The organism is Pedobacter suwonensis, from assembly GCF_900111825.1.
Lineage (GTDB): Bacteria > Bacteroidota > Bacteroidia > Sphingobacteriales > Sphingobacteriaceae > Pedobacter > Pedobacter suwonensis.
In genome coordinates, this window is record NZ_FOJM01000008.1 from 115,343 (window position 1) to 173,013 (window position 57,671).

The window sequence follows — 57,671 nt, forward strand, 5'->3', positions numbered from 1 at the left end:
GCTCGCTTTTTTACCTTCAGAATCTTCTTCAGAAACAGAAACTACAGTTCCTTTAGATGGTTTTTCTTTTGCAGTATCAGGGATATACAAACCTGATGCAGTTTTTTCTTCAGCTGCAGCCGGTTCAACGATTACTCTGTTCGAACTGCCAGCAATTGGTTTAAGGTTTAACGCCATAACTTTTATTATTTTTTATTTTGATTTGAATTTTAACTATGCATACAATTAACACTTTTTATGCCAAGTGATTTTCAGGGACAAATTTTCACCAAACTGTCAATCTTTTCATGCTAATGGTTTGTGGGTGTGTCAGCATGGCAGTTTGTTACTGCTTTTGGCTAATCTGTTTGTTCAATGAGGCCGGAGATCACGCATTGCGTAAATCGGTATTAATGATAGTAGAATCCTAACTATAGTTCCTTTTCAGTTAAATATTTCCAATACCTTTTGGGTACGTGCTGAACATGAAGTTTAGTATTTTTACGGGCTACAATATTGGCGCTTTTGAAATAATCTTTCCAGAGTGTTGCATACAAAGCTTCGCTATCATCCATTAAAATTGATGCCGGACTCTGTTTGTTTATTCCATTGGTAAAACTGATCGTAATTTCTTCAACCGAGGTTAAATTATAATGCAAACCATATTTCCGTTTTAAATCATAAATAACCCATTGCTGGTCGGCATACCGGTTCTTAAAATGATTGGATATTAAAGGTAGCACATTAAAATCAGGGTCGATACCTGCATAAAATATACCATCTCCGGTTTTCTGAAAGCGGATAAAGGCCTCCATCCGGTGTTTTTCCCGTTCTACGCTTTTAGCACATTTAGAAAGGGCAATGATATGCTCAATTCCATAATTGCTTTCTGCGCCTGAAGCATGGTTAAAAATGTAAATTGAAAATTGAAAAAGATGATTGTAAGCTTCGGGAATTTCGGATAGATAGCTGCAATAAAATTTGCGGAGCCAGTCTTTCTTTAACTTTTTCTGAAGTCCGGCCCAAACACGATCGGCCTTGGCTCCATCGGTAATTACCGTAAAACTTTCTGCAAAAGCTTCCGGCTGGAACATTTCGGTGGATTTGAGCATCACTTTGCCTGGTTTGCGTTCAAACCATTCAAAAACGGCTGTTAAAAGTCCTTGTAGCGAACCATCAAAAATGTAGGTCATATTTTATTTACAGGTTTTACATCAGTCGTCATTCCAGCGCAAGCGGGAATATTAGTGCAGCAATAGCTTTAAGATTATTGATAAGTATTCCCTTGTTTCAAAGGCATTCAGGATCACTCCGTGTTCCCGATCAAGTTGGGCCTGGTGCATCTCCCTTAGCGGACAGTGCAATTAAAACAAAATCATCTGGTTGCTATCGGTTTTTAGATATTTACTTTTGCTTTCGGCCAGAATAAAAGCCTTGATCTGCGTACCTTGATAATCTTTTAACTGATAAGGGCTATCAGAGCAAACAATAAAGTGTTTGGCTTTATTGTAGGCTATGCCTATTTTCCTGAGCTGATCAATCCTGAGTTTACCAAATTTACGCGCCTGTACAATTTTCTTTGCCGACATTACGCCGATTCCAGGCACCCGCAGTATCATTTTATAATCAGCGGTGTTGATATCTACCGGAAAATGTTGCATGTTTCTGATTGCCCAGCTTAATTTTGGATCAATATCAATATCAAGGTTAGGATTGGCATCGTTTAAAATTTCCTGTACTTTAAACCCGTAAAAACGCATCAGCCAATCGGTTTGATACAAACGGTTTTCCCGTAACAACGGTGGTTGGGTACCCATTATAGGCATTCTGGTATCGTTGCTGATGGGTACATAACCGGAATAGTATATCCGTCTTAAAGAAAAATTTTTGTAAAAGGCATTAGCTGTATACATAATGTCTTTATCACTTTCCGGTGTGGCGCCAATAACCATTTGGGTGCTTTGCCCTGCAGGTACAAATTTTGGGATATGTTTGATCAGTTTTTTATCTGCTGAAAACTGGGAGATCTGTTTTTGCACAAAGTCGAGTGGTTTAATTACGTCTGCATGGTTTTTTTCAGGGGCCAGAAGTTTTAGCCCGGCTTCGGTAGGCATTTCGAGATTGATGCTCATCCGGTCGGCATACAAACCCGCTTCTTTAATTAATTCATCACTGGCGCCGGGAATGGTTTTTAAATGGATGTAACCATTATAATTTTGCTCTAAACGTAGCTTTTTTACCACTAAAAGCAGTCGTTCCATGGTAAAATCGGCATTTTTAAAAATCCCTGAACTTAAAAACAAGCCCTCTATATAGTTGCGGCGATAAAAATTCATAGTCAGTTCCACCACTTCATCTACGGTAAAAGCCGCACGCTTTATATCATTACTTTTACGTGAAACGCAAAATAAACAATCGTAAATGCAGTGGTTAGTGAGCAGGATTTTTAAGAGCGAAACACATCTGCCATCTTCTGTGTAGGTATGGCAAATGCCCGAACTGTGGCTGTCTCCGAGTCCTTTGCTGTCATTTTTTCTCGTGCCGCCGCTTGATGAACAGGAAACATCATATTTAGCAGCGTCGGCAAGAATATTTAATTTTTCACGGATACGATCAAACATAGGGATATATTTTACTAACAAAGATAGTCTAAATAACTAAAAATATTAGTAAATAAATTAGTTTAATCCATTCGAATAGGGAATAATCGTATGCAGTTAATGTTATTTACCTTCCCATTCTTTGTAAAAGTGTTCCAGGTAAAGTAGCATAAAATCGTGTCTTTCTGTTGCCATTGCTTTTCCTGCTCCGGTGTTCATCAGATCTTTTAATAAAAGCAGTTTTTCATAAAAGTGGTTAATGGTTGGTGCGGTGGTATTTTTATAGCTTTCCTTATTGAGGTGTTTTTCCGGTAAAATTGCAGGGTCGTAAAGCACCCTGTTTTTAAATCCTCCATAGGTAAAAGCCCTGGCGATACCGATAGCCCCTATGGCATCTAAACGGTCTGCATCCTGTACAATTTGCAATTCTCTTGAAGTAAAACCTGCACCATCAAAACTATTTTTGAACGACATGTTCTGGATAATTAGTTTAACATGCGCAATTATATCAGCATCAATATCAATCGATGACAGGAATGATGCAGCCATGTTCGGTCCAAGTTCCTCATCACCATTATTGAATTTAGGATCAGCAATATCATGCAGTAAGGCGGCGAAACAAACTACAAGTTCATCGCCATTTTCCTGTTGATTAATAGTTTGCGCAGTTTTGAAAACACGCTCAATATGAAACCAATCGTGACCTGCTTCGGCATTGGCCAATGTTTTTTTTACAAAGTCGATGGTTTTTTGAATGGAGACCTGCATAGTTGAAATTTTGCTCCAAAGGTATTGGAATTATCTGCAGGGCACAAGAAATGATATCAACAGCAACAGTTTAGCTTGCTGTTCTTTTCTCGTCATCAGCAATGATTTTTATCAAGTCACCGTGGTTTAAGGTCAATAAATGTGCTACATCAACTTCCAAAATGGCTGCAATCTGAAATAAACGGTCGATAGTTAATTTGCTATAACCGAGCTCAATTTTGCTGTAAGCATTTTGGGATATTTTTAGTTTTGCTGCCAGATAATCTTGAGTGTAATCTCTGTATTCTCTAATTTTTCTAATATTCCCCGCAACATTCCTTGTTTTTAAAGCTAATACATCTTCCATAAATCGGATAAATTTTTAATATTTTTACTTATGTACGAAAGTTTTACTCCTATAGATTTTAAGAGCATAACTTTTAGCGCATTTAAGAATTACACGTAAAGGGGATGAATTGTATTGGTAACAAAGTCAGGCGTAAAATGTTTGGTGTTTACTTTAGCCAGGGGTTAGATTTTGTAAAAGTTAGTCTTCTTTAAATTGCAGAAGCCGGATGAAGCAGTATGATAATAAAAGATAGGAGGTGAGAAGCGGTCAACAAATTAAGGAAAGCTAAAGATTAAGTTTTCATGAAGGACTAATATAGGCCCCAGTCATCTTCAAACTCATCTTTTTCAAAATATTTAACCCACTCTATAAAAAGTAGACGAAATTTTTCAATTTCGTCTAAAACGATGTCTTTATATTCCGGGGTACATATTTCAAACATGTCTGCGGCTCTTACCTGGGTTTCCAGTTCACGGCAGTTGGTTCTGATGATAGAGGCATTCTCCATCCTCAAAATATACATGTCTGCACCTTCTGCACCAACAATTTTGGGGCATAACATCATGGCATTTTGCATAATCAGGTTAGCAGTCATTTCCGCCATTTCTCCCTCAAGTGTTTCGCAGAACAGGGCAGCATATTTGTAAAGGGCTCTGGCCTGGTTGTACAGGCTTTTTGCCCTGGTCACTTTCAACCTAACCTTTTCAGCATCATCGCTTGAAAGGCTTTCATCCGCCTCATCGTCCCGGCCAAATCGGCTAAAATGTTCCCATTCGGGCATATGATCCATGTCATCAAATTCCATACTTGTCAAATTTCTGCGTTGATACGTAACAAAGCGTAATATATTAATTTCCAGTAAAAAGGCTATGCATCGGTTAACGGTGCCCTGCGAGATCCTTCATATAATTCATATTCTAATAAACGGCAATCTAATTTACCGTTATAAAATTCAATTTTTTTAGCCGCTTTTAACCCAATTTTTTTTGCAAGATCAGGATTTCCGGTGAAAATATAACCAGCGTAGCCCTTACATTTTGTCTTCATAAAATCACCCATACGTTTATAGGTCAGTTCCAACTTACTGTGCACACCTAAACGTTCACCATATTCGGGGTTAAAAATAACAACACCTTTGCCATCTTCAGGAACAGGCGTTAATTCAAAATCGCAGACCTGAAATTCAATTAATGTGTCAACACCTGCTGTTTTTGCATTTCTGCGCGTCACTTCTACCGCATCTTCCGACAAATCGGAAGCTACAATTTTGAAATCAACGCTTTTAATTACCTGATTTTTTAGGATTCTGCGTTCAGCAAAAAAAACTTCCTCATCATAACCCAATATGTGCATAAAGCCATAATTCATGCGGTATAAGCCAGGAGCGCGGTTGGTGGCCAAAAGAGCGGCTTCAATAGCTAAGGTACCTGATCCGCACATGGGGTTTATAAATGCTGATTTTTTATCCCATTTAGTTGCTAAAATAACTCCGGCAGCCAGTGCCTCTAACATCGGGGCTTTCCCTGGTATTTTCCGATAACCATGTTTGGCAAGGGTTTCGCCAGATGTATCCATAAATACATCAGCATCAGCATCTTTCCAATATAAATGCACAACGGTTTTATTGGCGTCCGATCCTGAGTTCGGACGAATGCCCTTTTTCGCTTTCATGCGGTCTACAATTGCGTCCTTAACCTTTAGGTTTGCAAAAAGTGGTGTAGTAATATTTGGGTTATCAACATTTGAGGTTACGGAAAAATAACCCGAAAAATCAATCAGTTCTTCCCATTCAATGGCTGCAATTTCATTATAGAGATCATCTGGAGTAACAGCTTTGAAACTTTTTATGGCATATAGAATCTGGCTGGCGCAGCGCAGGTTCAGATTTAGTTTAATACACTCTGTAAGGGTGATATTGAGTTCAACGCCGGTAGCAAAAGACCGCTCAATGGTGTAGCCTAAAGCCGTAACTTCTTCTTGTAAGTAGGGCGAAAGGCGCTTATTGCAGGTAATAATTACCTTGCTTTTATTGTGGAAAACTTGCATCATAATATATGCGAAGTTATCAATAAAATTATAGAGATTTGATGTTTATAGTACATTAAGTAGTATTAGTTATGGAAATTAAAGGAAAAGTACACGAAGTAGGTGCCACGCAACAGATAAGTGAAACGTTTAAAAAACGTGATTTAATAGTAGAATACGCAGAAAATCCAACATACCCAGAATATATCCGTTTTGAGGCTTTACAAGATAAAACTGCATTATTAGATACATTTAAAGCAGGCGATGAGGTTGAGGTTTTCTTTAATTTACGTGGTCGTCCCTGGACAGATAAAACGGGTAAAACATCATATTTTAACAGTCTGGTTATTTGGCGTATCAATGCAGTTGCGGCAGGCGCTCCGGCAGCTACGCCAGCTTATGCAGCTCCGGTTGATGTAAGCAATGCTCCGGGAGAAGATGATGATTTGCCTTTCTAAATAAAGATTCTTTTTTAAGCAAACAATTTTGAACCATGCCGAGGCTTAGCTTCGGCATTTTTTTTGACCCGCCAGGCTTCCGAAGTTTATATGCCCCATCCCGGATAAACATCGGAAGTCTTCCCGCTGTTAAAATATGTTAAAAACAAACACTTCGCTCTACTAATCAGTATTTTTGATATCTGTTTAAATTTAAGAAGATTATGCCCGGTTTTTTTGTTTTTAAAAACCGATCTGGTTTATGAAGAAAAGAAGTTTTTGGCTAATTACGGTTTTAATGACGGTTGCGCTGCTTGGGGTATTCGTAATGCAATTGTATTACATACGGGAATCGTATAAACTCAAATCACAGCTTTTTGATGAACAGGTAAATCAAACATTAACGTCGGTTGTAAATAAACTACAGCGTAGAAATGTTGCCGACCACTTAAACCGCAAAGACGCTGAAAATAAGTTAAAGCAGTTGCAGGACTCCAGACAGCGTGCACTGGATATTAAGGATTTACGGCAACAGTATGCGCAGGAAGCAGAACTGCGGCAGGCGGAGCGCGAAAACCAGATTGAGAGCTACCTGAACCAACAGGACAGTATTATCCGGGTATCTTATCGTGCGCCAAATGTAATTTCTGAACGGGAATATACCTCATTAAGTTCGGAAAACGGCGATAAACTGGATTTGCAGATGGATGCCATCATTGACATTAAGAGCCTGATCTTGAAAGGTTATAGTATGCGTACCAAACCTTTTACCGCACCACCCAAAACATTTGAGTTTAAAAGTCTGCAGAGTTTACCTGATACATTGAGATATCTGGTTTTTGATCCGAGGGATGGTAGCCCGGGTTTTGCAAACGTTCCAAAAATTCCGAACGATTTACAGAAAAAATTTCAACGTGAGGATGAAATTGAACGTAAAAAATTGGCGCTTAAAATTGCAGCGCTAGGTAAGGATACTTTCTCGTATACCCGTTCAAGTGTAGTTGAGGATGTATCCAAAGAAATGCAGGAAACCAATGTGCCTATTTATAAACGCATTAATTTTAGCGCTTTGGGCCGTCTATTAAAACAGGAACTCTTAGCCAATAACATTACGTTAGTGCCTTCTTACCGGATTTCGCTTGCCCGGAAAGATTCGACCATTTTTATGATGGCATCTCATGTTAAAGGAGCGTTTTTGCCGGAAAATACGTATAAAACGCCTTTGTTCGGAAATGATATTTTTCGCGATCCCGGCATGCTAGTCGTCAGTTTTCCAAACAAAAATTCAGCTATTATCGCTAATCTGAGTGCTACGCTTGCATCGTCAATTGGTTTGTTGCTGGTGCTGGTTTTCATCTTTTCTTATACCCTTTATGCTATTTTGAAGCAGAAGAAACTGTCGGAAATGAAAACGGATTTCATTAATAACATGACGCATGAGTTTAAAACGCCTGTAGCAACGATTATGATTGCCAGTGAGGCCTTAAAAGATCCGGAAGTGACAGAAGATAAGGCACGGTTGAAACGTTTGGCCGGGATCATTTATGATGAGAATGTTCGCCTGGGAAGCCATATTGAGCGTGTTTTAAGCATTGCCCGCTTAGAGAAGGGAGAGCTTAAAATGGAGAATACAGAAGTAGACGTAAACGACTTGATTGTGATTGTATTGGATAGCATGGAGTTGCAGCTACAGAAAAGGAATGCCATAATTAATGTGCATACCGATGCAGAAAATGCTGTTGTATATGGTGATGAGCTTCACTTATCTAACGTCATTTATAACCTGATTGATAATGCGAACAAATACAGTCGTGATACCCCTGAGATTACCATTACTACCCGTAATGCCGGTAAGAATTTAGTTATCGAAATAGCGGATAAAGGCATTGGCATGACCAAAGAGCAGTCAAAAAGGATTTTTGATCAGTTTTATAGGGTGCCAACCGGTAATTTACATGATGTTAAAGGCTTTGGCCTGGGTTTAAATTATGTTCACGATATTATTAAAAAACTGAACGGGACGGTTAAGGTTAGTAGTGAAAAGGATAAAGGAACAACGTTCGAAATATCTTTACCTTTATAACACAGAGATGTTGATACGAAGGCCAAGTTTATCGGTACAGCAAAAATGAAGGAGGCTATATAGTGGCGTATTGATCTGATCATGATGGTAAAACGATCACATATCCTTAATCGAATACTAATTTGGCTTTAAAGCCATTTATGTAATAAACACAAGAAAATGAAAAAAATACTTCTGGTAGAAGACGACCCAAATTTAGGTTTATTGTTACAAGACTATCTGCAGCTGAAAGGTAAGTTTGATGTGGTGCTTTGTACTGATGGGGAAGATGGATTAAAAGCATTTAATAAGCAGAGTTTTGACTTATGCATTCTGGACGTGATGATGCCTAAAAAAGATGGCTTTACCTTGGGTAAAGATATTAGAAAGGTAAACACACAGGTGCCTATTATTTTTGCAACGGCAAAAACGATGTTAGAAGATAAATCTGCTGCTTATGATTTAGGTGGAGATGATTACATTACCAAGCCTTTTCGGATTGAGGAGCTTTTATTGCGCATTAACGCGATGTTTAAGCGGATAGCAAATAAAACAGATAACAATGATGAGGTGGCCGAAACGCAGTTTTCTATTGGTCGGTATCATTTCGATTATACCACTCAGATTATCACCGATAATGATCATCAGCAAAAACTATCTACAAAAGAGGCTGAGCTTTTACGGCTATTGTGTTTGAAAAAGAATACCGTTTTAACCCGTGAGGAAGCCCTGTTAAGCATTTGGCACGATGACAATTACTTTAACGGAAGAAGCATGGATGTATTTTTAAGTAAACTGCGTAAGTATCTCAAGGCCGATCCTTCGGTTGAAATTATTAATGTACACGGAAAAGGTTATAAGTTGTTGGTAAGTTAGATCGTTGTTAAATGTTGGAATGTTGTAAAGTTAACATGTTCCTGGCGCCAAAATCAACTTTCCAAACATTAAACCTTACAACTTTTTACTCCTCTTAAATATACAGGGTCTCCTGAATAGCCGGAATGATGCCGCGTTCCTGTGCCAGTTTAAACAAGGTATCAACTGCTTTACGGCCTTCTTCGCCAAGGTTGATGCTGTATTTATTTACATACAGTTCGATGTGTTTGTACATCACGCTTTCTTCCATGGCCTGCGCATGCTGGCGGATAAAATCGATAGCTGATTTTGGATGGGCAAAAGCAAACTCAACGGATTGGCGGATCAGGCGGTTAACTTTTAGCTGTACCTCGCGGTCTAAATTGCGATTAATCACAATTCCCCCTAATGGAATAGCGCAACCGGTAAGTTTTTCCCAATAATCACCCAGATCAACAATCCTGGTCAAACCCTTGTCCTGATAGGTAAACCTGTTTTCGTGGATGATCAGGCCTAAATCAATCTGCTCATTAATCAAGGCTGATTCAATCTCTGAAAACACAAGTTCTTGTTTGTTTTGCAAGTGTGGATAGGCAATCCCCAATAAGAAATTGGCGGTAGTATATTTTCCGGGTATCCCGATTTTGAGTTTATTGTTTGGCGTTTGGAGTTGAGGGTCATCTGGACCTTCAAACTGTTTTTTGCTGATCAATAAGGGGCCGACACCGAAGCCCAGGGCGCTACCGGCATCTAATAAAGCATACTGATTAGCTACGTAGGCAAATGCATGGAAACTTAACTTGGTAATATCTAATTCGCTCCTAAGTGCCTTTTGGTTTAGGGTTTCAACATCATCATAGTAAACCTCAAATGTTAATCCCTCCGTATCAATTTTATGGTGAATGAGCGCATCGAAAATAAATGTATCGTTAGGGCAGGGAGAAAATCCAAGTGTAAGTTTCATCTATTTATTTTTTTGTTTTCAGTTGTTAGATGGAGCCTTTTACAATTAAAATAATTATTTTAATTGTGTCGGGTTCATAAACCAAAATTAAGTACTGCGGTAAACTAATTGGTCATAATCAGTTCATTTCTCCAATAAACGCGATGGCCCAGTCGTTTAAGTTCTTGATGGCCAAACCAATTTTCCAGTTGTCTTTATTTCTCGGCTCTACATAATTAGAGATGCTTCTGATCTGCAAACTTTTAATATTTAATTGTTTACAGGCATAAAAAACAGCGGCGCCTTCCATGCTTTCAGTAGTTGGATTTAACCGGTTTATCAAATTTTTAATGCTTTTCTCACTTCCCGTTACACAGTTTACGGTAATGCCGCTAACAGTGGGCAGGTTAATGTTCTCTGCTGTTGTTGAAGTGTAGTGGTTTTCCCCAAAACCTAAATCTACGATGGTCAGAAATTCATCTTCATTCTCCGCACCCAATTCAGCAAAAGTATCTTCAGTAATATTTAGTACGGTACCTAAGGCGATATCACGGTCGAAGCTGCCGGCGATGCCTAAATTAACCACCAGGCTATATTTAGATGAAAGATATCTTCCCAGGGCAAAGGCTGTTGCTACCATTCCAACTCCGGTAATCAGCAGGTCAAAATTTTTACTTTCAACAAAATCAGTGTCGGGTAAATTAAAGTGCTGGTATAAGAAGGTAAGTTCAGCTTTTGTAGCCGCAACAACTAAGGTTTTCATTAAGTAAAGTTAACGAAATAAGTGGAATGTAAGGTGGATGAGGAAAACAGGACCAGTATAACCTGTGATAAAAAATGTAAAATGTAAGATGGAAGATGGAATGTGAACAGATCTGGGATGAATTTGGGCAAGACATATTTACATCATCCATTATCCGCCAAACATCATCCATTTTATCCGTATATTTGTATTTTATTTTATAGTAATGATTTACATAACGAGAAAAGCATCATTTAATGCGGCGCACAAATTGGCGCGTACCGATTGGGATGATGATAGAAACAATGAAGTTTTTGGTAAATGCGCCAACCCGAACTGGCATGGCCATAACTACTGGTTATATGTTACCGTTAAGGGCGAAGTAAATCCGGAAACAGGTTTTCTGGTGGATTTAAAATGGCTGAAAGACGTAATGAATGACTATGTGGTAGACAAGGTTGATCATAAAAATTTAAATCTTGATGTGGATTTTATGAAAGGCAAACTGGCTTCGACCGAAAATCTGGCCATCGAAATCTGGAAACAGCTTTGGGGTCCGATCGAAGCTAGCGGCGCAATTCTGCATTGCGTAAAAATCTATGAAACCGAAAATAATTTTGTTGAATACTTTGGTTAAAAACCTAAATTAATGAGCAGTAAAGACATATTAAAAGGCGAATCGAGAGACGGCTATGTAAAAATAGACCGTTATAACGAAAATAAAATTGAAGCGGTAGCCTCACATTATAAAGATATTCTTAGTCAGTTGGGCGAAAACCCTGAGCGCGAAGGTTTACTAAAAACACCTGAACGTGTAGCTAAAGCATTGCAGTATTTAACACATGGCTACGATTTAAAGCCAGATGAAATCCTACGGTCTGCCATGTTTGAAGAGGATTACAGCCAAATGGTGGTGGTTAAGGATATTGAGGTTTATTCGATGTGCGAACACCACATGCTGCCATTTTTTGGCAAAGCACATATTGCTTATATCCCTAACGGGCATATTGTAGGTTTAAGTAAAATTCCTCGTGTGGTTGATGCTTTTGCCCGTCGTTTACAGGTACAGGAACGCTTAACGAACGAAATCAGAGATTGTATCCAGAATACCCTTAGCCCGATGGGTGTGGCGGTAGTGATGGAGTGCAGGCACTTATGCATGTCTATGCGTGGAGTCCAAAAGCAAAATTCGGTCACCACAACATCGGCCTTTACTGGCACCTTTTTAAGTAACGATAAAACAAGAGCCGAGTTTTTGAGGTTAATTACCGCGAGTTTAGATTAATTGTATCAGGTAAAAAGTAATAAGTATCAAGTAAGGTATAAATAATAACGCTAGCCGCCAAACGCGATACACCAAACTAATTATAATGAAAGCATATATTTTTCCCGGACAGGGAGCACAGTTTGTAGGTATGGGTAAAGATCTTTATGAAAACCCAAAAGCTGCAGCATTATTTGAACAGGCCAACGAAATTATTGGTTTCCGCATTAGCGACATTATGTTTAGCGGAACAGATGAAGAGCTTAAACAAACAAATGTAACCCAACCGGCAATTTTTTTGCATTCGGTTATTTTAGCCAAGGTTTTAGGCGATGATTTTAAACCAGATATGGTTGCGGGTCACTCTTTAGGCGAATTTTCGGCTTTGGTTGCTGCAAATGCATTGAGCTTTGAAGATGGATTAAAATTGGTTATTGCCCGCGCAAATGCCATGCAAAAAGCATGTGAGGCACAACCGTCAACCATGGCAGCAATTTTGGGTTTAGCTGATGAAGTGGTTGAAAAAATCTGCGCAGAAATTGATGCCGTGGTAGTGCCAGCAAATTATAACTGCCCTGGCCAATTGGTTATTTCAGGAAGTATTGAAGGTATTGATCTGGCTTGTGCCAAATTAACGGAAGCAGGAGCAAAAAGAGCATTAAAATTGAATGTTGGTGGTGCATTTCATTCCCCTTTAATGGAACCGGCAAAAATTGAATTACAGGCTGCTATTGAAGCCACTAACATCGCATCTCCAATCTGCCCGGTTTATCAGAATGTTGATGCCAGGCCATATACAGACCCCGCTGAAATAAAAGCCAATTTAATTAAACAATTAACCGGTGCTGTGCGTTGGACACAAACAGTAGGCAACATGCTTGCAGATGGTGCAACTGAATTTGTAGAAGTTGGTCCGGGCAATGTATTGCAGGGATTGGTTAAAAAAGTAAGCCGCGAAGTACAGACAAGCAGTGCTGTTTTAGCTTAATTTATTCAAATAGAATGAATAGTGCCAACGCCATAAACGAGAAGTTTATGGCGTTGCTTTTTATCAATATTTAATATCTTTATCCGTAGATGAAAATGAGCTTTGGTATAAAAATAAGATTTCTATTGCTTGTTTTGGGCTGTTGCCTTATTGCAACCTCTATTTCGCTAAGCAGGTTTACCACCAAAAGTGAACTGTTAGAACACGATGGAGCGGAAATCCAGCAAAACCTTTTGCTTAAAGAAAAAGCCGTACAAACATTTTTGGCCAATAAGCAGGAAGTGGCTAAAGCCAAACAGTTTCATCTGAACCCTAAAGATGCCATTGATTTCATTACAACCTATCGCGAGAGTAATGGAATAAATTTATTGACCTTTGAAAATAACCAGCTCAAGTTCTGGAGTACTTATAAAGTTTCTGAAATAGACCCGGCTACTTTAAAGGAAGGCAGTTCTGTACTGTTTTTTTATAATGGCTGGTATGAGGTCATTAAAAGTACGCAGGGCAATTTCAGTCTCGTTTTCCTGATTTCCATTCAATCACAATATCCTTTTAAAGAAACCAAGTATTTCAAGAGTGATATTGACCCTATTTTATCCAAAACAAAAATACTAACCTTTGCCTCTTTTACAGATAAGGATGTTTATGTTATCAAAAATCTGGAAAATAAGTTTTTATTCGGATTAAAAGTAAAACCTGGTTATGCTGAAACCCATTATTCAGGTACACAATTGTGGTTGTTTGTTGCGGGCATGTTGTGCATCTGCATGTTCTTCAATTCTTTAAGTTCATTCATTGCCAGGCGTGGACATATTGTTTGGGGTACGTTTTTGCTGTTGTTTTTCTTTCTGGCTTTTCGGTTAACAGATCTGTATTATGGCTGGTTTAACCACCGGTTTACCTTGGATCTGTTCGATCCGAGGATATATGCAGATAATTTTCTGATGCCTTCTTTAGGCGATTTTCTCTTAAACGTTATCGCGCTCACCTGGCTACTCCTTTTTATGTATAACCATAAGGAACAATACAAGTTTCCGGAATGGATAAAGCGGAGTAAAACAATCGGAATTATTATCCAGGCTGTGTTAATGGTGTTGATAGGGCGAATTGTTTGGGATACAGATGATATCTTTTTTGGATTGATATTTAACTCGAAAATTAATTTTGATATCGTTAATATCCTTAAGCTTAGCGGAACAAGCTGGGTAGGTATTGTAATTTTATGTTTGGCATGGTTCCAGATTTACCTGATCACCGCTATCTCAGCAACGGTAAGCAGCCAGTTAAACGTAAACAATAGGATGCGCGTCATTATCTTCCTGTTCGGCTTTACTGGCGTTTTTATCTACAAGTTAGTGGTAGGTTTCAATGCATTTTTTATCGTTTTTGCACTTGTATTATTTATTGTGGCGAGGGCTGTTTATTTAAAGGAGAAGAACTTTTCAATCGGCATGTTTGCCATTGTGTTTTTCTGTCTCGCTTTCAATACATCTATTAAGTATACCAAGTATAAAGACATTAAAGAAAGAAGTTTACGTGAACCTCTGGCCAGAAAAGTGCAATCTTCTGAAGATCCGAATGCTATTGTTGCTTTGGGTACATTAGGCAATGAAATTGTTAAAGATAGCTTTCTGACGAGCTACTTTAGTCAAAATAGGGAAGGTAATTATGCTGTGCTCAAAAATCACATTAAAGATTATTTAGATGGCTATTTAAGCCGCTACGACTATCAGATCTATCCCTATAACAAACTGGGTGCTGCAATCGAAAACGCTGATACACCCCCGATTGATAAGTATAAAAAGCTAGTGGAGGCTGGTTCAGTCAAAATAGATGGATCTAACTTTTTTTATCAGGTAAACAATACTTTTGGTTATCAGGATTATTTTGGAATCATCTCAGTGGTAAACAATGGCAGTTTACTGGGTACACTAATTATCGAACTCAGGTCCAAACCATATAATTATAATAACCGGCTACCCGACCTTCTCGGAGATCAGAAAATGATCAAAGACGAAGATTTTAAAGGTTATTCTATTGCTTTATACAGCAATAATAAATTGCTGAATCAGTCTGGCAACTATACTTATCCTTTAGATGGAAGCATATTTAAAGGCAAAAAGGACGATTTCATCATTAATAATGATGATAAACAGCATTACAGTCATTTGATCTATAAGCCTACTGAAAGCAAAATGGTTGTGATTAGCAAAGAGAAAGTAGATTATGTAGAACGTTTGGCTGCCCTATCATTTTTCTTTTTGATATTTATCATTTTCTCCCTGGTACTCTATGGTTTAATATGGTTAATCAAAAATCTCGATGATGATAAAGTAGGCTGGTTTAGCATCAACAGGTCTTTAATGATTAATGCCAATAAGATTTTGTATAAAACCAGAATCCAGGTATCTATTGTATTGGCTGTAGTGGCCACACTGGTTATTGTGGGTTGGGGAACCTACTACTATATGAACAATGAATATCGCGGACAGCAAGACACGATATTAAAAGATAAGATAAGAAAAGTTCAGCAGAATTTTGAAAAGCAGGTGTTCAGCAATGGTATTATTGCAAACGATGAGAATGCCGCAGCAGATTTTAATAATTTTGCCGATATCAACAATGCTGATTTAAACTTGTACGATCTGAGCGGAAACCTGATCATGACTACTTATCCCAAGCTGTATAATTATAGAATTATTGGTAAAAAAATGGGACCAAAAGCGTTCTTTTCATTAAGTGGTCTGCACCGTTCAGAATATATTAACCCTAAGGAGAACATTGGAAGTTTAATTTACGCTGCCGCCTATGCCCCCATCAGGAATGCCCAGAACAAAACGATTGCTTATATCGGTTTGCCGAACTATTCTAACGAAGAGGAGTATAGCGATAAACTGGCACTTTTTGTAAGTAACCTGATTAATCTGTACGCGCTGGTATTTGTAGCTATTGGCGTATTGGCTGTATTTTTAGCTAATCAGATTACCAATCCGTTAACCTTCATTCAGGAGAGTATCAGTAAGACCAAAATAGGGCAGAAGAACGAGCCCATTGTATGGCGGAGGCATGATGAAATCGGTTCTTTAATTAAGGAGTATAACCATATGATTGCTGCTTTGGAAGAGAGTGCAATCAAACTGGCCAGATCAGAACGGGAGAGTGCGTGGCGTGAGATGGCCAAACAGGTGGCTCATGAAATTAAGAATCCACTAACCCCGTTAAAGTTAGGTGTTCAGTTGTTGGAAAAATCATGGAGAGAGAAAGATCCAAATTTCGAACAAAAGTTTAATAAGTTCAGCAAATCATTTATAGAACAGATTGACAGTCTTTCTAAAATTGCTTCCGAGTTTTCTAATTTCGCCAAAATGCCCGATACCAATCTGGAACGACTTTCTTTACTTCCAATTATCGAACAGGCAAGAGAAGTATTTAAAAGTACTGAAAATGTAACTATCGAGGTGCAGAACAAGAGCGAAAAGGATATCATGATCCTGGCAGACCATGATCAGCTGCTAAGAACATTTAACAACCTGCTTAAAAATGCGATAGAAGCTATAGACGAAGAATCGTTATGCTGCATTACCATCATTATATATGCCGATATGAAAAATGCATATATAGAAATAAAGGACAATGGGAAAGGCATACCACCTTCACTGCAAGATAAAATATTTGTGCCGAATTTCACTACTAAGACATCCGGTACAGGCTTAGGCCTGGCTTTTGTTAAGCAGGCTGTAGAAAATGCTGGCGGTTCAGTTAAGTTTACCTCAATAAACGGTTTAGGAACAACATTCTATCTGAACTTTCCTTTGATTTAAGTTAAAATAAGGTAGATGGATTAATCTGATGGTGGATGTGTTATTTCAACTCCACTTGCGCTTTGCCCATGGTATTGCCATCAGCATATAAAATAACGGTATATATGCCCTTTATAAATGGCTTAGGATTTGTCCAATCGATAACGTAGGTGCTATCGTCATTATTGTAATTGATAAAAATAGAATGGCTGAACTGCATATCCTGTCCGTCAGCCTCAAAATGGTTTTCCTCGTTGGCAAGCAGGTTTCCTGCCGGATCAAATACCCGAAGATAAATGTTATGATGTCCTTTTTCTGCCAACTGATTAGGTACAATGTTAAAACGTACGCTTAACTTTTGGGCAGTAGATGATTTGGTAACCTCAACTTTTTTGCCGCTTGATTTTGTTCTGAAAGCAATAATTTCGGCCCATTGTAACTTTAATGCTGCGGCCGTTTTAACTTTTGCGTTTAAATTGGAGTTTTCGCTCTCCAGGTTCGCAGCCTTGTTACTGATGTTTCTGAGCGTATTTTGCAAGCTATCGCGGCTGTTTTTTAGAAAGATATTATCTTTTTGTAGCTGAATAATCTGATCGTTGTAGTTTTTTACAAATGTTTTCAGTTCATTAATCTTTGTATTGGCCCTGTCGATTTCGGCTTGGGTAATCTGGTTCTTTTCTAAAGCTTTCTTTAACTCTTCTATTTTTGTTCGCGCAAGCTTCTGCTCCTCAATGAGTTTTTCGTTCAAATCAAGATTCAAAGCATTAACCTTATCAAGTTCAACCTCAATCTTTTCTACTTCAAGCCGGAGTTTATCTTTTTCTGCACTAACGGTAACAAATCTTTCACTTTGCTTTCGGTCTTTAAAAAACAAGTAAGCATTTGTGCCAATTAGAGCGGCAATAACGATGACAAGGAAGTAAATTTTGTTTCTATCACCCTTATTAATCTTTTGTGGTTCCATTTAATAACACTGTATCTTCTATAAATTAATATACTTTTGTTCTCCATAGGTAAATGGGGTACACAATTAATTTTATCAAGGCGCAAATTAAAATTTTTAATAAAGTTATAAGAGTTTTTAAAAAAAATCGTTTACTTGCTAATGTTCGATTTGTATACAAATCTACACAAACACACAACCTGAAAAAAATAAGATAAGAAATAATGCTTAAAAACTTCCTATACGCACTTTTATCCTTAACTATAGTACCATATATATTAAATGCACAACCTTTATCAAAAATTGCACCAAAAAGGGAATTTAGAGGTGTTTGGGTGGCTACTGTTACCAATATAGACTGGCCGTCGAGGCCCGGGTTGACCATTGATCAGCAGAAGCAGGAGTTGATTGGTATCTTAGAAAGACATAAAAGCCAGGGAATGAATGCCATTATATTGCAGGTCAGACCCGCAGCCGATGCATTTTACGCGAAATCCAGAGAGCCCTGGAGCCAATGGTTAATGGGGAGACAGGGCCTGGCGCCGGCACCTGGTTACGATCCGCTGGCTTTTGCCATCAAAGAAGCCCATTTCAGGGGAATGGAGCTGCATGCCTGGTTTAACCCTTACAGAGCCAGTATGAGTAGCTCGGCCGTGTTAAGCGAAAACCATGCTTATCGTAAACACCCCGACTGGTTTTTTACCTATGGTGGTAAAAAGCAGTTCGATCCGGGTATTCCGGAAGTGAGGGAATATATCGTACAGGTAATTTTAGATGTGGTAAAAGGCTATGACATTGATGGTATTCACTTCGACGATTACTTTTATCCATATAAATTAGAAGGGCAAACCATTAATGATAGCAATACTTTTAACAAATACCCTAATAATTTCTCAGACATAAAAGATTGGAGGCGCAATAATGTCGATCTGCTTATTAAACAGCTTGATGATAGTATCCACCACTATAAAAAATGGGTAAAATTCGGGATCAGTCCGTTCGGTATCTGGAAAAATAAAAATGAGGATCCTGAAGGCTCTGCCACCAGTGGGCTATCTAACTATGCTGAACTTTTTGCCGATAGCCGTAAATGGGTTAGAGAAGGTTGGGTGGATTACATTAATCCTCAGATTTACTTTACGTTCACCAGAAGAGTGGCGCCTTATGGCGTTTTGGTTGACTGGTGGAGCAATAATACTTTTGGCAGACATGTTTATATCGGGCAGGGCGCTTACCTGGTAAACTCAAGGGCAGAAGCCGCATGGAGAAACCTGAGCGAAATACCGAGGCAGATTAGATATCTGAGAGAGAATAACCGCATTCAGGGCAGCGTATTTTTCAGTTCAAAATCATTAAGTACAGTTGCTAAGGCAGTTGGGGATTCGTTAAAGAACGACTTTTATAAATACCTTGCTTTGCCGCCGCAAATGCCATGGCTGGATGAAGTTCCGCCAAACGAACCTCAGTCCTTAACTGCCGATGCATTGAGAGATGGCGTACATTTAAAATGGCAGCTTCCATTGAAGGCAAAGGATGGAGAAACAGCTTCAGGATTTGTGATCTACAGATTTGATGAAGGAGAGAAAATCTCGATACTCGACCCGAAGAATATTGTTAAAATAAGCTTTGAAGATTATCTTTCATTTATTGATACGAGTGTAGAAAGTGGAAAACGCTACAGTTATCTCGTAACGGCATTGGATCGGTTAAAGAATGAAAGCGAGCCGAGTGGGCCTGTTGGTGTAGAGATTCCGCTGGCAAAGGAATAAAAAGCTTTTAGTTTTTTTTATTGGTCGATTCTCTTTCTACAACACCCGGATCGAGCACAATATGTTCCATGTTGGCGTATGGGCTTTCCTGATTAATCATTTTCAGAAACATTTTAGCACATTCCTGGCCGATTTTTGAGGCATGCTGATCAATAGTGGACAGGTTGGGTGTAATGTAAGCGGAAAAGGCTTCATTTGCGAAACCGATTACCCCTATTTGAGGTGGGGTTTCATTTATTTCTTTTAACTTTTTAATTACGCCTAATGCCGTAAAATCATCACCTGCAATAATTGCATCGGGTTTATCGCTGCTGCGCATTAATTTTCCTGCGCCAAACCGACCATCTTTGATAGATAAACCGCCAAAAATAATATGGTCTTTTATTACCGGAAGGTTATGGTCTGATAAAGCTGCTTTGTACCCTTCTAACCGATCGTTAAATATTTTAATCTGGTGAACAGTGGTTACAAATGCAATTTTTTGATAACCCTGATCTATTAAGTGTTTTGTAGCAATATAACCGGCCTTAAAATCATCGAGTGTAACGGTTGGTACTTTTAAATCGGTATTTACACGGTCAAATAAAATCAGGGGCTTGTTTTGCTTGATAATTTCGCTAAAGTGGGCGGTATCTTCTGTTTCTAAAGACATTGAAGCCATAATACCATCTACCTGTGCTTCTAATAAAGTTCTTACGCCATTAATTTCGTTTTCAACTGATTCATTAGACTGGTATATAATCACGCGGTAGCCGCTGTCTTTCAGGCCATCCTCTATGCAGTGGATAATGGATGCAAAAAAATGTGCCTGTACACTTGGTACAATTACACCAATAATATGGGTTTTGCCGGATTTTAATGCCGATGCGAGTTTATTCGGGCTATAATTTAATTTTTTAGCCATTTCAACAACGGCTTTTCTGGTCGTATCACTTATCGCCGGAAAGCCACTGAGCGCCCGGGAAACAGTTGACACTGTAATGTCAAGCGCCTTGGCAATGTCGTATATGGTAGTTTTCTTTTTCAATTGGATAAGAGAGGGACAATCAATTATAGCATTTTTTTACTAAACCTTAATGATAATGTTTTTTTTGTACATAAAATATAATAATACATAAAAACCAAGTACATAGGTTACGGCCCAAACCAGTGAAGCATTTATCGGGCTGAAAAACGGTGTATAACAAGTCTCGTAAAACCAAACCAGGATGCCTTTTTTGGTGCCATCTGTCTTGGTAATCTGAATGAGGTTTAATACTCTTGGCATTAATCCGGCCAGAAAGAAAACTGTAATGGCATTTACACCATACACAACAAAAGGGGTAGTGAATTTTTTGTAACCCTGCACATCAATGATCCAGTAGCAGAGCGCCAATCCAATAGAGGCCAGGCCACCTGTATATAACACAAAAGAACTGGTCCATAACGATTTGTTAATCGGAAACTGGAGATCCCAGAGTAAGCCTAAAATAACTGCAGCAATTCCGGTGGTAAACAACCAGGCCACTTTTGTTGGATTATCTACATCTTTTCTGCGCATCCAAACGCCAATCAGAATGCCAAATAAACAGGTACCTGTTGCCGGCAATGTGCTTAGAATTCCTTCAGGGTCCCAGGTTTTAGATGAAGCCCAGGTATGTGCCTCTGTTAAAATTCCACGATCAATCCAGGCCGCTAAATTTGTTTCTTTTTCCAAATTCGGGTATCCAACGCCCGGTACTGGGATAAAAGTCATTAATGCCCAGTAAACGGCAAGTACCACAATTAATGTTTTAAATATTGTTTTGTTCGAAAATTTAATGAAAATGATACTGCTGATGATGAAAACAATTCCTATTCTTTGTAAAACACCCAGTAACCTAACCGTTTTAAAAGCTTCGACAATGGTACTATCGGTTGTTAATGCACTGATGATTTTCCCGAAGATAGCTAGAAAGAAGCCCAATAAATATAGGATAATACCACGCTTAACCGCTTTTATGATTGTTTTTTGATGTGTAGAGCGGTCTGCTTTACTGTTGCTCATGGCAAAAGCGATGGAGACACCAACAATCCATAAAAAGAACGGAAAAATCAAATCGGTAGGTGTGCAGCCGTTCCATTCTGCATGCTCCAAAGGTGCATAAATGTGGCCCCAACTACCAGGGTTATTCACTAAGATCATCGCGGCTACGGTTAACCCTCTAAAAAAATCCAGAGATAGCAAGCGTTGTTTAGGTTCAGTCATGATTAGCTTGGTTTGGTTTAGCAAACTAATTTAGACTATTGTTCTTAGAATGAGAAATTACTTGCAAAGTTTAGGCGGACAGCAGTGAGCAAGTCTATGAAAAACTTTCGAAGTCTTTCCACGTCCATGGTTTTTGAAACTTCGGAGGATAAAAAAATCCTGCTTTGAGCTAACAAAGCAGGATTGAATTATATTTTAATTAATCTTCAAATTTCCAGCGAACAAAAGCTTCCATTGCTTCGTATTCTGCTAGTCCAAGCTCGTCATAAGCTTTTGCAGTATCCCGGTTACGGTCTTCAGCCCGTTGCCAGAACTCTCTTGCGTCATCGCCAGGGAAAACCGCCCTGTCTTTCTGGCTCTGGTGTTTAAAAATCGCATATTTTTTGCGCTCAAGCTCTTGCGGAGAGATTGGAACCGCCATTTCGATTTCATGGGTTTCAAATTCATGCCATGCACCGCGATACATCCATAGCCAGCAATCCTGCGCCCAGGCTTCGGTTTTACGTAAGCGTTTCAGGGCTTCTAAAACAATTTTGAAACAAACAATATGTGTTCCGTGAGGATCTTCAAAATCACCGGCAGCATAAACCTGGTGAGGTTTTACCTGCTGCAACAGGGCTATTGTAAGTTCGATATCGGCATCAGTTACCGGGTTTTTCTGAACCTTTCCGCTTTCATAAAAAGGAAGTGCCTGAAAATGGATGTGATCATCTTCCAGACCGCAATATCTTGCCCCGGCAATTGCTTCACCTTTTCTGATAAGCCCTTTAACCGTCTGGATTTCAGGAGTGTCGATCTGGTTTGGTTTTTTCTGCTCAATAAAGGTTCTCATGTTGTTATAAAGCTCCTTTAACTGCGTATTGTCCATGCCCATTTTCTCTGTAAAATCTACATTAAATTCCACAAAACGAAGTGCATCGTCATCCCATACGGCAGTATTGCCTGAAGTTTGATATGCTACATGTACATTATGGCCCTGATCAACCAGGCGTAAAAAAGTACCGCCCATCGAAATCACATCATCATCCGGGTGAGGAGAGAATATAATCACATTTTTTTGAGCGGGTATGGCTCTTTCTGGACGTTGGGAGTCGTCGGCATTTGGTTTGCCACCCGGCCACCCGGTTATGGTGTGTTGTAACTTATTAAAGATATGGATGTTGATATTATAAACAGGTCCTTTTTCAGTAGCCAGTTGTGCCATACCATTATTGTTATAATCGTCTTCAGTTAATTTTAAGATTGGTTTTTTTAATGTATTGGCCAACCAGATTACTGCCTTTCGGATCAAAGCATCTGTCCATATACAATCTTTAACGAGCCATGGTGTATCAAAACGGGTAAGTTCTGAAGCTGCGGGAGCATCAAGTATAAATTCTACATGATCAGAAAGCTGAAGGTATGTTGCCGGAACTTCACCTGAAATTTCGCCTTCAACAGCTTTTTTGATAATGGAAGCTTTTTTACGGCTCCAGGCCATTAATATAATTTCTCTTGCTTTGAAAATTGTACCGATACCCATGGTAATGGCCTTCGTTGGTACAAAAGTTTTTCCGCCAAAATCGCGTGCCGCATCCCGGCGTGTCAAGTCATCTAAAGTAACTAAACGGGTGCCAGAATTTGGTGCAGAACCTGGCTCGTTAAACCCGATGTGACCAGTACGGCCGATTCCTAAAATCTGGATGTCAAGGCCGCCAAGATCGCCTATTTTCTTTTCATATTCCACGCAGAAAGCCGGAATATCTTCCAGTGCAAGCGTACCATCAGGGATGTGGACATTTTTTTTGTCAATATCGATATGATTGAAAAGGTTTTCGTTCATAAACGTCACATAACTCTGTGCCGCAGTTGGCGCCATTGGATAATATTCATCCAGGTTAAAAGTGATTACGTTTTTAAAACTCAAGCCCTCTTCTTTGTGCAGTCTAACCAGTTCGGCATAAACTGCAATTGGGGTAACACCTGTTGCTAAGCCCAGTACTGCAGGTGCGTTGTTTGCTTGTTTTGATTTAATGAGCTCGGCAATGCGATGTGCCACATTAATTGAAGCAATTTTTGGATTTTCGAACACGCTTACGGGTAATTTCTCGAAACGTGTCTCCTCCAGTAGATTTAATCTAGCCATTTTTTTTATATGGATTTTAATGTACGGAGCAGTAAATATAAAGAGTTATGCCCAATTTATAATAAAGGTTATTTACATTTATTGCAAGTATTTGCATAAAATCCATTAAAGGGGGTACACAAACGTTTGATCTTTTTACGATAAAATCAATATGAACGCACAGATCCAAAAGTTATATTCTAAAGCAGGCAAGCCGGAACGGCTGATTATCGGGTTGATGAGTGGAACTTCTATGGATGGGCTGGATATTGCCCTCTGTTCGGTTAAGAAAAGTGGTGCCGAAACCGATATCAGGGTTTTAAAATTTAAAACAGGTGATTATACAGCTGACTTTAGGGCGAAAATAAAAGCCATATTCTCTAAAAAGGAAGTTGATCTACAATTGGTTTGCCTGATGAACGAGTACATTGCAAACACCCATGCCCAATTAATCAATGAAGCCCTAAAGGAATGGGGGTATAAAAACGATGACATCGATTTTATTGCCAGCCACGGACAAACTATTTTCCACGCACCAAAATCTTTGCACCAACTGGCCGATTATCCTAATGGTACGTTACAGATTGGAGATGGCGACCACATAGCCATTAAAACCGGGATTATTACCCTATCTGATTTTAGGCAGAAACATTTGGCTGCAGGTGGTGAAGGTGCTCCTTTAGCTGTTTATGGTGATTATCTGATGTTTTCAAAAGCGGGGGAAGATCGGGTAATGTTAAATATTGGAGGAATAGCAAATTTCACGTACCTGCCCGGGAACACCGATGCCAGCGAAATTTTTTCGACAGATGTTGGGCCAGGTAATACGTTGATGGATCAGTATATGCAACAACAGTTTAATCAATTTTATGATAAGCACGCGGCTGTTGCCCGGAGCGGTCATTCAAATCCCGGCCTATTGGCGGCATTGCTAGATTGTGAATTCCTCATGTTGGATTTTCCGAAAACTACCGGGCCGGAATTATTTAACCTGGAATATTTGGTAAAGGCGCAAGAAAAATCTGCAACAACGCATTTAGGTCAGGAGGATGTAATGGCCACCCTGTGTCATTTTTCCGCAGAAGCCATTTCCAATGCGATAAAACGTTGTTTTGGATCGGACGCTACGGTGCAGGTATTTATGAGCGGGGGCGGGATGCACAATCCGCTGCTTGTTCAGCTTCTTCAAATCAAGCTGCCATTTTGCAGCTTCTTAAGCACTGAAGATCTTAATATTAATCCTGATGCAAAAGAGGCTGTTTTATTCGCTGTTCTGGCCAATGAAACGCTATGCGGTGAGCCGATTGATTTCGGCAACCGGCAAGGTGTGCCATCGGTTTGCATGGGTAAAATCAGTTTGCCAAAGTAGTTTTTCGGACTGTTTTTCAGCATCTTAGTATCCATTCGAAAGGTGAGCTGACACTCAGATTGGTACCTTGTACTTTCAGCGGTTTTGACTTTCAATCATTTCAGCTATTGGGCAGATCAGGAAAAGATGGAAAATTAAGTTATAAAATATTCAGCTCCTTTTGGCGGTAGGTCGAAAGCGATTCATGATCTATATCCAGCTCGGTAATCAAATAACTAATGCTTTCTATCGGACAAACTCTTAGGCGTAAAGCAATGTTGAGTTTTTCTGAAATGCAAAGTACTACTGTTTTTTTTGCACAGGCCAACATGGCTTTTTTAAGTTGGTTAATTTCCCAGTAGGTGTCGGTTAAGCCTTCTTCAGGGTGGATGGCACTTGTTCCCATCAGGCATAAATCGGCCTTAATTTCCGATAGTTGAGTAATTACCTGTCCACCGTAGGTTATCTGCGAATTTTTTGAAAACAGCCCGCCAATCAAAATCACTTCAATATTGTTGTATTTCGCCAGTTCTACAGCAACCAGCGGACTAATGGTAAAGAAAGTGGCTGATAAGCCTTGTGGCAGCAGCTTTACAAATTCTAAAATTGTTGTTCCGCCGCCTGTTAAAATCACCATGCCATCCTTGATCAGGCGAACAGCTTTTTTGCCGATAGCAATTTTACTATCGCGGGCGTATACCGTACTGTCATCAAAAGAACTATGATACGACTTGGATAATGCACCTCCATGAACCTTATAAAGCAGGTTTTCGTCAACAAGTTCCTGTAAATCCCTTCTGATGGTATCTTCTGAAACATTAAGCTGCTGCACCAGATCGGAAGTTAACACGCGGTTGTGCAAATTAATCTGTCGCATGATGAAGTCGTGGCGTTCTTTTTTTAGCATAGTGATGTTTGGCTTAAGCGAAAGTATAAAAGATTTTTAGATTTTCTATATGCTGCGCGTTTTTGCGTGTTGATGCGTGTTAATGTGATTAGGTGCTGGTAAATAGTTTGTTAAATTGTTTTTTTATTCCAAAACATTTATGATATTAGCATAAAAATGCGTTATTGTGCGTGTTTGGCAAACAACTATTTAACTAACTACAACTAACAAATCAATCATTCCTTAAACAGGCAGTTTATGAAAAAAAAATTACTACTAATTTTTATTGGTACGTTTTTGTTGCTGGCCCATGCTTTCGCGCAACAAATAACCGTTACCGGTAAGGTTACGTCGGCCGACGGACCTATTCCCGGTGTATCTATCCGTGTAAAAGGGAGTACTGTGGTTGCTCAAACCAATGCAGATGGAAATTATTCCATTAAAGCGTTAAAAACTGATGTACTTATCTTTACTTATATTGGTTATGCTACTGTTGAAAGAACAGTAGGAAACAATGCTTCTTTAAATGTGGTGCTTAAGGATAATGTGAATTCCCTTAACGAAGTGGTGGTTACGGCTTTAGGGCAACAGGTCTCCAAGAAAGCACTGGGAACTGCTCAACAACAGGTTAAAGGTCAGGATTTGGCCGATACTCAGCGAGAGAATTTTGTTAATGCCCTGCAAGGGCGTATTGCAGGTGTTGAAGTAACAAGTTCATCTGGTGTTCCAGGTGCATCTTCATCTATCACTATTAGGGGGGTAAGTTCTATTAGTGGAAGTAACCAGCCATTGTTTGTGGTAGATGGTTTGCCTATTGATAATAAAACGTTAAATACGAGTGCATTTTATTCTGATAACAGCTCAACTACAGCATTTTCTAACAGAGGGGTTGATTTTACTAATCGGGCTGCTGATATCAATCCAGAGGATATTGAGAGTCTAGTAGTTTTAAAAGGGCCTGAAGCTGCAGCATTATATGGAATTGACGCTGCAAATGGTGCCATTGTTATTACCACTAAGCGTGGCAAGTCAGGTAAAGGATCAATCAACTATAGCAATAGCTTTCGCTTAGAAAAAACCCGTACTAAACCAGAGATACAGGGTGTTTATGGCTTAGGTACAAATGGTATCTCCGGACCAGGAACGTTACAGTATTTTGGCCCTGCGTATGCTCCTGGAACTGTTTTGTATGACAATATTGATGGCTTCTTTCAGACTGCACTCACTCAAAAGCATAATCTGTCATTTGATGGTGGTGGACAGGACATGAGTTATAGGATTTCGACATCTTATACAGCGCAAAATGGCGTTGTTCCTAACTCTAATTATGATCGGTTTACCTTAAATGGGTCTACAAATGGAAAGTTAAACAATTGGATGAAAGTAGATTTATCCATGACCTATACTTATGCGTTAAATAATCAACCCTTTAAAGGGTCTGGAGGCCCACTGATTGGATTGCTTTTATGGCCACAGGAAGATGATGCCAGAAATTATCTTACCGCCGCTGGTACAAGAAGAAGGTTTACGACTGCTACGGATTTAACTTCTGAAATTGAAAACCCTTATTTTAATGTAAATAAGAACAAAATTAATTCTATCCAAAATAGAATAACATCTAACTTTGGCTTTACTATTACACCGGTTAGCTGGCTTAATTTTAAATCGAATATCGGTTTTGATGTATACTCAAACAAAAACTTACTGTTGAGCCATCCAGAAAGTTCAAGGGGATTTAATAAACAGGGTATTATGGATGTTGCTAATGACAACACCAGAAATGTTAACATTCAGAATTTACTAAATTTAACCAAACAGAAAATCACCTCTGATTTATCTATTGATGCGACATTGGGTAATGCAATACAAGATCTGAGATCTAATATTGATGCTCAATACGGTGAAGGATTTTTAGATCCAAACTTTATTTCTATCAATAATACCACTACAACATTGAGGAATGCAAAATCGTCCATTTCACAAAGAAGATTATTCAGTTTGTTTGCCCGTGCAACTTTAAATTACAAAGATTATCTGTACATCACGGCTACCGGTAGAAATGACTGGACATCTACTATTCCTATTGGAGCAAATTCATTCTTTTATCCTTCTGTATCTGGTAGTTTTGTGTTCACAGAAGTTCCCGCTTTTAAAGAGGCCTTAAGTAAAGTCTTTACTTCAGGTAAGCTGAGAGCTGCTTTTGCGAATGTAGGTAAAGATGCAAGGCCTTACAGTTATGTTCCTTCGTTGGAAAGTAAAGCCACCGTTGGCGGCGGATTTGGTTATGGTTTTACAGGGCCAAATTTAGCCCTAAGACCTGAGTTTGCAAGTTCGTATGAGGTTGGAACAGAGCTGGCTTTCTTTAAAGATAGATTGGGATTAGATTTTACTACTTATCGCAAAGAAACTTCCGATCAGATTGTTAACGATATCAGGGGTAGTTATGCTACCGGATATGTATTATTTAATTTAAATGGTGCTAAAACCAGAAGTGAGGGTATTGAGGTTACTCTGCGTGGAACACCAATTAAAACGAAAGATTTTAGCTGGAATGCGCTGGTAAACTTTGAAAGTGCGAGGGCAAAGGTTTTAAGTTTGCCAAATGAACTTCCGGAATCCTATGTTTCTGATACCAATGTTTATGGAACCATTAGAAATGGTACAACACCTGGTTATTCGACAAGATCATTAACCGGAACTTTCTACTTAAGAAATGATAGGGGAGATATCTTGATTAACCCGGTATCTGGATTACCGGTTAGGTCATCAGTAGTTATTCAAGGGCCGGGTAAGGGATATGACAGACAGCCAGATTTCTCGATCGGTATCACAAATACGTTTGCTTATAAAAACTTTGCATTATCATTCTTATTGGATATTAGAAAAGGCGGCGATGTGCTTAATGCCACCCAGAGTTTTCTTACACAAAGAGGTTTAAGCACTATGACACTGGACAGGTTAACCCCTAGAATTGTAACCGGTGTCATCCAGGATGGTAAAGAAAATAGTGCAAATCCTACAATCAATAATATTTCGGTAACTCCATTTTATCAAAATACTTACTACACCAATTTAAGCGAAGAACTTTTTATCGAAAAAGATATTAACTGGATCAGGTTGAAGGATGTAACCCTACAATATAAGTTACCACAAACTATTTTTAGCAAACAAAATTTCTTTAGAAGTGCCAGCGTTTTTGTGACTGGTACCGATTTATTTTTGATTACCAATTATTCAGGATTAGATCCGGTCGTGAATGGAAATACAGCTGCTGTTGGTGGTTCTGGTTCATCGGGAATAGACTATGGTAACTTTCCGGTACCAATAGGATTAAACTTTGGTGTTAAAATTGGCTTATAATAAGGAGAAAGAAAGAAATGAAAAAATTACAGATACTATTAATAATAGGAACTCTTATTTCAGCAAGTGCTTGTAAGAAATTCTTAGATGTAAATACAAACCCCAATGCGCCACAATCGGTAGAGGCTAATTTATATTTATCGCCAATGTTGCATTGGATGGCTACGGCACCACAGTTTGATGGAATTTATATAGGCCGCTATACACAGAATTTGGCTTCCACAGCAACTCAGGATCTTTGGGAACGGCATGGCAACAACCAGGCTGGTACCGCTCCCGATCAAGGTGGGCAAATATGGAGAACAACCTATTTTGATTTTGGACAAAATTTAATTGACATGACTAATAAAGCCGAAAGTCAGCAACGGTGGGATTTATTGGGCGTAGCACAGATTTTGAAAGCATGGGGCTGGCTTAGTGCTACAGATTGCAATGGCGAAATTATTATTAAAGAAGCGTTTGACCCAAATAAAACTTCTTTCAAGTATGATTCGCAAGAATTCGCTTATCAGGAAACATTGCGGTTAATAAACGCTGCAATTGCAAATTTAAATAGAACAGACGGGGCTGTAAATGAAACTTATTTGGGTAAGACTGATTTTATTTATAGAGGAAAACGTGCTTCTTGGATAAAATTTGCCAATGGTTTCAAAGCAATTGTTTTAAACCATTACTCTAATAAGACATCACTTTACAAACCAGATGATATTATTGCTGCAGTTGATGCTTCATTTGCAGGGAATGTGGATGATGCGCTAATTCCATACGCTGGAACAGCAAACGATGATGCTAACTTTTTATCTGCAACAAGAAATAACATAGGTACCCTTAGGCAGACCAAATTCATTCTATCATTAATGGACGGCACTGTTTTTACAAACGTTGTTGATCCGAGGATGAGCAGAATGCTGGCGCCATCGCCAGACGGCTTGTACAGAGGTTTAGAGCCAACTTTAGGTGTTGGTGCATTAACTACAGCTCAACAGCCACTAAACCTTTGGGGATATTCTTCTCAGGCAGCAGCAAATGCTTCCGCAACAACTCCAGCCAGGTATTTATTTGCACGTAAAAATAAATTTCCAATTATTACTTATGCTCAATTACAGTTTATAAAAGCTGAAGCAGCGTATAAAAAGGGAGATAAAGCAACGGCATTAGCGGCCTATAAAAATGCAGTTTCAGCACATTTTGACTTTGTAAATGCAAGAAATACGGATGACGGACAAACACCAACGCAGATAAGCGCAACAGAGAAAAGCACGTACCTTGCTTCTCCGGTTATTACACCTGCAAATCCCAACGATTTGACACTCTCACAAATTATGTGTCAAAAATATATTGCACAATGGGCTTGGGGTCATTTGGAACAATGGACAGATTTAAGAAGATATCACTATACAGATAAAGATCCTGTGACCGCAAATCAGGTATTTATAGGGTTTACTATCCCTACAGTACTTTTTCCAGATAACCAAACCAAAGTAGTACAGCGAATGCGACCAAGGTTTAATTCGGAATACGTTTGGAATAGGGAAGGTCTTAATGCAATAGGTGGCCTTGCAACCGATTATCAGACTAAAGAAATGTGGATAACAACACCCCAATAATTAAATTATGAAAAGAAAATATATCATATTTGCAGTACTACTGCTATCAACTATAATTTATTCTTGCAAGAAAAATGCTGTCCAAGAAATTTCAGTACCAATAACTGGTGCACAATTGAAGTATTTTAATTTTGCCCTCAACTCTCCCGTAGTAAATTTTTATGCTGGAAATACAAAAGTTACGGCAGCAAGTTCTACAACTGGCGTAGAAAGTGGAACTGCAGGCGTAGCATTTGCAAGTGTTTACCCATCGACAAATTCGTACACAATTATTGCTTCGGGTACTTACGATTTTACGGCGCAGCGCCCAAGTACTGCAACTGTAGATCCTAACTTGGTTATTGCTACCTTAAACAAACAAGTAGCAGACGGTAAAAATTATTCGATTTATTTATCTGGCCTTTATAACACTACAACTAAGAAAACTGATGTTTTTGTAGTTGATGATGTGCTACCTGCTATAGATACATCAGGTGCTTACGTGCGCTTTGTTCATGCCTCTTATAATGCAAATCCCTTTGATTTAGTCTTGAAAAATACAACAAGTTTGGTTGAGACAACTGTGGCCACTAATATAGCTTATAAAAGTGCTTCAAATTTTGCCAAAGTTCCACAGGGTGTTTATGATTTAATATTACGGTATACTGGAACAGCAACTAATATTGTAGTTAGAGCTGGTGTAAGTGTTACTAAATCTAATACATATAGCTTCAGCTTAAGAGGGGATATCACATTGCCCTATACTGGTACGGCAGTCAACCGGCCTTTTATTGATAATACTCCAAATAGATAAAATACAAAAAAGCAGCCATATGGTTGCTTTTTTGCCTAAAATGTAGGTTTAAAGCTATTCTAACAAAGCCGATTAGGCGGCGATAATTCTGAAATAGCGTTTGTTTACGCCGCTTTGGTGGGATACCAACTAAATTTCGATGTAGAAAGTTAAGCCTTTATCATCACAAATAGGTTAAAGTACCAGAATTTAAAATAAGCACCGGAGAAAAATAATCTGGCGCTTATTCCGATAGCTAAAAAATCTTAAACCCTAAACTTAATTGAAATAAGTTGGGTTTTTGTGTATATTTTTCGCTTTTGCTGATGTTTGATAAACCAGCTTCATAGCGTAAATCAACCGAAATGCTGCCTACATCTACACCTGCACCAGCTTGTAAGCCCAATGCCTGGTTTTTGTAATTGCTAAAATCTGTTGCTTGTTGATAAGCAGAACTAAAAGAAGAATTTTCATCCAAAACAAATGAAATAACCGGGCCGGCCATTAAGCGGAAGTTTAAATTTTTGGCGCCAAATTTTGTTCCCAATAAAACAGGAATATCCAAAGTCGTGAATTTTACTTTCCCTTCTGCAGATACCTCATTGCCATTATCCTGTTGAATGCTGATAAATTTATTGCCTTTGCTGCCAATATAAGCCTCAGGCTGTACATAAAAACTGGCGCCACCAATACGTGCCCAGGCACCGATCTGATAACCTAAACGGTTTTCTTCACTTGCGAAATCTGCATTTAACTTAGCCAGATTTACACCTGCTTTAACCCCCAGGTTAAAAGTTTGTGCCTTTGATGTTGCCCAACCCAGGGTTAGGAAAACAATGGAGAAAATGATTTTTTTCATGTTGTTTAATTTGTTTTTTTAGTTGTAATTCCAAAACAGTGCTCAAGAGATTTATGTGTGTTTTGCTCTTATGGTTTCTTTTTACCTCTTTTGCTGTTTGCTGTTCCGGGATTTGGTTTTATAACGCGCATTTAACACAATTATCGTGCAAATTTTTTTTGCGGATAGCTACTTTTTTTATTCCGTCACATAAAAAGGTATCAACCTGAACAAATATTTTTTACTTTTGCATTAAACAAAATATGCCATGGCTAATTTTCAACTTACTCCCGAAACCGCATTTAAGGTAAAAACTAAATTTCTAAGAAAATACCGCGATCTGGCAAATGAGCCTTTGGAATTTACACCTGGCAAAGAAGATCAATTGGTTGAAGATTTAATGCGTTTGGTAAAACGCGACCGTACCTACATCGAATTTACCATCCAAAAAGCACTTGCCGATGCTAAAGGAAACAGGCTTTAAGATTTTCATTTTTTCCAGCGCAAATTTTAGTTTAAACTTACTTTAGGCAATTTAAATACATAAATCGCTCCATGTATTTTGCTCCTGCTATGCAACGTAATTCTTTTATATTGGCATCCCTGCTTTGGTTAGTGGCGTTTACCGCAACAGCACAAAAACAGGTGTTTAACGATGCTTTCACCGATAGTTTAACTTCAGCGCAGACAAGAAAAGAATTAAATAATTTATCTGCCAATGACTACCTTAAGCAAACTTTAAGTAAAGGAAACCAATCTATTAATTATAGATTGCTGTTGCCGGCGAAGAACAAAAGTCAGAAGAAGTATCCTTTGGTTGTTACGTTTCACAACTCAACACGGATAGGTACAGATAATGAAAAGCAATTAGAACCATTAGCCAGGATCTGGTTACGGCCAGACATACGCCGGAGGTACCAGGCATTTGTAATTGCTCCGCAGTTTCAAACATGGTCATCAAATTATTATCCAGATTCAGTAAGAAATTGCTTAATCTCGAAGCCATCTGACGATGTACATTTATTATTGGATCTGATCCGTGAGGTAAAAAATAAATATCCTCAGATAGATCCTAACCGTATTTATCTGGTCGGTTATTCTATGGGGGCATCTACGGCACAGAACCTGATGAACATGGCTCCTGAAACCTTTGCCGCCATGGTTTCAATTGCTGCAGTTCCCGATTTTGTTAATATAAAAGCAATAAGCCAGAAGCCGATCTGGTTAATTCATGGCAGGCAGGATTATGACAATCCTTATGAGGGGAGCGAGCATTTATATCGCGCTTTAAAAGGCAATCGTAATCTATTGTTTACGACTTATAATAAGTTAGATCATAACCTGATTACAATTCCATTATTGCTTACACCTCAAATACCGGCCTGGTTGTTCTCCCAGCATCAATAGAATACACTGCCTTAGCCTTGAAACTGGTATTTAAATGGCCTGTTGCGTAACGCTCAATTTACGCTTTGCCCTCCAGCGGTCGTTTTTTATATTTATCGCTTTTTGTACATTTACATTGTATATAACACTAAATATCTTTCAAAAAGGCGGTAGATTATTGGTCCGCATCAGCGAAATTAAATAAAAGGGGAATGAAGAAACTAAAATACGGTCTTTTAGCAGCAGGTTTTGGGGTGGCTGTTTTATCTTTTTCGTTTAAAGAAGATTTATTTCTGGTATCTAAAAACCTCGATATTTTTGCTTCGCTCTATAAAGAAATCAATATCAACTACGTTGATGATACCAACGCTCCTCAATTGATGAAGACCGGTATTGATGCCATGTTGGATAGTTTAGATCCTTATACCGAATATGTGCCTGAATCTGAAATTGAAGATTATAAGCTGAAATATGTAAGCACGCAGTATGGTGGTATTGGTGCCAGTACTGTTTTTATTGATGGGAAGCTTTTTATTAACGATATCAGTGAAGGTTATCCGGCTAACAAAAGCGAGCTTAAAGCAGGCGACCAGCTGGTGAGCATTAACGGAATCCCGGTAAAGGGCAAAAATCGTCAGGAAATAAGTCAGCTTTTACGTGGCCCCAAAGGCACAGCAGTAGATTTGCTGGTGGTTAGAGAGGGGAAGGAAATAACAAAGAAGTTGGTAAGAGAGGAAATCAAACAGCCTAATGTTTCTTATTCAGGAATGGTAGGTGATGGAATTGGTTATATCAAACTTGATAAATTTTTAGAAAATTCCGGACAAGAGGTTAAAGATGCTTTGTTGGCCATTCAAAAAGAAAATCCAAAAGGAGTTGTTTTAGATTTAAGAAACAATGGCGGTGGCATTTTGCAGGAAGCAGTTAAAATTGTGAACCTTTTTGTAGATAAAGATCAGCTTATTGTAACCCAAAAGGGCAAAAATGCTGAGAAAACCATTTCCTACAGAACACTTTCAACCCCGGTTTCAACGTCAGTTCCATTGGTGGTGCTCGTAAACGGAAATTCTGCCTCAGCGTCAGAAATTGTGGCGGGTTCTCTGCAGGATTTAGACCGTGCCATCGTAATCGGGCAGCGGAGCTATGGTAAAGGCCTGGTTCAGCAAACTTTTAATCTCCCTTACAACAGCCTGGTTAAAGTAACGGTTGCCAAATATTATACACCTTCCGGCAGGTGCATCCAAAAGTTGGATTATGCACATAAAAACGCCGACGGTGTGGCGGAGCGTTTTGCCGATTCTACCATGGTAATGTATCCAACTAAAGCAGGTAGAAATGTGTATAGCGGCAATGGCGTTTACCCGGATATTGTGGTGGATGCTGCCAAGTTAAGCCCAATTACCATTTCGATGATCAATAAGAGCCTTTTCTTTAATTATGCCAATCAATACAGGAAAGAAAAACCAACATTAGCTTCGGCCAAAACTTTCCGGTTGTCGGATGCAGATTATGCCGCCTTCTCCAGTAGCCTTGCCGATAAAGACCTGTCTTACCAAAGCCGGACCGAGCGGTTATTATCCGATCTGCGTGCAGAGGCTGAAAAAGAAAATAAATCTGAAGAGGTAAAAACCGATCTCGAAAATCTTAAATATAAACTTACTTCGTCTAAAAAAACCGACCTCGTAAGCCATAAAGCAGAAATTAAGCGGGTTTTAGAAACACAGATCGTAAGTCGTTATTTTTACGAGAAAGGAAGGATTGAGCAGAGCTTTCAATACGATAAAGAATTGGCTGCGGCGAAGAATCTTTTTGCTAATCAATCGCAAATGCTGGCCATTTTAAAAGGCGATGGGAATTATAAGGTGATCGGAAAACCAACCAAAGCCACTGCATCAATAGATTAAACCTAAAAACCTATACCATTTCTTATGAAGAAATTGACCTTGTTGGGCCTTGTGCTATTTATTGCATTACAGTTAAAAGCGCAGGATTATACACCTACAGCTGCTAATTTAAAACAAAGAGCGTGGTTTAATGAAGCGCGGTTCGGCCTATTCATCCACTGGGGGCCTTTCAGTATACCCGGAAGTGGCGAATGGGTAATGAATGATCGAAAGCTTACCGTTCATAATTATACCAACCTTAAAGATTTTTTTAACCCTGTCGAGTTTAATGCCGCAGAATGGGTAAGCATGGCAAAAAATGCCGGAATGAAGTACATTACATTAATTACCCGTCACCACGATGGCTTTAGCATGTGGGATACGAAATATTCTGATTTCAATATCATGAATACCCCTTATAAAAAGGATATTGTTAAAATGATGGCTGATGAATGCCATAAGCAAGGTATACAATTGTATTTATACTATTCGCTTTTAGATTGGCGCAGGGAAGATTATCCACATGAAACCGGACGTACAGGGCAGCATTCCGGCCGGACCAGTAAAGGCGATTACGCCAGTTATTTGCAGTTTATGAAAAACCAGTTGACCGAGCTTTTGACCAATTACGGCGAAATAGGCGGAATCTGGTTTGATGGGCACTGGGATCAGACCGAACCAGAAGGATCGAAAGACAGAACCTCCAGAATTGATTGGAAATACAGTGAGATCTATGGTTTGATCCACAAACTTCAGCCACAGTGCATGATCGGTAATAACCACCACTTAACGCCATTTCCAGGTGAGGATTTCCAGATGTTTGAACGCGATCTTCCCGGCGAGAATAAATCCGGGCTAAGTTTTCAAAAAGCATCAGATAAACTGCCATTAGAAACCTGTGAAACCATTTCAAATTCGTGGGGTTATAATTTGAGCGATACCTACTACAAATCCGATAGAGAGCTGGTGCATATGTTGGTTAAAGCAGCCGGTTTGGGTTCCAATCTTTTACTGAACATCGGCCCGATGCCGAGTGGCAAAATCCAGCCGGAATTTCAAGACCGTTTGGCGGGCTTAGGTGCCTGGCTTAAAATTTACGGTGAAAGCATTTATGGGACAAAAGCAGGGTATATTAAACCTCAGAACTGGGGAAGCATTACGCAAACCAATAAGAAAATTTATATCCACATTCTGGATGGCAAAACCACTAGGCTTGATTTGGAAAACGTTCCGGTAAAGAAAATAAAAAAAGCATATTTGCTAAAAGATAAAAGCGTAGTAAACTTTGTTTTCAAAAAATCGAAACTCACTATTGATACGGTACCAAATACAGATGCACCAGATCAGGTGATTGTTTTGGATATTGAGTAAGGCATTTGTCATCATTGAACACAATGAAGGATCTTTTTACTAATATTTTTAACGGTCCAGCCAGCTTAAATATTCTCATATCGTAAAATATGGCATTTCAATTTTAAATCAATCGTTTTATTAATAGTAGTCGCCTGCAGTTAATAATCTTTTTCTTTCAAAAACCGGTTAAAATCCAAGACTTTAAGTAAAACTAATGTTTTTTGATCCTTTTAAGTTAAGATAAAGGTAAAACGTTTTATTTTTAGCGCGTTAATCTGTTATTGGAAACCATAAGCATACATCAATTCAAAAAAACTTTATCGATCCTATTTTAAATAAATGAAGAATATCTTTCTACTTTTCATATGTTGTTCAGCCTTTTTAGTCAATGCACAGCAACGATACGAGTTAAACTCGGGCTGGGTTTGTGCCAACATCAAAAATATCCAATCCAGCGGTCTGGAAATTTCTAAAACTAGTTTTTCGCTTAACAGCTGGATGCCCGCAACTGTGCCTGGAACAGTTTTAACCACTTTGCTGAATAACAAAAAAGTGCCTGATCCATTTTATGGAATGAATAACGAAAAGATTCCTGATGTATATCACACAGGCAACGAATATTATACTTATTGGTTTGTAAAAGATTTTCAAGAGCGCGCAATCGGCAATGAACAGGTTTGGTTACAGTTTAGGGGGATAAATTATAAAGCCGAAATCTATTTAAACGGAAAAAAGGTCAATCCAAAAACGCAGGTGGGCATGCACCTCAGGGCGCAGTATAATATTACCAGATTGTTATCTCCCGATGGAAAAAACAGGCTTGCTGTAATTGTTTACCCGCCAGATTTTCCCGGCAACCCAAATGGTGGCCAGGGGGGCGATGGAACGATTGCCAAGGGTTTAACCACCCAATATACTGCAGGCTGGGACTGGATTCAGCCTACCCGCGACCGCAACACGGGTATCTGGGATAAGGTAACCATCGAGAAAACCAAAAACATCAACATCCAAAATCCGCAGGTAATCACTGTGGTGCCAGGAAAACGTTTGCCGGAAGGCAAGCAAAGCCCTGCCACGATTAAAGTTTCGGTTGAAGTAGAAAACCCAACCAATCAATCTGTTTCAGGTATTCTACAATACCAGATCGATGGAAAATTGGTTAAACAGCGTGCAACTATTGCCGCAAATAAAACTACTGCGGTTAAATTTCCTGATTTACAGCTCGAAAATCCGAAATTATGGTGGCCGAGCGGATATGGACCGCAGAATCTGTATGATGTGAAAATTGAATTTATAGCGTCCAATCAGGTATTGGATCAGGAGCAGCTTAAAGTTGGGGTTCGCCAGATTGATAACATCTGGAATGAGCATACCGGAAGTATGGGCGCTTTTGTAAACGGGCAAAAAATTTTTATTAAAGGTGGTAACTGGATCATTAGTGATGCCATGTTGCGCTTTAGCGATGCCCGTTACGATGCAGAAGTGCGTTACCATAAAGATATGAACCTTAACCTGATCAGAATCTGGGGTGGGGCGATTCTTGAAAGACCTGAGTTTTACAATGCCTGTGATAAGTATGGCTTGCTGGTTTTTCAGGATTTCTGGTTTAGTGGCGATTGTAACGGCCGCTGGGTGGACCCAATGAAAAAGGAAGACCAGTGGACACGCAGAAATTATCCCGATGACCATCATCTAACCTTAGCTGCTATGGAAGATCAGATTAAAATGATCCGAAATCATGCCTCCCTTGCTTTTTGGTGCGGAGGGAATGAAATTACCCCGCCCGAAGATATTTTAGAGCCATTGAAAAACGATATACTTCCACGCCTGGATGGTACCAGGAAATTTTTCGATTTTTCTAACAGTGATGAAATGTCGTATAATTCCATTGGCGGAAACGGCGATGGTCCGTACGGTATTCAGGATATTAAAACTTTCTGGGGAGCGCGAACTTTTCCTTACAACTCTGAAGTGGGTTCGGTAGGGGTGGGTGATTATGCTTCCTTGCTCCGTTTTATTCCAGAGGAAAACCTGATTGCACCACAATACAAATCTAAACCCGATTCGGTTTGGGATTATCATAAATATATCTCATATGAGCAATACCTGAACCCATATGGTAAGCCAAAAAGTGCCGAAGATTTTGGAATGAAGGCGCAACTGGCCAATTACGATCAATACCGGGCTTTGATGGAAGGTTTCTCTAACAAAATGTGGGATTGGTATACGGGCTCCATCATTTGGAAAACACAAAACCCATGGACTGCCATGCGCGGACAGATGTATGATTATTACCTTGATCCTAATGCGTGTTTATATGGCTTAAGGAAAGGAAGTGAGCCTTTGCACGTGATGATGAACCCTTTGGATAGCATGGTTACGATTGTGAATAATGGGTTTTCTACAGAAAATAACCTGATGGTCCAGGCAAAAGCTTACGATATGGACGGCAAAGATTATTTTTATTCTCAGGTCTTTAATTCCGTTGGTCCAGCTTCAGTAAGAAGACTTTTTCCTATGAATGAGTTTTTAACCAAACTGGATAAAAAAGAGGGTGTATTTGTTTCATTAAGAATTTTAGATCAGAAACAAAATATTTTAAGCGAGAATTTATATTGGCTCCCCGGAAAAGATGGCGAGTATTCGGGCTTGAAAAACATCAAAAGAACGCCTTTACAAATTACGGCTATCCATCAGAAAAATGGAAAAGTAGCGGTAACCTTAAGTAATGCAGCCGGAAATCCTGTGGCATTTTTTAACCGGATCGCGTTAATAAATGGCAATACCGGCGAACGTATACTACCGGCATTTTATAACGATAACTATGTAAGCATTTTACCTGGAGAAAGCAAAACGATAACTGTAGAATATACAGGTAAACAAAGTAATCTGGCGATAGAGGTATATGGCTGGAATGTAGAAAAGCAGAAAGTAAATATCCGTTAGTCGGGATTTGTAATCCCGGCTGTAGAGTTAAAGATTTTTAATCCTCAAAGTTGATAGCGTGATTTGTTTTTTGGAAATGATGGGTTCTGATGTCTTGGCGGATGGTAGTCCTGCTATCGCTGCAAGTCCTCGCTGCGCTCCGGGCTTTTCGCTTTATCAGGTTTAACAACAAAGGCCGGTACTCAAGAACTTTTGCTGTGTTCCGTGTGGATTAAAATTCTACAATAAGAAGGGCCGGGATTGTAAACTCAAGTCGCGGTGGATTTGCGTAAGGAATTGTAGGTGTGCACCGTTAGTCGGGATTTGTAATCCCGGCTGTAGAGTTAAAGATTTTTAATCCTCAAAGTTGATAGCGTGATTTGTTTTTTGGAAATGATAGGTTCTGATGTCTTTGCGGATGATAGTCCTGCTATCGCTGCAAGTCCTCGCTGCGCTCCGGGCTTTTCGCTTTATCAGGTTTAAAAACACAGGCAGCTGCATCAAATACTCCAGACCTCTCAGGTTTTTTAAACCTGGGAGGTCTAATTTTAGCCAACAAAAATGGCGATACTTTTGATATCGCCATTTTCTTGTTATGATTTTTTACTACTTAACTTACGCCGTGTAATTTCACTTTTAATCCATCCATATTATTGTTTAATTGCAATTGGCAGGCTAAACGTGAGTTTGGTAACAGGTCAGGCAGAGTATCCAGCATGGCATACTCATCATCTGTCATTTCATTAAGTTTTTCTTCGCCTTCCAATACATCAACACAGCAGGTTGCACATAAAGCCATTCCGCCACAAGTAGCAAGAATATCGTACTCTGATGCCTTTAAAAACTCCATCAGGCTCAGGCCCATATCGGTTGGGGCAACGTGTTCTGTAACCGAGCCATCCGGCTCCTGCATATATATATTAATGTTGTTTTCCATTTTGCTTTCTTTATTAGCGCAAATATAACAGAAAGCTTAAAATTCTGAAACTCCGTTTACAGTGGTATATTTCATCGTATATTTCACGCCAGGATTCATGTAAGAATAAGCGCTGTGGCTCATTAATGCCGCCTCGTGGAAACCGCAAAGAATCAATTTGAGTTTGTTGGTATAGGTATTGATATCACCAATGGCGTAAATACCTGGAATATTGGTCGAGTAATCATCAACATTTACTTCAATTGCACTTTTGCTGATGTTTAAGTTCCAGTCTTCAATCGGACCTAACTTAGGGCTCAAACCAAACAAAGGAATTAAGTGATCAGCTTCAACAACTGTTTTTTCCATGGTACGGTTCTGTACAATTTCAACCTTTTCCAATTTATCTGTTCCGTGTACGGCCTGTAGGTTGCTGTTTAAAATCAGATTGATTTTTCCACTTTCTGCCAACGCCATTACTTTTGCAACCGAATCAGGGGCACCACGGAAACTTTCGCTTCTGTGCACTAAAGTCAGTTCAGAACAAACTTCTGCCAGGTAAATGGTCCAGTCTAAAGCAGAGTCACCACCGCCGGCAATCACCATTTTCTGGTCTCGATATTTCTCCGGATCAAGGATCATGTAGTTTACACCTTTACCATTTTCAAAGTTTTCTAAATTTTCTACAGCAGGCTTGCGCGGCTCAAAACAACCTAAACCGCCAGCAATAACTACAACTTTAGCTTCGATAACGGTACCCATATTGGTCGTTAAAACAAAATCAGCTTCACCACGCTTTTCCAAACCTTCAATACGCTCACCTAAAGTAAACGTAGGATGGAAAGGTTTGGCCTGCTCCATTAAATTGTCGATAAGTTCCTGTGCCAGTACAGAAGGATAACCAGGGATATCGTAAATCGGTTTTTTAGGATAAATTTCAGACAGCTGACCACCAACCTGAGGAAGGTAATCAATTAAATGACAACGCATTTTTAATAAACCGGCTTCAAAAATGGCAAATAAACCAACCGGACCAGCGCCTATTACGGCTATATCAGTAGTGATCATTAAAGAAAAATTTGACGCAAAGTTACGAAATAAAGTCTTACCAAATCAGCTATTTAGAAATATTCTAGATAATTTTGCAATCCTATTATATTCAGTATTTTATATGCTTTGAGCTAACCGAAAGCAAAAGTTAAAGGTTTTTAATGTTTTAAAGCAAATTATAATTGGTCTATAGGTTTAGTGGGGAAAATAATTTTGTCATCCTGAGGAACGAAGGATCTTTTGCCTTTTAAGTTCCAATAGTCATAAAAAGATTTGCTTCGCAGAGCCTCCGGGTTCTTCACTGCGTTCAGAATAACAAAAGAACGCTACCAACTCATCCCTAAATTCTGAAATACAAAACTCCATACATCGGTTGCTTCTTCAATCAATTTGGTTGTGGGTTTACCTGCCCCATGTCCGGCATTGGTTTCTATCCGGATTAAAACCGGGTTTTTACCTTTATATTTCTCCTGTAGCGTTGCTGCAAATTTAAATGAATGTGCCGGTACTACACGGTCATCATGATCGGCAGTGGTTATTAAAGTTGCCGGATAATTAACGCCGCTTTTGATGTTATGCAACGGCGAATATTTGATCAGGTAATCAAAGTCCTCTTTTTTATCGCTGGTGCCATATTCAACTGCCCAACCCCAGCCAACGGTAAATTTGTGGTAGCGAAGCATATCTAAAACGCCTACAGCTGGTAAAGCTACTTTAAATAGATCGGGGCGTTGGGTCATGCAGGCACCAACCAATAAACCGCCGTTTGAACCTCCCGAAATCGCAATTTTATTAGGATTGGTATATTTTTCTTTTACGAGGTATTCCGCTGCGGCTATAAAGTCATCGAAAACGTTTTGTTTTTTAGCTAACATGCCGCCTTTGTGCCAAGCTTCGCCATACTCGCTTCCTCCACGTAAGCTAGGTTGAACGTAGATGCCTCCGCGTTCCAGGAACAACATCCTGGAGAGACTGAATCCTGGTGTTAAACTTACCTGGAAGCCGCCATATGCATAAAGGTAAACCGGATTATCACCATTCAGTTTGATGCCTTTTTTGTGTACGATAAACATGGGTACTTTGGTGCCATCTTTCGAGGGATAAAATACCTGTTTGGTTTCATAATTATCTGTATTGAAGTTTAGCTCGGACTTTTTATATAAGACTGATTCGTTCTTGGCTACATCGTAACGGTAAATGTTGCCTGGAGTGGTAAAATTAGAAAAAGTATAAAAAAATTCTTTATCTTCTTTGTAACCCCCAAAACCTCCCACGGTTCCGATTGCCGGTAGTTTTACTTCGCCGATTTTGTTTCCGGTCAAATCAAACTGAATAATGTTGGTACTCGCATCTTTTAAATAGGTAGCCCAAAGAAACCCTCCGCCAGTTCCAACACCTTCCAAAGCCAGTTTGGATTCAGGGATAATTTTCTGCCAGTTTTTAGGATCTGCATTTTTAGGATCGACTAAAACAACCTGTTTGTTTTCTGCTCCTAAATCCGTGTTCACCAATAATTTGTCGCCCATATTGTCAACAACGCTGTGATTATGGTCATAACCTTTAATCAGGGGCGCTATTTTGCTATCTGGTATTTTTAAATCCTGATAATATAATGCATTGCCCGAAGTGCCCGCACTGGCATAAATCACCAAAAAACGTTCATCTTCTGTAACGGTTGCACCTAAATATAAATTAGGATTGGTCTTGTCTTCAAAAACTAACTGATCATTTTGTTGTTGATCTCCCAATTTGTGGAAATATACCTTTTGGGATTTGTTGGCTGCAGAAAGATCGGTTCCTTTGGCAGGCTCGTCAAATTTACTGTAGTAAAAACCATTGCCTTTCCAGGCTGCACCAGAAAATTTAGTCCATTTTAACTCATCGGCTAATTTGGTTTTACTGGCAATATCCATTACGTAAATGTTGCTCCAGTCTGACCCGGCCTGCGCAACGGAATAGGCCAGGTATTTTTTATCGTGCGAGAAACCGAGCATTGAAATGGCCGCTGTACCATCTTTGGTAAGTGTATTGGGATCGAGAAAAACTTCTTCTTTGCCCTCTAACCCTTTTTTAATAAACCAGATATTCTGGTTTTGAAGGCCATCGTTTTTGGTGAAAAAATAATACTCACCAACTTTAAACGGGGCGCTTTCTTTCGGGTAGTTCCATAATTCAGTTAGTCGCTTTTTTATATCGGCACGATAGGGAATCTGCTCCAGGTAATTTTGAGTGACTTTGTTTTCGGCCATTACCCAGGCTTTTGTTTCTGTCGAGGTGTCGTTCTCTAACCACCTGTAGGGGTCGGCAATGGTTGTACCGAAATAATTATCTTTTGTGCTGTCTTTTTTTGTTTCAGGATATTTCATCAATGTTATTTTTTCTGCAGGTTTTTTACCTGGGTTACAGGCAAAAAGGCTTAGTGCAAATAAACTTAATACAAATTGTTTTTTCATAATTTTTGATTGAAGAGAAATGCTAATTTAGTGAATGGCACTGATTAAGTTATTGATGATGAACGAATATTTTGGTTTGGCCTTATTTTTAACCGGGATTTGGGCGGTGGTTTTTATACTGATGTCTCAATCCTGGCAGCTCGCCATTGCGTTACTGCCATTTAGTATGTACCTGCTATTCAATCCGGCTAATTGGTCCTATTATGTGCTGTTTTGCCCGGTTTTGTGTTTGCTCGTATTCGATATTCATGTACTGCCAGCGGATATGAGGTGGAAAGGATGGAAAAAATATTTGCCATATGTTTTTAGCCTGCCTTTTATCGCCCGGTTTATTTACTATACCCCTGCTCTTTTTAAAGATAGTTCGACAGTGTTTAAAGTATGGTGTATATTCATTGTTGTTTTGATATTGATACTTGTTGGTAAGATGTGGGTTGGAGATGTAATCATGTTGCTTCTAAACCGGCTGAAGTTAAAATCGGTAACCGAAATAGAATGTACCTTTAAGAAACAAAAGACTGAGCGTACTTACCGGCATATTCGCTACATGGTACAGTTAACCGGAATGGAAATGCTGGAAACTTCTGGTTTTTTTTATTGGTACCTTAAGTTTAAAAATGTAGAAGAAGGCGATTCATTAAGGTTTAGAATTAAAACAGGATGGTTAGGACTCGAATTTATCAGCGGTTTCCCAAAAATTGTAAGTAGAAAAAATCAAACCAGCTGTTAAAAATCGTGACTCGTTTTTATTGCTTTAGTCTCTCTGCTTTGGCCTTTTTCCCTTATTTCCCTTACCTTTGAATTTGTACATGACAAAAAATATTTACTTCGCTTCTGATTTTCATTTAGGAACACCCAATTATGCTGAAAGCCGTGCCCGTGAAGCGCGGATTGTGGATTGGTTGAATTTTATTGAACCAAATTGTGGTGAGTTGTTTTTGATGGGCGACATTTTCGATTTCTGGTTCGAGTATGCTGAAGTCATCCCCAAGGGGTTTATTCGTTTACAGGGTAAACTGGCATCTATGACTGATGCAGGGATAAAAATCTATTTTTTTAAGGGTAACCATGATATGTGGGTGCGTAATTATTTCACTCAGGAAATTGGCATGGAGATCATCAGTGATGAGCTGGTGATTGAGCGCGGTGGAAAGAAATTTTACCTGCACCATGGCGATGGCTTAGGGCCTGGAGATCATAAATATAAATTTTTGAGAAAGATTTTTAGGAGCAGGTTTTGCCAATGGTTATTTGCACGTTTGCATCCAAACCTCGGGATCGGTATCGCAAGCGCGTGGAGCCAGGGTAGCAGGGCCGCACAAACGGAAAAAGAGGTGTTTTTAGGAGAAGATAAAGAGTGGTTGGCCATTTATGCTAAAGAGCAACTCCAGAAAGCACATTTCGATTTTTTTATTTTCGGACACAGACACCTGCCGCTCGATATTGATTTAGGCAATGGTAGCCGGTATGTAAATATTGGCGAATGGCTTAATTATAACTCTTACGGGGTGTTTGATGGGATAGATTTAAAATTAGAATACTATAATCCTAAACTATAATATTGCTGCATTAGGAAGGTAATACCTGTAGGTTTGTTTGATGTTGATCGGGCTTTCCCGTCGCAGGATGCATTGCCTTTTGTCCCTAAACCCGATAGAACGGAAAGCCCGGAGTGCAGCGAGGACTTGAAGAGATAGCGGGACTACTGGCCGCCATAGTATCGGAACCGTCCATTTTCAAAACTGCTAAAATAATGCCTTACCTGTTAATCGATCTTTAAACTTAAAACTGATGTGTTTTTGGAAAGCAGTGTCTGTAGCATTGTTTAATGTTCGTCGGGCTTTCCGTTATAGTCCCGGTGAAAAATCGGGAGCTGCCACTGCAATCCCGTTTATTAAGGGAGGCCGGTACTACTATTTGAGGTTGTATTAAGCCAAAAATCTGCCATACTTTGTACCTAAACCCGATAGAACGGAAAGCCCGGAGCGCAGCGAGGACTTGGAGGGATAGCGGGACTGCTGGCCGCCATAGGGGAGGAACCGCTCATTTCCAAAACCTCCAATAGTAAAATAACTTTCCTTTTTCCGATTCATTTGCTGAATGCCCGTACAGTTAACCAATTAACCCTTCTCCCCAACTAACTAATTCATCTTTTTTCCTTATTTTTGCATTTCCTGAATTTTTGGGCCTATGCCAACCATCAGGAATTTCAACAACAATAAATATGTTAGATAAATTAGAAGCTATAAAGCTGCGTTGGGAAGATGTAGAGGAATCGTTGAGCAATCCGGATGTAATTCAGGATATGAAACGTTTTGCAGCTTTAAATAAAGAATACAAAGACTTGGGCAAGATTGTAGACGAGTACAAAATCTACAAAAATGTGATGAGCAACATCGATGCCAACAAAGAAATTTTAGCTACTGAAAAGGATCCTGAAATGCGCGAAATGGCAAAAGAGGAACTCGATCTGCTGTTAAAGCAACAGGAAGAAATGGAGAGTAATATCCGTTTGATGTTGATTCCTAAAGATCCGGAAGATGCTAAAAATGCCGTTTTTGAGATCCGCGGTGGTACGGGTGGCGATGAAGCAGCTTTATTTGCCGGCGATTTATACCGCATGTATACCCGATATTTCGAATCTAAAGGCTGGAATGTTGAAGTGGTTGATGTGACTGAAGGTACAGCGGGTGGTTACAAAGAGGTTATCTTAAAAGTGAGCGGTGAAGATGTTTATGGTCAACTGAAATACGAAAGTGGTGTACACCGTGTGCAGCGTGTACCAGATACCGAAACCCAGGGTCGTGTGCATACTTCAGCTGCCTCGGTAGCTGTTTTGCCGGAAGCAGAAGAAATTGATCTTTATATTAACCCTGCCGATATTGAACTGCAGACCTCACGCTCAGGTGGTGCTGGTGGGCAGAATGTAAACAAGGTGGAGACCAAGGTGCAGTTAACACATAAACCATCGGGTATCGTAGTGGTTTGCCAGCGTGAACGTTCGCAACTGGGTAACCGTATAATTGCAATGGAAATGCTGCGCAGTAAGCTTTACGATATCGAATTGCAGAAAAAGAACGGGGATATTGCTGCTAAGCGTAAAACAATGGTGTCAACCGGTGACCGTTCTGCGAAGATCAGAACTTATAACTACCCTCAGGGCCGCGTTACCGAACACCGTATCGGCTTAACCATGTATAACCTGCCAGCGATTATGGATGGCGACATTCAGGAAATTATTGATGCGCTTCAGTTTGCAGAAAATGCAGAGAAGATGCAGGAAGGTGCTGTTGGTTAAGTAGTTAAATGTTTTTTAAAAAAAAATTTGCGAATTAAGATATAGTCTCTATATTTGCAACCTCGAAAGAGACAAGAGGTTCGAACTTTAAAGAAGAACAAGAGGAGTGGTAGTTCAGCTGGTTAGAATGCCTGCCTGTCACGCAGGAGGTCGCGGGTTCGAGTCCCGTCCATTCCGCAAAAAGCCTTAACTTGAAAAAGTTGAGGCTTTTTCGTTTTACAGTTGTGGCAATAATCCGGGATCAAGCGGATCAAGCGGAATTCTTGGGATCAAGCGGAATTCTTGGGGGGCAGGATAAAAACACATAGCTTTGTTTTTTACTATTTTCATTTCACATGCCTTCTACCATAGTCTGTTCTGCTCCCGGCAGATCAAGGGGGATGGTTGCGGGCGAATAAACTACATTACTTTAAAATGCACAGTATACGGTTGTAATGGATAACCTGTTTTGGACTTGAATGATCTATCGGTAATTACAAAATCATAAGTTTGCCCGGATTTTAAGGCTAATTTAAGCTTAAATGATTTACGGTTGTCTGTAAAACCTATTACACCCGAAAGAGGAAAATGCTCTTTACCGCCTTCTCCCAGGTTAATCGAATAACCTTCGCCCATGGGTTCAGAGAAATTGACGGTGAGTTCAGTTAAAGATGCAGAAACATCTTCCCTTCCATTAATGTCTGGCGTAAGGCTTACCACCAGCGGTTGCAGCTTTTTAAACTTATTTAATAGCTCCTCCTTGTTAAGCGGCTCCTTGTAATATTCCGAATCCTTAAGAAAATCTAAAACCTGCTTTTCATTGCTGTAATCCAATTCTATGATTTTTTTAACCGCCAGTTTTTTGTCGGTTTGATGCTGATAATAAGCCTTACAGATAACATAACCCATAAAGTAGCCCAGATCCGGATGAGGACTTTTAGAGCCATTATACAGCCAGTTATCTGTATTGGTGCCAAACATTTCAATTTGAAACTTTTCTTTGAGCTCCTGCTCATGCTCACGGCCGTATCTCATATAAGCATTGTTGTTTTTCTTGCCGGTTACCAGTTCCGCAATAAAATCAGCCGATCCTTCCATAATTGTTTGTGCAAGCAAAACCCCGTCACCAGCTTTTTGTTGTGTATGCACATATTCGTGAACATTAAGGCTAACCAGGTTCGAGGTCTGCTGATCTTTAAATACATTTTTTAACCAGTCGCTCAATTCCGAGGCTTCGGTATTTTTGTCTGCCGTTGCAATTTCTGTTCCCACAAGAACCATATCATCTGTAGTGGTACCGCCTGAACGCAGGCCGCCAACGGTGAAATACATTTTAGCCGGGCGCATTTCGGGATACAATTTCCTGAAATTATCTATACTACTCGTAATGGCCGGCACCTGTTTTTTAATACTGAGCGTGTTGCTCCTGATGCTCTTCCAAAACTTAGGATATTTATGGATCAGTGTAACCCACAATTTTGCATCGTAGTCTCGGGCTTTCATAAAAGCTTTCAGCCCCGGAGTACCTTTGTCCACATATAGCCTTTGCATAATATCGACTTGCTTTGCAGTATCAATAGTAGTTACAACGCTGTCATATGCTTGCCAATAACGGTCAATATCATCGGTGTTGACGGTTTTTGAATGGTGTTGTTGCGCGTGAATTAGCGAAGGAAAACAAAAAGTAAAAGCGAGTAGATAAATGTATTTCATGTCAGTTCGAAGGCGATTTTAATTTAAATGCGACATCAATATAAGATTATTTCATCATTACCCTTAAATAAATTGTTGTAAAAATCCTCGCCTTTGATATCGAAACCAGATTATTCAAATGTTGTAAGTAACCAGGTCAATTTAATATGCTATATCACTCCAGATTGAGCATTCTGCTTTTACCATCTCTTCTCGATCGTGTTGCAGAGTCCTTTAGCACATTTATTGATAAACGTTACGAATATTTATTGAAATCTAACAAATATCAAACATGCCTTGCATTATCAAACGCTTATGTTCAACTTTCAAATAAATTATAGTGGTAGTGCTGGCAAATTAAATTTATATCACAATAGTTAGCTATTTGTATAATGTTTTTCGTTGAGGTATAACTGATGTTTATAAATAGCAAATTAACCAAAACCTGAACGCTAGGGTAAGTTGGCGATTATCAATCAAATATTAAACTTTAAAGAAATGATCAAGTTAAAAGAGATGCAAAAAGGCCTGTCTTCATTGGAAAATAAGCAACTAGATTTCAAAAGTTCTAAATCTGTATTAGGTGGTTTAGCTGGTGGGCCTAAGTATATTGTGTCTAATCTTCGAGATGAAAACGGATGTCAATTGGTAGATTACTATTACGATGGCAAATGGTATGCTAGATTTAGCGATTGTAAAAACGAATATTAATGATAATCAATTTAATGAAATAATAATTAAGTCTGCAAGTTTTTCTTTTTACACAAGAAAAGCTTGCAGATTTTAAGCTTATAAGTATTACGATCTAATATGAGCAATGGTATATGCTGTTTCGATCAGATGTCTGCAATAAGTTAAATAGTGCCAGGTAATATCCTCATTGAACTACGGCTTCTAAATCAAGTATATCATGGCAATAAATTGCAGTTACAGAGCGTAGATTCGAGTACCGCCAAGTCGGCAAACAAAGTTGAATTATAAAAAATGTCAGATTGGTAATTAAGCGTTTTTTTTATGATCAAAATCTGCAAAATACCTAGCATTTAAGCCCTGATTTTTATATTTGCCCATCAATAAAACTACGCCATAAAACCCCGTGAAAAAAATTACTATTCTACTACTGTTATTAACAACAGGTTTATTACGCGCCAATGCGCAGGAAAAAGCAAGCTTTGACAAAGCTTTTCAAAAGGCAAACAATGGTAAATCCCGCATAGAGATACCGCCCCTTAAAGAACTGTTGCACATTATGCTGGCCATTACTAAAACCGGGCTTGGCAATGATGATATGGTGAATCAAAGTGGTACATACTATCAGGATGTACTCAAACATTTTAAGCCATATGCAAACGAGCCCATCATAAAAACCTTTGATTCATTGCTGAACGTTTCGCTCTATAATTATATTTTCATCTCCGGAAATGCGATGTCTTATGATTTTTCGGGAACTACACTAAAGCGCAACCCTAATTACATTTTTCCGGCGCGTGGCGTGGCTAATATGGTGATCAGCACCAATCCGTTAGATACCTATAAAAAAGATATAGAAGCGTTTGCTAAAAAATCGCGGTTTCAGGATTTTTATAGTCAGCAAAAGCCATATTATACTAAAATAATTGCAGAATATAAGTCCGGTACAGACCTGGATAAACAATGGAAATGGCTCGAAAAGAACTTCAAAACCAGCATCAACAGCTACCTGATTTTGTGTTCGCCCCTCATTAACGGGCTCAATTATACCACTGAGTTTAAAGACAAAGGCTTTAGGCAGATCGTTATGGTGCTTCCCATGCTTGACCATGATCCTAAACTTTCGGCAATCCAAAACGAACTTTTCAATACAAGGGTGATGTTTTCAGAAATAGACCATAACTATGTAGGGGTGCCATCAAATTTGCATAAAGTCAGCATAGATAGTGTATTTAAGGATAGGGCAACCTGGGTAAATGAGAAAGCTGATGGCACCTATGCTTATCCAACGCCGGTTCAGGTCTTCAACGAGTACATGACCTTTGGTACTTTTTTGCTGTATTGCCAGGACAATTATAATAAAGCGCTTTATGCTGAAACCCGAAATAATGTAATCAGTTTGATGACAGCGCGCGGCTTCCCGAAAATGGAGCTGTTTGTGTCGTGTTTAGAGCAGGCAAAATCGGCAGCTCCTCAGAAAAAGATTGATGATCTGTATCCACACTTGCTGAAATTGTTGAGTAAATAGCGTTATGCAGTTGACTTTGTTTATTAACTGTGATAAAGGGCTATTCTTATGAATAGAAAGATGATGAAAAAAGTATTGGTGACTAAACAAGCCGTAACAAAAGAAGTTAAGGTTTTTGTTTTGTAACAGATACAATTAAATATATAGAATGAGGATCAGTGTGTTACGGGCTTAGGGATTAAAAAAATCGGATACTATGCTGATAAACTGAATATAGTGTCTATATTTGCAATCCTGAAAAGGGAAAGAGGTTCAAACTTTAAAGAGAACAAAAGGAGTGGTAGTTCAGCTGGTTAGAATGCCTGCCTGTCACGCAGGAGGTCGCGGGTTCGAGTCCCGTCCATTCCGCAAAAAAAAAAGTTTATTCAAGTAAAGCCTGTAAATTAAATGTTTACAGGCTTTTTCATTTTCTGGAAAGCTTAAATTGGCATATTTAAAAATACAACGGATAAAAATTGAAGAATGATATTCAGTAGTGCGCTCTGTAAGGCCCGTCAAACATCGTTCACCTGCTTCCCGTTTTCTTTTTTAGAAGTTCCTCGTATGCCGGGCTGTTCTGTTTTTCCATTGGATTAGAAATCTTGATGCCGGCTTTTTCAAACTCGCCGATCAATCTTTTGTCGAAATCGGCGATGTATGATGCAAATGATAAAGAATCCTTTTCTTCAGGGATCGTTTTAAAAGGAATATCCGGTTCTTTAAATCGGTGCAAAACGGCTTGCGTGCCATCATTCCCATCTAAAAGAAGCGAGTCGCCATAATTTGTAATCTTGGCTTCATAATCTTTGGTAAGGTATTTTAAAGAATCATTTTCTATTTTATAAGGAAGTTTAAAGCGGCCAACTTTCTGGTTATAGAAAACTACAGATTGCGAATCGATATCAAATTCACTATAGCCATTTGCGGTCGAAAACCGATGCCATTTTCCGATTATTGAATTTTTATTTCCATTCCCATTTTTAGCTTTTGGCGAATTGCAGGCGGATAGGATGGAAATGCAGACAGCAAAGCAATAAAGTATAGTTCTCATGATAATCTTTGTTAAATATATTTAAGTGTCATCAATTCACGTAAGTGGACAAAAATAGCTGTACAATATACTGCCCGATTTGCGGTCGGGCAGTATGTTACATAAAGTGATTAAACAAATATTTTATTGTGCCCAAATGGTACAATTAATGTTACCATTTGTATTTGAACCCCATGTTTCCGAAACCATAATAGCTGGAATGTTCAACTGACCTAGGGTATATCCTAAACTTTGCCATTTGTTATAGTGATTGGCAAAAGTAATGGTATGATTTTGTCCGGTAGATGTTTTTGTAACCCTTGAGCTGTAAATCTGCCTGAAACCATCACCACCGTCGATATTTTTACCTGCCATCCATCTGGTCCATACGTTATAACCTGCACCATCCGTTTCAAATGTGCCTAAATAAGTACCATCGTGTGGTGAAACTGCACCCCATGTTTCATTCACATAATACTCATAATAAGGGCTTCTGCTCCATCCGTACCAGCCAAAAGTGCCACCACCCGAGTTTGAATAGGCGCCCAGGTTATATCCTATCTTATAGGTTGGCGATCCTACTGAATAACCTTTACCGCAGGTAAAATTACCGTTAAATCCATTCCAGTTCACACTGTAATTTCCACCGCTACCATTGGCATAGTTAACGGTGCCGGTTGCGCCGTCACTCTTCCAAAGAGACCAGAAAAAGCCGTTATTAGTGCCTGATTGATAGGATTCTACCGTAGCGACAGCTTTGTTTGAAGGAGGTAAAGCAGTAACAGCCTCTGGCTCCATCTTTTCATTTTTTTTACAGCCTGTTAAACCTGCAATGCCTGCAAACACTAAGGTTGCAGCTGCAACAAAAGTAACCTTCCTGGTTACACCTGTTAGTGAATTTTGTTTTTTCATAATGAAATATATATTGGTTAGGAAAGCAAAATAAGTGTATCCCGATGCGATAGATAGCTAATAATCAGCAAATTTATTATACAAATGTTTCTACTTCTTTGTATTCTTAGTTTTGTATTGTTGTAGTTTTTTATTTGTGTTGCTGTTTCTTTGTATATGCTCATCCTAACTTACCCTGTAGCGTTTTGATAGGTTTTGTCGTTTTTGCTTAAAAAATATATGATGAAAAAAATAATGCTCGTATTGTTGGTAAGCATTGCCTTACTAAACTGTAAAAAAAATAAAGCAACATCTGATTGTGGGTCTAAAATCTGTACTGAGGAATTTGTTTCGGTAATGATTAAATTTGTAGATAATAAAGGTGCTGGTGCTGAGGTAAAGGATTTCAACGTAATTAACCAGCGAACAGGAAAGCGGATAACGGCTAATTCGAGTGTCTCTACGAGCACTACGAAAGGTGTATTTATTGTTGTTGATGACCAAAATAAACCTGACTTATCTGAACAGGGCGATGATTTAAAAATAACAGGTACTTCTGTAGATACCCAGCAAACAAAATCTGTTGTTGTTAAAGTAACTGGCGGTAAATGTGCATGTCATATTGGTAAAATCTCAGGGGCAGATCAAGTTGCTTTCGATTAGGCCTGCTGAGTTTAAGTCAATAAAAAAGCTGTACCCGCTTTTAAGGGGTACAGCTCCGGTATAAAATTTACTCCGAGAAATATTTTAATCCAGCAATGTCCAGGTTTTTCTGGCCTGTACCTGTTGTACCACCTGCTGTTCGGCAACCACGATATTTTCCTTACGCTGGCCAATGTATTCTAATCCACTTAATTTATTCCAAAGTGCTACCAATACGTTCATAAACTCGCTGACCATTACCATGCTGTTGTTAATCTGTTTGTGATCATAAACCAACTCGATGGTTTTGGCCAAAAGCTCTTCAAAATTTCCAGGGGTAACATCTTTCCACTCGTAAAAATATTTGAGCAGTTCTTCCCGTTCACGCGGATCAATCAGTTTGATGGCGGTAAAAAAGATATGTGCCAGACTGGAGAAATAACCGGTTAAAACAACGGGCGATTCACGGTGTGCAATGTTTCTGTATTCGTAAAATAAGCCGGCAATGTAATCCACAATTTTTTCAGAAATCAGACGGATGTTTTTGCCCAGCGGTGTAATATTATCACGCCCTCCTGTCTTGTCGATAATTTTGAAAGCCGCCAGCTGCAGATCGTTTAATAAAACACTGAACGATTCGTAATATCGAATTAATGCCGGGTGACTGGTTATGGTTGAGCTCGGCGGGATATAACTATTATTGATGGACAATCTTCCATTCTCGTAATAAACCTGACCGATCGTTAAAAAATAGCTGTCGGCGGTTTGCGAACGCACTTCGCTTTCTGGTAAAACGGTAATTGAATAACTTTTAGCCAACTCCGGATAGCGGATCGGGCTTTCCTCAGGGTTTGGCGTGCCTGTTGGTACCCGGTTAAATGGACTCACAACCAACAGAATAACATAGTTACGTGGTTCTGACTGGCCAAAATAATGGTTGTGCACCAAGGTATCCATATTATCAGATTGTGTAATATCAATGTGGCAGCCCTCGGGGGTAACCGCATTACAATATCTCACTCTGATTTCGATATGATTGGTTGCTTTTTCGATAATTTCGATGTCGTGCGAACTTTTATAACCAGCAAATGGAGGTAAAAATCCGTAATTGCTGTTATTGAGCTGTAGCGATACGGCATCTCTCACAAAATCCTGCAAATAGAGATCACTTACTGTAAAATGATCACTGGACAGCTTCATGCCATTAATCCAGTTGATGGATTTATATTTAAGCGGCTTTATCATGGTAGATGTTTTTTATAGATTAGATAAAGATAGCACTTTCGCCAACTTCGTTAGGCTTATTTACGTTTTCTGATACGCGTTTAGCGTAAATGGTCATTTTCTCTGTAATGCCGTTTTCAATGATATCCAGATCGGGATCTATGAAGATATTGCGTTTAAAAAAGGAAGTTTTAATAAAAAAAATCCATTTATAATTCTCCTGGTCCTCGCTTCTGAACTCCACCGGGCTTTTGGCAAACTTCAGGTTGTAATCGTCAATAAACTTATGAAACCAGATGCCAAAGTTCATGTTTTCTACAGCTTTGACCTTCACTTTTAATGGTTCAGGATCGGTGCTCCTTTTATAGAGTTCCAACTCCAGCACCAAAAGCCTGTTGAAATCTACATGGTCCATATTGATATCCAGCGGAGTATCAGGATACTTCCATATTTTGTAGATTTCAGACGGAATGCTCAGCAGTGACACATAGGCCCACCAGAAAAGAAGCGGAACAAAGAAACAGGCAATGCTGCCCGCACCAAACCAGCCAAAATTTATTGAGCTTAACCAATTAAAGGCGAGCTGATATAAATAGACTGATAAAATGGCCGCAACCAAGGTGGCAAAAAAGATAAATAATTTACGTTCCAGCAAATCCTTCGGGTAATACTTTGTTAGTAAATAAACAAACACTACACCCATTAAAATATAGAAAATGCAGCATATAATGTAGCCCCAGGGCATAAAATTAAAATTGAGGAAGCCTAGAAAGCCCGGAATGGCTAAAATAATTCCGATGATCAGAACACTTACAATGAGTTTTTTGTTATTTAAAAACTGGTTCTTTTTGTTGATGAAAGAGAGTACCGCCGTTGAGACCATAAAGATCAGCGGAAACAGAAGAAAGCGAATAAAAAATGATTTAACGTCCATTAATTTTTTATAGATGTGATGTACTACAAATATAGTATCTTTCGTATTTGATATGATTCTTATTTTTTTCGATAACAAAAATCAATCCTATAACAAAACTGCAAGCTTAAAGTTTACATGAAAAACGAAACTTTTATTAATAACGAACTCTTTACGGATTACAAGGCGGTGGCTCATGCAGCCGATTTGATAGAACGTGATGTTATAGCAGCCGATCGTGTTGAAATTATCCCCTTAGGGCCTGATAAACGGGCTTTTGCAAAAGACATTGAAAATACCAGCGTTTATTATTCCGAAAAAAGAAGGCAGGATCGTATCCGTATCAGCACCAATAGGGAAGGTTTATATGATATGCTGCCCGAAGGGCTTTTCCACCGGCCGCCAACGGGTAGTGCGGGTATGGATGAAGAATCCATGATTAAGGATATCAGAGAACGGAGGGAAGAAGAAAAACAGGCACGGTTATTTTTTACGCCATTTGATGCCGAAATTAACCATGTAAGAATCATGACCGAGCTGTATGAAAACATGCTCGACAAAAAAACAACCTATTCTGATTTAAGCCGGATCTTTGAATTCGGATGGGATGAATTTAACCTGCTAAACAAGGAGCAGAGCATCATTTGGATGCACCTGTTGCCTGAAATTCAACAAAAGAGAAACGATATCGATTTTGTTTCGAAGGTGCTTACCGCATTATTTAATTTGCCAATCGCCGTTGTAAATGCCACAGCTCATGTTAAGCCGATAAAAATTGCAGACCACCTACAGGTTGAGTTGGGTTCGGGGGCATTAGGCATCGATACCATTATAGGAGACAGTTTTACGCCGGAAAATGAATCTTTCAATGTTAATATCGGTCCAACTTCTCCACAAGAGTTGGTCAGTTTTATTCCAGGACAAAAAAACAGGGCCATTTTGGATATGGCCATAAGCTATTTAATGCCTGTAGATGCTGAGGTTGATGTTGAACTCCTTACTGCACCCGATTTACAGGAAACGGTATTGAGTGCAGATGGTGAACGTGCTTATTTAGGTTACACGGTTTATCTTTAAAAATATATTAAAACTGCCGGAGGTCATCATTGATGAGGTATGAAGCCGTTCTACAACGATCGCTGCCTTCGCAATGCATTCATTTCCAGCGGATGTAATGCGGAAGCGAGATCTATC

General features: G+C 39.2%; 47 protein-coding genes and 2 tRNA genes (1 of these 49 cut by a window edge). 26 read left to right on the forward strand and 23 right to left on the reverse strand.

Translation table 11 applies throughout. The annotated features are described in order from the left end of the window. The 7 genes from BM107_RS11875 to BM107_RS11905 all read right to left on the reverse strand — a co-directional run. A protein-coding gene (locus tag BM107_RS11875; protein ID WP_025141798.1) for a co-chaperone GroES crosses the window boundary here: on the reverse strand, nt 1–177 show its 5' portion. 114 nt of this gene lie to the left of the window's left edge; the window shows 177 of its 291 coding nt (coding positions 1–177); its start codon is at nt 175–177; the stop codon falls past the left edge of the window. A gap of 233 nt (nt 178–410) precedes the next feature. Further along, nucleotides 411–1,172: a TIGR03915 family putative DNA repair protein gene (locus BM107_RS11880; RefSeq protein WP_090983557.1), complete on the reverse strand. Its 762-nt coding sequence runs from the start codon at nt 1,170–1,172 to the stop codon at nt 411–413. 171 nt (nt 1,173–1,343) lie between these two features. Then, on the reverse strand, nt 1,344–2,600 hold the full coding sequence (locus tag BM107_RS11885) for a putative DNA modification/repair radical SAM protein (protein ID WP_090983559.1): 1,257 nt from the start codon (nt 2,598–2,600) through the stop codon (nt 1,344–1,346). A 102-nt stretch (nt 2,601–2,702) separates the two neighbouring features. Next, nucleotides 2,703–3,347, reverse strand: a complete 645-nt coding sequence (locus tag BM107_RS11890; protein WP_090983561.1) for an HD domain-containing protein — start codon at nt 3,345–3,347, stop codon at nt 2,703–2,705. A gap of 70 nt (nt 3,348–3,417) precedes the next feature. Next, nucleotides 3,418–3,693: a helix-turn-helix domain-containing protein gene (locus BM107_RS11895; RefSeq protein WP_090983563.1), complete on the reverse strand. Its 276-nt coding sequence runs from the start codon at nt 3,691–3,693 to the stop codon at nt 3,418–3,420. Nucleotides 3,694–3,985: 292 nt separating this feature from the next. Next, nucleotides 3,986–4,480 carry a hypothetical protein gene (locus tag BM107_RS11900; RefSeq protein WP_090983565.1) on the reverse strand — a complete coding sequence of 165 codons (495 nt, stop codon included), beginning with the start codon at nt 4,478–4,480 and terminating at the stop codon, nt 3,986–3,988. Between the two features lie 62 nt (nt 4,481–4,542). Then, complete coding sequence (locus tag BM107_RS11905; protein WP_090983800.1) at nt 4,543–5,721, reverse strand: THUMP domain-containing class I SAM-dependent RNA methyltransferase; 1,179 nt, start codon at nt 5,719–5,721, stop codon at nt 4,543–4,545. A 71-nt stretch (nt 5,722–5,792) separates the two neighbouring features. Here BM107_RS11905 and BM107_RS11910 point away from each other — a divergent pair, with 71 nt between their 5' ends. From BM107_RS11910 to BM107_RS11920, 3 genes are all read left to right on the forward strand, one after another. Beyond that, nucleotides 5,793–6,158 (forward strand): DUF3127 domain-containing protein, encoded by a 366-nt coding sequence (locus BM107_RS11910; RefSeq protein WP_090983567.1) that lies wholly within the window; start codon nt 5,793–5,795, stop codon nt 6,156–6,158. Nucleotides 6,159–6,399: 241 nt separating this feature from the next. After that, nucleotides 6,400–8,220, forward strand: coding sequence for a sensor histidine kinase (locus tag BM107_RS11915; RefSeq protein WP_090983569.1), 1,821 nt, complete (start codon nt 6,400–6,402; stop codon nt 8,218–8,220). A gap of 159 nt (nt 8,221–8,379) precedes the next feature. After that, a complete protein-coding gene (locus BM107_RS11920) occupies nt 8,380–9,075 on the forward strand; it encodes a response regulator transcription factor (RefSeq protein WP_090983571.1) in 696 nt (231 codons plus the stop codon). 94 nt (nt 9,076–9,169) lie between these two features. Here the strand turns inward: BM107_RS11920 and BM107_RS11925 are convergent, their stop codons facing one another. Continuing rightward, nucleotides 9,170–10,018 carry a menaquinone biosynthesis family protein gene (locus BM107_RS11925; protein ID WP_090983574.1) on the reverse strand — a complete coding sequence of 283 codons (849 nt, stop codon included), beginning with the start codon at nt 10,016–10,018 and terminating at the stop codon, nt 9,170–9,172. A gap of 118 nt (nt 10,019–10,136) precedes the next feature. Beyond that, nucleotides 10,137–10,760 (reverse strand): futalosine hydrolase, encoded by a 624-nt coding sequence (gene mqnB, locus BM107_RS11930; protein WP_090983576.1) that lies wholly within the window; start codon nt 10,758–10,760, stop codon nt 10,137–10,139. A 205-nt stretch (nt 10,761–10,965) separates the two neighbouring features. Between mqnB and BM107_RS11935 the strand changes: the two genes are divergently transcribed. The 4 genes from BM107_RS11935 (at nt 10,966) to BM107_RS11950 (ending at nt 16,812) form a co-directional block, all read left to right on the forward strand. Next, nucleotides 10,966–11,376 carry a 6-pyruvoyl trahydropterin synthase family protein gene (locus tag BM107_RS11935; protein WP_090983578.1) on the forward strand — a complete coding sequence of 137 codons (411 nt, stop codon included), beginning with the start codon at nt 10,966–10,968 and terminating at the stop codon, nt 11,374–11,376. 12 nt (nt 11,377–11,388) lie between these two features. Next, nucleotides 11,389–12,024 (forward strand): GTP cyclohydrolase I FolE, encoded by a 636-nt coding sequence (gene folE / locus BM107_RS11940; RefSeq protein WP_090983580.1) that lies wholly within the window; start codon nt 11,389–11,391, stop codon nt 12,022–12,024. An 85-nt stretch (nt 12,025–12,109) separates the two neighbouring features. Then, nucleotides 12,110–12,991, forward strand: a complete 882-nt coding sequence (gene fabD / locus BM107_RS11945; RefSeq protein WP_186462300.1) for an ACP S-malonyltransferase — start codon at nt 12,110–12,112, stop codon at nt 12,989–12,991. Between the two features lie 89 nt (nt 12,992–13,080). Next, nucleotides 13,081–16,812, forward strand: a complete 3,732-nt coding sequence (locus BM107_RS11950; protein WP_090983583.1) for a sensor histidine kinase — start codon at nt 13,081–13,083, stop codon at nt 16,810–16,812. A gap of 40 nt (nt 16,813–16,852) precedes the next feature. Here the strand turns inward: BM107_RS11950 and BM107_RS11955 are convergent, their stop codons facing one another. Then, nucleotides 16,853–17,755 (reverse strand): hypothetical protein, encoded by a 903-nt coding sequence (locus BM107_RS11955; protein ID WP_090983585.1) that lies wholly within the window; start codon nt 17,753–17,755, stop codon nt 16,853–16,855. A gap of 203 nt (nt 17,756–17,958) precedes the next feature. Here BM107_RS11955 and BM107_RS11960 point away from each other — a divergent pair, with 203 nt between their 5' ends. Continuing rightward, on the forward strand, nt 17,959–19,503 hold the full coding sequence (locus BM107_RS11960; RefSeq protein WP_090983587.1) for a glycoside hydrolase family 10-like protein: 1,545 nt from the start codon (nt 17,959–17,961) through the stop codon (nt 19,501–19,503). Between the two features lie 7 nt (nt 19,504–19,510). On the opposite strand, the gene BM107_RS11965 is transcribed toward BM107_RS11960, so the two are convergent. The 3 genes from BM107_RS11965 to nagB form a co-directional block, all read right to left on the reverse strand. Next, on the reverse strand, nt 19,511–20,530 hold the full coding sequence (locus BM107_RS11965) for a LacI family DNA-binding transcriptional regulator (protein WP_090983590.1): 1,020 nt from the start codon (nt 20,528–20,530) through the stop codon (nt 19,511–19,513). Between the two features lie 39 nt (nt 20,531–20,569). Beyond that, on the reverse strand, nt 20,570–21,730 hold the full coding sequence (locus BM107_RS11970) for an acyltransferase family protein (RefSeq protein ID WP_090983592.1): 1,161 nt from the start codon (nt 21,728–21,730) through the stop codon (nt 20,570–20,572). A 199-nt stretch (nt 21,731–21,929) separates the two neighbouring features. Next, nucleotides 21,930–23,855 carry a glucosamine-6-phosphate deaminase gene (gene nagB, locus BM107_RS11975; RefSeq protein ID WP_090983594.1) on the reverse strand — a complete coding sequence of 642 codons (1,926 nt, stop codon included), beginning with the start codon at nt 23,853–23,855 and terminating at the stop codon, nt 21,930–21,932. Between the two features lie 151 nt (nt 23,856–24,006). Between nagB and BM107_RS11980 the strand changes: the two genes are divergently transcribed. Further along, the gene (locus BM107_RS11980; protein WP_090983596.1) at nt 24,007–25,203 is read left to right on the forward strand and encodes an anhydro-N-acetylmuramic acid kinase; all 1,197 of its coding nucleotides are present in this window, start codon (nt 24,007–24,009) and stop codon (nt 25,201–25,203) included. 139 nt (nt 25,204–25,342) lie between these two features. On the opposite strand, the gene BM107_RS11985 is transcribed toward BM107_RS11980, so the two are convergent. Beyond that, the gene (locus BM107_RS11985; protein WP_090983597.1) at nt 25,343–26,089 is read right to left on the reverse strand and encodes a DeoR/GlpR family DNA-binding transcription regulator; all 747 of its coding nucleotides are present in this window, start codon (nt 26,087–26,089) and stop codon (nt 25,343–25,345) included. A gap of 237 nt (nt 26,090–26,326) precedes the next feature. On the opposite strand from BM107_RS11985, the gene BM107_RS11990 reads away from it, so the two are divergent. Genes BM107_RS11990 through BM107_RS12000 form a run of 3 tightly spaced genes read left to right on the forward strand, consistent with a single transcriptional unit; the run spans nt 26,327 to nt 31,828 of the window. Then, a complete protein-coding gene (locus BM107_RS11990; RefSeq protein ID WP_090983599.1) occupies nt 26,327–29,428 on the forward strand; it encodes a SusC/RagA family TonB-linked outer membrane protein in 3,102 nt (1,033 codons plus the stop codon). A 17-nt stretch (nt 29,429–29,445) separates the two neighbouring features. Continuing rightward, a complete protein-coding gene (locus BM107_RS11995; protein ID WP_090983601.1) occupies nt 29,446–31,035 on the forward strand; it encodes a RagB/SusD family nutrient uptake outer membrane protein in 1,590 nt (529 codons plus the stop codon). 7 nt (nt 31,036–31,042) lie between these two features. Continuing rightward, nucleotides 31,043–31,828, forward strand: a complete 786-nt coding sequence (locus BM107_RS12000; protein ID WP_090983603.1) for a DUF4397 domain-containing protein — start codon at nt 31,043–31,045, stop codon at nt 31,826–31,828. Nucleotides 31,829–32,063: 235 nt separating this feature from the next. Here the strand turns inward: BM107_RS12000 and BM107_RS12005 are convergent, their stop codons facing one another. Next, on the reverse strand, nt 32,064–32,666 hold the full coding sequence (locus BM107_RS12005) for a porin family protein (protein WP_090983605.1): 603 nt from the start codon (nt 32,664–32,666) through the stop codon (nt 32,064–32,066). Nucleotides 32,667–32,913: 247 nt separating this feature from the next. On the opposite strand from BM107_RS12005, the gene BM107_RS12010 reads away from it, so the two are divergent. The 5 genes from BM107_RS12010 (at nt 32,914) to BM107_RS12030 (ending at nt 40,213) form a co-directional block, all read left to right on the forward strand. Next, nucleotides 32,914–33,129 carry a hypothetical protein gene (locus BM107_RS12010; RefSeq protein ID WP_090983609.1) on the forward strand — a complete coding sequence of 72 codons (216 nt, stop codon included), beginning with the start codon at nt 32,914–32,916 and terminating at the stop codon, nt 33,127–33,129. Nucleotides 33,130–33,200: 71 nt separating this feature from the next. Further along, nucleotides 33,201–34,052, forward strand: a complete 852-nt coding sequence (locus BM107_RS12015; protein ID WP_208864380.1) for a carboxylesterase family protein — start codon at nt 33,201–33,203, stop codon at nt 34,050–34,052. Nucleotides 34,053–34,243: 191 nt separating this feature from the next. Then, complete coding sequence (locus BM107_RS12020) at nt 34,244–35,935, forward strand: S41 family peptidase (RefSeq protein ID WP_090983610.1); 1,692 nt, start codon at nt 34,244–34,246, stop codon at nt 35,933–35,935. Between the two features lie 24 nt (nt 35,936–35,959). Further along, nucleotides 35,960–37,285 carry an alpha-L-fucosidase gene (locus BM107_RS12025; RefSeq protein ID WP_090983612.1) on the forward strand — a complete coding sequence of 442 codons (1,326 nt, stop codon included), beginning with the start codon at nt 35,960–35,962 and terminating at the stop codon, nt 37,283–37,285. A 321-nt stretch (nt 37,286–37,606) separates the two neighbouring features. Continuing rightward, entirely contained in the window at nt 37,607–40,213 is a 2,607-nt protein-coding gene (locus BM107_RS12030) for a glycoside hydrolase family 2 protein (protein WP_090983614.1), read from the forward strand. A gap of 589 nt (nt 40,214–40,802) precedes the next feature. On the opposite strand, the gene BM107_RS12035 is transcribed toward BM107_RS12030, so the two are convergent. The 3 genes from BM107_RS12035 to BM107_RS12045 form a co-directional block, all read right to left on the reverse strand. Continuing rightward, nucleotides 40,803–41,129, reverse strand: coding sequence for a 2Fe-2S iron-sulfur cluster-binding protein (locus BM107_RS12035; protein ID WP_025141835.1), 327 nt, complete (start codon nt 41,127–41,129; stop codon nt 40,803–40,805). A gap of 36 nt (nt 41,130–41,165) precedes the next feature. Next, nucleotides 41,166–42,176, reverse strand: a complete 1,011-nt coding sequence (locus BM107_RS12040; protein ID WP_090983616.1) for an NAD(P)/FAD-dependent oxidoreductase — start codon at nt 42,174–42,176, stop codon at nt 41,166–41,168. 308 nt (nt 42,177–42,484) lie between these two features. Beyond that, nucleotides 42,485–44,611: a prolyl oligopeptidase family serine peptidase gene (locus BM107_RS12045; protein ID WP_090983618.1), complete on the reverse strand. Its 2,127-nt coding sequence runs from the start codon at nt 44,609–44,611 to the stop codon at nt 42,485–42,487. 34 nt (nt 44,612–44,645) lie between these two features. Here BM107_RS12045 and BM107_RS12050 point away from each other — a divergent pair, with 34 nt between their 5' ends. The 4 genes from BM107_RS12050 to BM107_RS12065 all read left to right on the forward strand — a co-directional run bounded on the left by BM107_RS12050 (nt 44,646) and on the right by BM107_RS12065 (nt 48,086). Next, the gene (locus BM107_RS12050) at nt 44,646–45,341 is read left to right on the forward strand and encodes a hypothetical protein (RefSeq protein ID WP_090983620.1); all 696 of its coding nucleotides are present in this window, start codon (nt 44,646–44,648) and stop codon (nt 45,339–45,341) included. Nucleotides 45,342–45,420: 79 nt separating this feature from the next. Continuing rightward, nucleotides 45,421–46,170 carry a UDP-2,3-diacylglucosamine diphosphatase gene (locus tag BM107_RS12055; RefSeq protein ID WP_090983621.1) on the forward strand — a complete coding sequence of 250 codons (750 nt, stop codon included), beginning with the start codon at nt 45,421–45,423 and terminating at the stop codon, nt 46,168–46,170. Nucleotides 46,171–46,835: 665 nt separating this feature from the next. Next, nucleotides 46,836–47,909, forward strand: coding sequence for a peptide chain release factor 1 (prfA, locus tag BM107_RS12060; protein ID WP_090983623.1), 1,074 nt, complete (start codon nt 46,836–46,838; stop codon nt 47,907–47,909). A gap of 103 nt (nt 47,910–48,012) precedes the next feature. After that, a tRNA-Asp gene (locus BM107_RS12065) sits at nt 48,013–48,086 on the forward strand. A gap of 222 nt (nt 48,087–48,308) precedes the next feature. Here BM107_RS12065 and BM107_RS12070 read toward each other — a convergent pair. Then, nucleotides 48,309–49,601: a gliding motility protein GldB-related protein gene (locus tag BM107_RS12070; RefSeq protein WP_090983625.1), complete on the reverse strand. Its 1,293-nt coding sequence runs from the start codon at nt 49,599–49,601 to the stop codon at nt 48,309–48,311. Nucleotides 49,602–50,078: 477 nt separating this feature from the next. Between BM107_RS12070 and BM107_RS12075 the strand changes: the two genes are divergently transcribed. From BM107_RS12075 to BM107_RS12085, 3 genes are all read left to right on the forward strand, one after another. Continuing rightward, the gene (locus BM107_RS12075) at nt 50,079–50,291 is read left to right on the forward strand and encodes a TIGR04139 family peptide modification target (protein WP_090983627.1); all 213 of its coding nucleotides are present in this window, start codon (nt 50,079–50,081) and stop codon (nt 50,289–50,291) included. Nucleotides 50,292–50,676: 385 nt separating this feature from the next. Beyond that, complete coding sequence (locus BM107_RS12080) at nt 50,677–51,798, forward strand: DUF4932 domain-containing protein (protein WP_090983629.1); 1,122 nt, start codon at nt 50,677–50,679, stop codon at nt 51,796–51,798. A 274-nt stretch (nt 51,799–52,072) separates the two neighbouring features. Beyond that, nucleotides 52,073–52,146, forward strand: a tRNA-Asp gene (locus BM107_RS12085). A 157-nt stretch (nt 52,147–52,303) separates the two neighbouring features. Here BM107_RS12085 and BM107_RS12090 read toward each other — a convergent pair. Next, the gene (locus tag BM107_RS12090) at nt 52,304–52,828 is read right to left on the reverse strand and encodes a hypothetical protein (protein ID WP_090983631.1); all 525 of its coding nucleotides are present in this window, start codon (nt 52,826–52,828) and stop codon (nt 52,304–52,306) included. A 123-nt stretch (nt 52,829–52,951) separates the two neighbouring features. Beyond that, nucleotides 52,952–53,719, reverse strand: a complete 768-nt coding sequence (locus tag BM107_RS12095) for a glycoside hydrolase family 11 protein (protein ID WP_090983633.1) — start codon at nt 53,717–53,719, stop codon at nt 52,952–52,954. A 219-nt stretch (nt 53,720–53,938) separates the two neighbouring features. Between BM107_RS12095 and BM107_RS12100 the strand changes: the two genes are divergently transcribed. Beyond that, complete coding sequence (locus BM107_RS12100; protein WP_134204380.1) at nt 53,939–54,361, forward strand: hypothetical protein; 423 nt, start codon at nt 53,939–53,941, stop codon at nt 54,359–54,361. Between the two features lie 84 nt (nt 54,362–54,445). On the opposite strand, the gene BM107_RS12105 is transcribed toward BM107_RS12100, so the two are convergent. Together BM107_RS12105 and BM107_RS12110 are read right to left on the reverse strand one after the other, a co-directional pair. After that, nucleotides 54,446–55,585 carry a hypothetical protein gene (locus BM107_RS12105; RefSeq protein WP_090983637.1) on the reverse strand — a complete coding sequence of 380 codons (1,140 nt, stop codon included), beginning with the start codon at nt 55,583–55,585 and terminating at the stop codon, nt 54,446–54,448. A gap of 19 nt (nt 55,586–55,604) precedes the next feature. Next, nucleotides 55,605–56,498, reverse strand: coding sequence for a TssN family type VI secretion system protein (locus BM107_RS12110; protein WP_090983639.1), 894 nt, complete (start codon nt 56,496–56,498; stop codon nt 55,605–55,607). 117 nt (nt 56,499–56,615) lie between these two features. Between BM107_RS12110 and BM107_RS12115 the strand changes: the two genes are divergently transcribed. Further along, the gene (locus BM107_RS12115; RefSeq protein ID WP_090983642.1) at nt 56,616–57,554 is read left to right on the forward strand and encodes a type VI secretion system baseplate subunit TssG; all 939 of its coding nucleotides are present in this window, start codon (nt 56,616–56,618) and stop codon (nt 57,552–57,554) included. The last annotated feature ends 117 nt before the right edge of the window (nt 57,555–57,671 follow it).

What these genes read in the sequence shown, in the direction of transcription:
- BM107_RS12010 (WP_090983609.1), top strand. Translation starts at nt 32,914, where the DNA reads ATGGCTAATTTTCAACTTACTCCCGAAACCGCATTTAAGGTAAAAACT.
- BM107_RS12115 (WP_090983642.1), top strand. Translation starts at nt 56,616, where the DNA reads ATGAAAAACGAAACTTTTATTAATAACGAACTCTTTACGGATTACAAG.
- BM107_RS11905 (WP_090983800.1), bottom strand. Translation starts at nt 5,721, where the DNA reads ATGCAAGTTTTCCACAATAAAAGCAAGGTAATTATTACCTGCAATAAG.
- BM107_RS12110 (WP_090983639.1), bottom strand. Translation starts at nt 56,498, where the DNA reads ATGGACGTTAAATCATTTTTTATTCGCTTTCTTCTGTTTCCGCTGATC.
- BM107_RS12105 (WP_090983637.1), bottom strand. Translation starts at nt 55,585, where the DNA reads ATGATAAAGCCGCTTAAATATAAATCCATCAACTGGATTAATGGCATG.
- BM107_RS11935 (WP_090983578.1), top strand. Translation starts at nt 10,966, where the DNA reads ATGATTTACATAACGAGAAAAGCATCATTTAATGCGGCGCACAAATTG.
- BM107_RS11925 (WP_090983574.1), bottom strand. Translation starts at nt 10,018, where the DNA reads ATGAAACTTACACTTGGATTTTCTCCCTGCCCTAACGATACATTTATT.
- BM107_RS12045 (WP_090983618.1), bottom strand. Translation starts at nt 44,611, where the DNA reads ATGAAAAAACAATTTGTATTAAGTTTATTTGCACTAAGCCTTTTTGCC.
- BM107_RS12100 (WP_134204380.1), top strand. Translation starts at nt 53,939, where the DNA reads ATGATGAAAAAAATAATGCTCGTATTGTTGGTAAGCATTGCCTTACTA.
- BM107_RS12090 (WP_090983631.1), bottom strand. Translation starts at nt 52,828, where the DNA reads ATGAGAACTATACTTTATTGCTTTGCTGTCTGCATTTCCATCCTATCC.
- BM107_RS12020 (WP_090983610.1), top strand. Translation starts at nt 34,244, where the DNA reads ATGAAGAAACTAAAATACGGTCTTTTAGCAGCAGGTTTTGGGGTGGCT.
- BM107_RS11895 (WP_090983563.1), bottom strand. Translation starts at nt 3,693, where the DNA reads ATGGAAGATGTATTAGCTTTAAAAACAAGGAATGTTGCGGGGAATATT.
- prfA (WP_090983623.1), top strand. Translation starts at nt 46,836, where the DNA reads ATGTTAGATAAATTAGAAGCTATAAAGCTGCGTTGGGAAGATGTAGAG.
- BM107_RS11910 (WP_090983567.1), top strand. Translation starts at nt 5,793, where the DNA reads ATGGAAATTAAAGGAAAAGTACACGAAGTAGGTGCCACGCAACAGATA.
- BM107_RS12070 (WP_090983625.1), bottom strand. Translation starts at nt 49,601, where the DNA reads ATGAAATACATTTATCTACTCGCTTTTACTTTTTGTTTTCCTTCGCTA.
- BM107_RS12050 (WP_090983620.1), top strand. Translation starts at nt 44,646, where the DNA reads ATGGCACTGATTAAGTTATTGATGATGAACGAATATTTTGGTTTGGCC.
- BM107_RS12095 (WP_090983633.1), bottom strand. Translation starts at nt 53,719, where the DNA reads ATGAAAAAACAAAATTCACTAACAGGTGTAACCAGGAAGGTTACTTTT.
- BM107_RS12040 (WP_090983616.1), bottom strand. Translation starts at nt 42,176, where the DNA reads ATGATCACTACTGATATAGCCGTAATAGGCGCTGGTCCGGTTGGTTTA.
- BM107_RS11990 (WP_090983599.1), top strand. Translation starts at nt 26,327, where the DNA reads ATGAAAAAAAAATTACTACTAATTTTTATTGGTACGTTTTTGTTGCTG.
- BM107_RS11970 (WP_090983592.1), bottom strand. Translation starts at nt 21,730, where the DNA reads ATGACTGAACCTAAACAACGCTTGCTATCTCTGGATTTTTTTAGAGGG.
- BM107_RS12015 (WP_208864380.1), top strand. Translation starts at nt 33,201, where the DNA reads ATGTATTTTGCTCCTGCTATGCAACGTAATTCTTTTATATTGGCATCC.
- BM107_RS11985 (WP_090983597.1), bottom strand. Translation starts at nt 26,089, where the DNA reads ATGCTAAAAAAAGAACGCCACGACTTCATCATGCGACAGATTAATTTG.
- mqnB (WP_090983576.1), bottom strand. Translation starts at nt 10,760, where the DNA reads ATGAAAACCTTAGTTGTTGCGGCTACAAAAGCTGAACTTACCTTCTTA.
- BM107_RS12025 (WP_090983612.1), top strand. Translation starts at nt 35,960, where the DNA reads ATGAAGAAATTGACCTTGTTGGGCCTTGTGCTATTTATTGCATTACAG.
- BM107_RS11900 (WP_090983565.1), bottom strand. Translation starts at nt 4,480, where the DNA reads ATGGAATTTGATGACATGGATCATATGCCCGAATGGGAACATTTTAGC.
- folE (WP_090983580.1), top strand. Translation starts at nt 11,389, where the DNA reads ATGAGCAGTAAAGACATATTAAAAGGCGAATCGAGAGACGGCTATGTA.
- BM107_RS11950 (WP_090983583.1), top strand. Translation starts at nt 13,081, where the DNA reads ATGAAAATGAGCTTTGGTATAAAAATAAGATTTCTATTGCTTGTTTTG.
- BM107_RS12055 (WP_090983621.1), top strand. Translation starts at nt 45,421, where the DNA reads ATGACAAAAAATATTTACTTCGCTTCTGATTTTCATTTAGGAACACCC.
- BM107_RS12035 (WP_025141835.1), bottom strand. Translation starts at nt 41,129, where the DNA reads ATGGAAAACAACATTAATATATATATGCAGGAGCCGGATGGCTCGGTT.
- BM107_RS11890 (WP_090983561.1), bottom strand. Translation starts at nt 3,347, where the DNA reads ATGCAGGTCTCCATTCAAAAAACCATCGACTTTGTAAAAAAAACATTG.
- nagB (WP_090983594.1), bottom strand. Translation starts at nt 23,855, where the DNA reads ATGGCTAGATTAAATCTACTGGAGGAGACACGTTTCGAGAAATTACCC.
- BM107_RS12075 (WP_090983627.1), top strand. Translation starts at nt 50,079, where the DNA reads ATGATCAAGTTAAAAGAGATGCAAAAAGGCCTGTCTTCATTGGAAAAT.
- BM107_RS12005 (WP_090983605.1), bottom strand. Translation starts at nt 32,666, where the DNA reads ATGAAAAAAATCATTTTCTCCATTGTTTTCCTAACCCTGGGTTGGGCA.
- BM107_RS11995 (WP_090983601.1), top strand. Translation starts at nt 29,446, where the DNA reads ATGAAAAAATTACAGATACTATTAATAATAGGAACTCTTATTTCAGCA.
- BM107_RS12000 (WP_090983603.1), top strand. Translation starts at nt 31,043, where the DNA reads ATGAAAAGAAAATATATCATATTTGCAGTACTACTGCTATCAACTATA.
- BM107_RS11915 (WP_090983569.1), top strand. Translation starts at nt 6,400, where the DNA reads ATGAAGAAAAGAAGTTTTTGGCTAATTACGGTTTTAATGACGGTTGCG.
- BM107_RS11955 (WP_090983585.1), bottom strand. Translation starts at nt 17,755, where the DNA reads ATGGAACCACAAAAGATTAATAAGGGTGATAGAAACAAAATTTACTTC.
- BM107_RS11885 (WP_090983559.1), bottom strand. Translation starts at nt 2,600, where the DNA reads ATGTTTGATCGTATCCGTGAAAAATTAAATATTCTTGCCGACGCTGCT.
- BM107_RS12030 (WP_090983614.1), top strand. Translation starts at nt 37,607, where the DNA reads ATGAAGAATATCTTTCTACTTTTCATATGTTGTTCAGCCTTTTTAGTC.
- BM107_RS11920 (WP_090983571.1), top strand. Translation starts at nt 8,380, where the DNA reads ATGAAAAAAATACTTCTGGTAGAAGACGACCCAAATTTAGGTTTATTG.
- BM107_RS11980 (WP_090983596.1), top strand. Translation starts at nt 24,007, where the DNA reads ATGAACGCACAGATCCAAAAGTTATATTCTAAAGCAGGCAAGCCGGAA.
- fabD (WP_186462300.1), top strand. Translation starts at nt 12,110, where the DNA reads ATGAAAGCATATATTTTTCCCGGACAGGGAGCACAGTTTGTAGGTATG.
- BM107_RS11880 (WP_090983557.1), bottom strand. Translation starts at nt 1,172, where the DNA reads ATGACCTACATTTTTGATGGTTCGCTACAAGGACTTTTAACAGCCGTT.
- BM107_RS11960 (WP_090983587.1), top strand. Translation starts at nt 17,959, where the DNA reads ATGCTTAAAAACTTCCTATACGCACTTTTATCCTTAACTATAGTACCA.